This window comes from Streptomyces plumbidurans (assembly GCF_019857225.1).
GTDB classification, from domain to species: domain Bacteria; phylum Actinomycetota; class Actinomycetes; order Streptomycetales; family Streptomycetaceae; genus Streptomyces; species Streptomyces plumbidurans.
On sequence record NZ_JAFJSY010000059.1, the window covers coordinates 1 to 56231 of the forward strand.

The 56231-nt window shown below is 71.1% G+C and carries 57 protein-coding genes and 2 pseudogenes (1 of these 59 running past the window's edge); 39 read left to right on the top strand and 20 right to left on the bottom strand.

Going from position 1 to position 56231, the window contains the following annotated elements:
• Positions 1–615: 615 nt before the first annotated feature.
• Both JYK17_RS29735 and mycP read left to right on the top strand, forming a co-directional pair.
• Complete coding sequence (locus JYK17_RS29735) at positions 616–1431, top strand: hypothetical protein (protein ID WP_108011672.1); 816 nt, start codon at positions 616–618, stop codon at positions 1429–1431.
• Positions 1428–2639 (top strand): type VII secretion-associated serine protease mycosin, encoded by a 1212-nt coding sequence (mycP, locus tag JYK17_RS29740; protein WP_372465336.1) that lies wholly within the window; start codon positions 1428–1430, stop codon positions 2637–2639. The genes JYK17_RS29735 and mycP overlap by 4 nt, the downstream gene beginning before the upstream one ends.
• Before the next feature lie 14 nt (positions 2640–2653).
• Here mycP and JYK17_RS29745 read toward each other — a convergent pair whose 3' ends face one another.
• Complete coding sequence (locus tag JYK17_RS29745) at positions 2654–3634, bottom strand: serine hydrolase (RefSeq protein WP_222811569.1); 981 nt, start codon at positions 3632–3634, stop codon at positions 2654–2656.
• Positions 3635–3794: 160 nt separating this feature from the next.
• Between JYK17_RS29745 and JYK17_RS29750 the strand changes: the two genes are divergently transcribed.
• Positions 3795–4523, top strand: a complete 729-nt coding sequence (locus JYK17_RS29750; protein ID WP_222811570.1) for an SseB family protein — start codon at positions 3795–3797, stop codon at positions 4521–4523.
• Between the two features lies 1 nt (position 4524).
• Here the strand turns inward: JYK17_RS29750 and JYK17_RS29755 are convergent, their stop codons facing one another.
• Positions 4525–4887 (bottom strand): DUF1844 domain-containing protein, encoded by a 363-nt coding sequence (locus JYK17_RS29755; RefSeq protein ID WP_108011664.1) that lies wholly within the window; start codon positions 4885–4887, stop codon positions 4525–4527.
• A gap of 349 nt (positions 4888–5236) precedes the next feature.
• Between JYK17_RS29755 and infC the strand changes: the two are divergent.
• The 10 genes and pseudogenes from infC (at position 5237) to JYK17_RS29805 (ending at position 16266) form a co-directional block, all read left to right on the top strand.
• Positions 5237–5930 (top strand): annotated as a pseudogene (gene infC / locus JYK17_RS29760) (translation initiation factor IF-3).
• A gap of 110 nt (positions 5931–6040) precedes the next feature.
• Entirely contained in the window at positions 6041–6235 is a 195-nt protein-coding gene (rpmI, locus tag JYK17_RS29765; protein WP_007829094.1) for a 50S ribosomal protein L35, read from the top strand.
• 111 nt (positions 6236–6346) lie between these two features.
• Entirely contained in the window at positions 6347–6730 is a 384-nt protein-coding gene (gene rplT / locus JYK17_RS29770; protein WP_004933571.1) for a 50S ribosomal protein L20, read from the top strand.
• 93 nt (positions 6731–6823) lie between these two features.
• Positions 6824–7672 (top strand): TrmH family RNA methyltransferase, encoded by an 849-nt coding sequence (locus tag JYK17_RS29775; RefSeq protein WP_108011662.1) that lies wholly within the window; start codon positions 6824–6826, stop codon positions 7670–7672.
• A 54-nt stretch (positions 7673–7726) separates the two neighbouring features.
• A complete protein-coding gene (locus JYK17_RS29780) occupies positions 7727–8854 on the top strand; it encodes a sensor histidine kinase (RefSeq protein WP_108011660.1) in 1128 nt (375 codons plus the stop codon).
• A gap of 134 nt (positions 8855–8988) precedes the next feature.
• On the top strand, positions 8989–10110 hold the full coding sequence (pheS, locus tag JYK17_RS29785; RefSeq protein ID WP_108011658.1) for a phenylalanine--tRNA ligase subunit alpha: 1122 nt from the start codon (positions 8989–8991) through the stop codon (positions 10108–10110).
• The gene (pheT, locus tag JYK17_RS29790; RefSeq protein ID WP_128803558.1) at positions 10110–12623 is read left to right on the top strand and encodes a phenylalanine--tRNA ligase subunit beta; all 2514 of its coding nucleotides are present in this window, start codon (positions 10110–10112) and stop codon (positions 12621–12623) included. The genes pheS and pheT overlap by 1 nt, the downstream gene beginning before the upstream one ends.
• A 310-nt stretch (positions 12624–12933) precedes the next feature.
• On the top strand, positions 12934–14028 hold the full coding sequence (locus tag JYK17_RS29795; RefSeq protein WP_222811571.1) for a PP2C family protein-serine/threonine phosphatase: 1095 nt from the start codon (positions 12934–12936) through the stop codon (positions 14026–14028).
• A gap of 276 nt (positions 14029–14304) precedes the next feature.
• Positions 14305–15645, top strand: coding sequence for an NsdA family TPR-like regulatory protein (locus JYK17_RS29800; protein ID WP_108011652.1), 1341 nt, complete (start codon positions 14305–14307; stop codon positions 15643–15645).
• Between the two features lie 75 nt (positions 15646–15720).
• Complete coding sequence (locus JYK17_RS29805; protein WP_108011650.1) at positions 15721–16266, top strand: NUDIX hydrolase; 546 nt, start codon at positions 15721–15723, stop codon at positions 16264–16266.
• A gap of 39 nt (positions 16267–16305) precedes the next feature.
• On the opposite strand, the gene JYK17_RS29810 is transcribed toward JYK17_RS29805, so the two are convergent.
• Entirely contained in the window at positions 16306–16563 is a 258-nt protein-coding gene (locus JYK17_RS29810; protein ID WP_108011648.1) for a hypothetical protein, read from the bottom strand.
• 217 nt (positions 16564–16780) lie between these two features.
• Positions 16781–17656 carry a 3-hydroxybutyryl-CoA dehydrogenase gene (locus JYK17_RS29815; protein WP_108011646.1) on the bottom strand — a complete coding sequence of 292 codons (876 nt, stop codon included), beginning with the start codon at positions 17654–17656 and terminating at the stop codon, positions 16781–16783.
• 174 nt (positions 17657–17830) lie between these two features.
• On the opposite strand from JYK17_RS29815, the gene JYK17_RS29820 reads away from it, so the two are divergent.
• Complete coding sequence (locus JYK17_RS29820; protein ID WP_222811572.1) at positions 17831–19054, top strand: glycoside hydrolase family 10-like protein; 1224 nt, start codon at positions 17831–17833, stop codon at positions 19052–19054.
• Between the two features lie 18 nt (positions 19055–19072).
• Here the strand turns inward: JYK17_RS29820 and JYK17_RS29825 are convergent, their stop codons facing one another.
• Both JYK17_RS29825 and JYK17_RS29830 read right to left on the bottom strand, forming a co-directional pair.
• Positions 19073–19267, bottom strand: coding sequence for a DUF1918 domain-containing protein (locus tag JYK17_RS29825; protein WP_108011641.1), 195 nt, complete (start codon positions 19265–19267; stop codon positions 19073–19075).
• Between the two features lie 94 nt (positions 19268–19361).
• Positions 19362–20282: a DMT family transporter gene (locus tag JYK17_RS29830; RefSeq protein ID WP_108011639.1), complete on the bottom strand. Its 921-nt coding sequence runs from the start codon at positions 20280–20282 to the stop codon at positions 19362–19364.
• Here JYK17_RS29830 and JYK17_RS29835 point away from each other — a divergent pair.
• From JYK17_RS29835 to JYK17_RS29845, 3 genes and pseudogenes are all read left to right on the top strand, one after another.
• Entirely contained in the window at positions 20281–21720 is a 1440-nt protein-coding gene (locus tag JYK17_RS29835; RefSeq protein ID WP_222811573.1) for an aminotransferase-like domain-containing protein, read from the top strand. The genes JYK17_RS29830 and JYK17_RS29835 overlap by 2 nt on opposite strands.
• A gap of 116 nt (positions 21721–21836) precedes the next feature.
• Positions 21837–22055, top strand: a pseudogene (locus JYK17_RS29840) (GNAT family N-acetyltransferase); the annotation flags it as partial.
• An 84-nt stretch (positions 22056–22139) separates the two neighbouring features.
• Complete coding sequence (locus JYK17_RS29845) at positions 22140–22733, top strand: histidine phosphatase family protein (protein WP_108011631.1); 594 nt, start codon at positions 22140–22142, stop codon at positions 22731–22733.
• Positions 22734–22743: 10 nt separating this feature from the next.
• On the opposite strand, the gene JYK17_RS29850 is transcribed toward JYK17_RS29845, so the two are convergent.
• Both JYK17_RS29850 and JYK17_RS29855 read right to left on the bottom strand, forming a co-directional pair.
• A complete protein-coding gene (locus JYK17_RS29850) occupies positions 22744–23187 on the bottom strand; it encodes a DUF6314 family protein (RefSeq protein WP_128803565.1) in 444 nt (147 codons plus the stop codon).
• A gap of 2 nt (positions 23188–23189) precedes the next feature.
• Positions 23190–23441, bottom strand: coding sequence for a hypothetical protein (locus tag JYK17_RS29855; RefSeq protein ID WP_108011625.1), 252 nt, complete (start codon positions 23439–23441; stop codon positions 23190–23192).
• Between the two features lie 146 nt (positions 23442–23587).
• Between JYK17_RS29855 and JYK17_RS29860 the strand changes: the two genes are divergently transcribed.
• Entirely contained in the window at positions 23588–26113 is a 2526-nt protein-coding gene (locus JYK17_RS29860; RefSeq protein ID WP_222811574.1) for an alpha-L-arabinofuranosidase family protein, read from the top strand.
• Between the two features lie 66 nt (positions 26114–26179).
• Here JYK17_RS29860 and JYK17_RS29865 read toward each other — a convergent pair whose 3' ends face one another.
• Complete coding sequence (locus JYK17_RS29865) at positions 26180–27412, bottom strand: cysteine desulfurase (protein WP_128804569.1); 1233 nt, start codon at positions 27410–27412, stop codon at positions 26180–26182.
• Between the two features lie 90 nt (positions 27413–27502).
• Between JYK17_RS29865 and JYK17_RS29870 the strand changes: the two genes are divergently transcribed.
• From JYK17_RS29870 to JYK17_RS29895, 6 genes are read left to right on the top strand one after another with little or no spacing between them, the layout of a single operon-like run.
• On the top strand, positions 27503–28090 hold the full coding sequence (locus tag JYK17_RS29870; RefSeq protein WP_108011617.1) for an ABATE domain-containing protein: 588 nt from the start codon (positions 27503–27505) through the stop codon (positions 28088–28090).
• Between the two features lie 52 nt (positions 28091–28142).
• Positions 28143–29171, top strand: coding sequence for an N-acetyl-gamma-glutamyl-phosphate reductase (gene argC, locus JYK17_RS29875; RefSeq protein WP_108011614.1), 1029 nt, complete (start codon positions 28143–28145; stop codon positions 29169–29171).
• On the top strand, positions 29168–30319 hold the full coding sequence (argJ, locus tag JYK17_RS29880) for a bifunctional glutamate N-acetyltransferase/amino-acid acetyltransferase ArgJ (RefSeq protein ID WP_108011611.1): 1152 nt from the start codon (positions 29168–29170) through the stop codon (positions 30317–30319). Before argC ends, argJ begins: the two co-directional genes overlap by 4 nt.
• Positions 30316–31242, top strand: coding sequence for an acetylglutamate kinase (argB, locus tag JYK17_RS29885; RefSeq protein WP_108011608.1), 927 nt, complete (start codon positions 30316–30318; stop codon positions 31240–31242). The genes argJ and argB overlap by 4 nt, the downstream gene beginning before the upstream one ends.
• The gene (locus JYK17_RS29890; RefSeq protein ID WP_108011605.1) at positions 31239–32435 is read left to right on the top strand and encodes an acetylornithine transaminase; all 1197 of its coding nucleotides are present in this window, start codon (positions 31239–31241) and stop codon (positions 32433–32435) included. The genes argB and JYK17_RS29890 overlap by 4 nt, the downstream gene beginning before the upstream one ends.
• 7 nt (positions 32436–32442) lie before the next feature.
• Complete coding sequence (locus tag JYK17_RS29895) at positions 32443–32982, top strand: arginine repressor (RefSeq protein ID WP_108011603.1); 540 nt, start codon at positions 32443–32445, stop codon at positions 32980–32982.
• Between the two features lie 152 nt (positions 32983–33134).
• Here the strand turns inward: JYK17_RS29895 and JYK17_RS29900 are convergent, their stop codons facing one another.
• The 5 genes from JYK17_RS29900 to JYK17_RS29920 all read right to left on the bottom strand — a co-directional run bounded on the left by JYK17_RS29900 (position 33135) and on the right by JYK17_RS29920 (position 38064).
• Entirely contained in the window at positions 33135–33926 is a 792-nt protein-coding gene (locus tag JYK17_RS29900) for an FAD:protein FMN transferase (RefSeq protein ID WP_108012053.1), read from the bottom strand.
• Positions 33927–33930: 4 nt separating this feature from the next.
• Positions 33931–34749: an FMN-binding protein gene (locus JYK17_RS29905; RefSeq protein ID WP_181362435.1), complete on the bottom strand. Its 819-nt coding sequence runs from the start codon at positions 34747–34749 to the stop codon at positions 33931–33933.
• 29 nt (positions 34750–34778) lie between these two features.
• On the bottom strand, positions 34779–36161 hold the full coding sequence (locus JYK17_RS29910) for a ferredoxin reductase family protein (protein ID WP_164932288.1): 1383 nt from the start codon (positions 36159–36161) through the stop codon (positions 34779–34781).
• A gap of 75 nt (positions 36162–36236) precedes the next feature.
• Positions 36237–36701 (bottom strand): FMN-binding protein, encoded by a 465-nt coding sequence (locus tag JYK17_RS29915; RefSeq protein ID WP_108012051.1) that lies wholly within the window; start codon positions 36699–36701, stop codon positions 36237–36239.
• A 10-nt stretch (positions 36702–36711) separates the two neighbouring features.
• Positions 36712–38064: a ferredoxin reductase family protein gene (locus tag JYK17_RS29920; protein WP_222811575.1), complete on the bottom strand. Its 1353-nt coding sequence runs from the start codon at positions 38062–38064 to the stop codon at positions 36712–36714.
• A gap of 149 nt (positions 38065–38213) precedes the next feature.
• Between JYK17_RS29920 and JYK17_RS29925 the strand changes: the two genes are divergently transcribed.
• The gene (locus JYK17_RS29925) at positions 38214–38954 is read left to right on the top strand and encodes a response regulator transcription factor (RefSeq protein WP_108011597.1); all 741 of its coding nucleotides are present in this window, start codon (positions 38214–38216) and stop codon (positions 38952–38954) included.
• Positions 38951–40408, top strand: a complete 1458-nt coding sequence (locus tag JYK17_RS29930) for a sensor histidine kinase (RefSeq protein ID WP_222811576.1) — start codon at positions 38951–38953, stop codon at positions 40406–40408. The genes JYK17_RS29925 and JYK17_RS29930 overlap by 4 nt, the downstream gene beginning before the upstream one ends.
• Here JYK17_RS29930 and JYK17_RS29935 read toward each other — a convergent pair.
• The 3 genes from JYK17_RS29935 to JYK17_RS29945 all read right to left on the bottom strand — a co-directional run bounded on the left by JYK17_RS29935 (position 40395) and on the right by JYK17_RS29945 (position 42294).
• Positions 40395–41129: a L,D-transpeptidase family protein gene (locus JYK17_RS29935; RefSeq protein ID WP_222811577.1), complete on the bottom strand. Its 735-nt coding sequence runs from the start codon at positions 41127–41129 to the stop codon at positions 40395–40397. The two genes, JYK17_RS29930 and JYK17_RS29935, sit on opposite strands and share 14 nt — an antisense overlap.
• 3 nt (positions 41130–41132) lie before the next feature.
• Positions 41133–41720 (bottom strand): pyridoxamine 5'-phosphate oxidase family protein, encoded by a 588-nt coding sequence (locus tag JYK17_RS29940; RefSeq protein WP_108011588.1) that lies wholly within the window; start codon positions 41718–41720, stop codon positions 41133–41135.
• A gap of 121 nt (positions 41721–41841) precedes the next feature.
• The gene (locus JYK17_RS29945; RefSeq protein WP_222811578.1) at positions 41842–42294 is read right to left on the bottom strand and encodes a hypothetical protein; all 453 of its coding nucleotides are present in this window, start codon (positions 42292–42294) and stop codon (positions 41842–41844) included.
• Positions 42295–42573: 279 nt separating this feature from the next.
• Here JYK17_RS29945 and argH point away from each other — a divergent pair, with 279 nt between their 5' ends.
• The 4 genes from argH to JYK17_RS29965 all read left to right on the top strand — a co-directional run bounded on the left by argH (position 42574) and on the right by JYK17_RS29965 (position 47301).
• Positions 42574–44007, top strand: coding sequence for an argininosuccinate lyase (argH, locus tag JYK17_RS29950; protein WP_108011582.1), 1434 nt, complete (start codon positions 42574–42576; stop codon positions 44005–44007).
• Between the two features lie 166 nt (positions 44008–44173).
• Positions 44174–45145: an aldo/keto reductase gene (locus tag JYK17_RS29955; protein WP_222811580.1), complete on the top strand. Its 972-nt coding sequence runs from the start codon at positions 44174–44176 to the stop codon at positions 45143–45145.
• Between the two features lie 82 nt (positions 45146–45227).
• Positions 45228–45779 carry a TetR/AcrR family transcriptional regulator gene (locus tag JYK17_RS29960; protein WP_219917675.1) on the top strand — a complete coding sequence of 184 codons (552 nt, stop codon included), beginning with the start codon at positions 45228–45230 and terminating at the stop codon, positions 45777–45779.
• A 10-nt stretch (positions 45780–45789) separates the two neighbouring features.
• On the top strand, positions 45790–47301 hold the full coding sequence (locus tag JYK17_RS29965) for an MFS transporter (protein WP_222811581.1): 1512 nt from the start codon (positions 45790–45792) through the stop codon (positions 47299–47301).
• Between the two features lie 77 nt (positions 47302–47378).
• Here the strand turns inward: JYK17_RS29965 and JYK17_RS29970 are convergent, their stop codons facing one another.
• On the bottom strand, positions 47379–48050 hold the full coding sequence (locus JYK17_RS29970) for a lysophospholipid acyltransferase family protein (protein ID WP_108011573.1): 672 nt from the start codon (positions 48048–48050) through the stop codon (positions 47379–47381).
• Between the two features lie 349 nt (positions 48051–48399).
• Between JYK17_RS29970 and JYK17_RS29975 the strand changes: the two genes are divergently transcribed.
• From JYK17_RS29975 to JYK17_RS29985, 3 genes are all read left to right on the top strand, one after another.
• Positions 48400–49557 (top strand): glycerophosphodiester phosphodiesterase, encoded by a 1158-nt coding sequence (locus tag JYK17_RS29975; RefSeq protein ID WP_222811591.1) that lies wholly within the window; start codon positions 48400–48402, stop codon positions 49555–49557.
• 73 nt (positions 49558–49630) lie between these two features.
• Entirely contained in the window at positions 49631–50137 is a 507-nt protein-coding gene (locus tag JYK17_RS29980) for a sigma-70 family RNA polymerase sigma factor (RefSeq protein ID WP_222811583.1), read from the top strand.
• Positions 50138–50181: 44 nt separating this feature from the next.
• Positions 50182–50679, top strand: coding sequence for a GNAT family N-acetyltransferase (locus tag JYK17_RS29985; RefSeq protein WP_222811584.1), 498 nt, complete (start codon positions 50182–50184; stop codon positions 50677–50679).
• On the opposite strand, the gene JYK17_RS29990 is transcribed toward JYK17_RS29985, so the two are convergent.
• Positions 50669–51085 (bottom strand): hypothetical protein, encoded by a 417-nt coding sequence (locus tag JYK17_RS29990; protein ID WP_108011564.1) that lies wholly within the window; start codon positions 51083–51085, stop codon positions 50669–50671. The two genes, JYK17_RS29985 and JYK17_RS29990, sit on opposite strands and share 11 nt — an antisense overlap.
• A gap of 1 nt (position 51086) precedes the next feature.
• Complete coding sequence (locus tag JYK17_RS29995; protein WP_108011561.1) at positions 51087–51446, bottom strand: hypothetical protein; 360 nt, start codon at positions 51444–51446, stop codon at positions 51087–51089.
• An 84-nt stretch (positions 51447–51530) separates the two neighbouring features.
• Here JYK17_RS29995 and JYK17_RS30000 point away from each other — a divergent pair, with 84 nt between their 5' ends.
• The 6 genes from JYK17_RS30000 to cbiE form a co-directional block, all read left to right on the top strand.
• Positions 51531–52181, top strand: coding sequence for an HAD family hydrolase (locus JYK17_RS30000; RefSeq protein ID WP_222811585.1), 651 nt, complete (start codon positions 51531–51533; stop codon positions 52179–52181).
• A 315-nt stretch (positions 52182–52496) separates the two neighbouring features.
• Positions 52497–53549: a methionine ABC transporter ATP-binding protein gene (locus JYK17_RS30005; RefSeq protein ID WP_222811586.1), complete on the top strand. Its 1053-nt coding sequence runs from the start codon at positions 52497–52499 to the stop codon at positions 53547–53549.
• A complete protein-coding gene (locus JYK17_RS30010; protein ID WP_108011552.1) occupies positions 53546–54283 on the top strand; it encodes a methionine ABC transporter permease in 738 nt (245 codons plus the stop codon). The genes JYK17_RS30005 and JYK17_RS30010 overlap by 4 nt, the downstream gene beginning before the upstream one ends.
• Before the next feature lie 86 nt (positions 54284–54369).
• Positions 54370–55203 carry a MetQ/NlpA family ABC transporter substrate-binding protein gene (locus JYK17_RS30015; protein WP_108011549.1) on the top strand — a complete coding sequence of 278 codons (834 nt, stop codon included), beginning with the start codon at positions 54370–54372 and terminating at the stop codon, positions 55201–55203.
• Positions 55204–55332: 129 nt separating this feature from the next.
• Positions 55333–55971, top strand: a complete 639-nt coding sequence (locus JYK17_RS30020) for a GNAT family N-acetyltransferase (RefSeq protein ID WP_108011546.1) — start codon at positions 55333–55335, stop codon at positions 55969–55971.
• Positions 55972–56092: 121 nt separating this feature from the next.
• Positions 56093–56231: the 5' end (the start) of a precorrin-6y C5,15-methyltransferase (decarboxylating) subunit CbiE gene (gene cbiE, locus JYK17_RS30025; protein ID WP_108011543.1), read on the top strand. It continues 1073 nt past the right edge of the window; 139 of the gene's 1212 nt are visible here — the first part of the coding sequence; the start codon lies at positions 56093–56095; its stop codon lies off the right edge, out of view.

The following is a 56231-nucleotide window of genomic DNA, read 5'->3' on the forward strand; positions in this document are numbered from 1 at the left end:
CCCGGCGCGCAAGCCGACCCCGCGCAGCGCCCCGGCGCGCAAGCGAACCCCGCGCAGCGCCACGCCGCGCAAGCGAACCCCGCGCAGCGTCCCGCCGCGCCGGCCGACCCCACGCGACACCCCCATCCCCGTACGGACAACACCCCGCACCCCCGCGCCCAGGCGAACCCCCCGCAGCGTTCCGGTTCCGGTGTTGAGGGCGACGGGGGCACGGCGGCCGGTGGGGTTCAGGGCGTTCGGGCGCGGTTTCCGCGGCTGCGTGCGCCCTCCGGGGAAGGGGCGGAGCCGCCTCCTCCGCAGGCGTCGGCGCGGTTTCCCGATGCTCCTCCGGCGGCGGGGGAGGGAGCCGTCGTACCGCCGCGGCCGAGCCGCCGCCCCACGCTGCCGCCGCGACGCATGAACGCGCCTGCGGAGACGGCGGAGGAGTCCACCACACGTCTGCGCCCGGTCCCTCCGGAGCCCCCGGCCGCTCCGCCCATGCCGGCCTCTCGCCCGAACACCGCGGCCGATGCGCCCAGCCGCCCGCCGGGCCGAGGCGCGGAGCCCGACCCGGCCCTTTCCTGGAGTGCTCCGAGTGCTCCGGGTGCTGCAAGCGCTCCCAACGCCGAGCGGCCCATGGTCTCCTTCGGGGAGCCCGAGGGGTACGACGACCAGGCCAGACCGCGCCCTCTCGGGGTGCGCGTACGCCCGCGTTCCGCCGCGATCGCCGCCTGCCTGGTGCTCGGGCTCGGCCTCATCGGCGGTGCCGTGACCGGGAGTTGGCTGGTCGGGGACTCGGGCGACGGCGCCACGCAGGACTCGTTCGCCGCGGCCGGGAGCCTGTGGCACAGCGTGCCCGTGGACCGTCTGTTCCCGCCGACGGTGAAGGGCACCGGCGCGGGCCCCGGCGGCGCCGACCGCACCTGGACGCGCGTCGCCGTCGCACCGGACAGCGGCTGCAAGGGCGCCTTCGACCCGCTGCTGCAGAAGGCCCTCGCCCCGGCCGGCTGCAGCCGTCTGCTGCGCGCCACCTACACGGACGCCACCCAGAGCTTCGTCACCACGGTAGGAATGGTGTTCACCAAGGCCGACGCCGCGTCGATGGACGCCCTCGCCAAGCGCTTCCAGAACGAGAACCTCGGCACCCGCACCGACCTCATGCCCCACCCCTTCGCCGAGAAGGACACCCCCGCGGCCCGCTTCGGCGACAAGCAGCGCGCCTCATGGACGATCTCGGTCCTCACCGACGCCCCCGTCGTCGTCTACGCCGTCTCCGGCTGGAGCGACGGCCGTACCGTCGACACCCCGGTCCCCGCCGAGCAGGCCACGCAGTCCGGCACCACCGCCTCCCCGGCCCAGGCAGGGCTCGGCAACGAGGCCCAGGGACTCGCCGACCGCATCGAACGGGCCCTGCGCAAGGACGTCACCTCACCCACGGAGAAGCCCTCGTGAAGCGCCGCACCCAAGCGCACACCCGAGCGCACACCGGAGCGCGCACCAGAGCCCGCACCGGAGCGCTGGGCGTCCTCCTCGCCGCCTCCGTCGCCCTCGTCCCGCCGACCGTCGCGCACGCCGACGGCATACGCGCCCAGCAGTGGGCCCTCGACGCCATGCACACCCAGCAGGCCTGGCAGACCACCAAGGGCAAGGGCATCACCGTCGCCGTCCTGGACACCGGCGTCGAGACCGACCACCCCGACCTGACCGGCAACGTCCTGCCCGCGAAGGACATGATCGGGTTCGGGGCGAAGAAGGGAGACCGTGCCTGGGCCCGGCACGGCACCGCCATGGCCGGCATCATCGCAGGTCACGGACACGGCCCCGGCGACAGCGAGGGCGTCATGGGCATCGCGCCCCAGGCGAAGATCCTCCCCGTCCGCGTGATCCTCGAGGACGGCGACTCCGCCCGCGCCAAGGCTCGCAGCACCCGCGGCAACGCCCTCGCCGAAGGCATCCGCTGGGCCGCCGACCACGGCGCCGACGTCATCAACCTCTCCCTCGGCGACGACTCCGCCTCCGCCCACCCCGAACCCAGCGAGGACGAGGCGGTCCAGTACGCCCTGAGGAAGGGCGTGGCCGTCGTCGCCTCGGCGGGCAACGGCGGCGAGAAGGGCGACCACGTCTCCTACCCGGCCGCCTACCCGGGCGTCATCGCCGCGACCGCGGTCGACCGCTTCGGCACCCGCGCCTCCTTCTCCACCCGCCGCTGGTACGCCGCGGTCAGCGCCCCCGGCGTCGACATCGTCATCGCCGACCCCGACCACAAGTACTACGAGGGCTGGGGCACGAGCGCCGCCTCCGCCTTCGTCTCGGGCGCGGTCGCCCTCATCAAGGCCGCCCACCCCGGGCTGACGCCCGCCCAGATCAAACAGCTCCTGGAGGACACCGCCCGCAACGCCCCGGCCGGCGGGCGCGACGACTCCCGCGGCTTCGGCATGATCGACCCGGCCGCCGCCATCAAGGCCGCCGGCCACCTCAAGCCGGAGGGCCTGCAGGTGGCGTCGTACGGCGAGAAGTACTTCGGCCCGGGCCCGGACGCCGCCAAGTCGGCCGACGACACCACCGGTTGGGCCGCCCCGCTCGCGGGCAGTCTCGGCGGGGTCCTGCTGGTGATGGCCGTGGTCCTGTGGCGCGGCCGCCGCACCCGCTACGAGGACTAGGCCCCGCCGATTTTTCAGGTCTCCTCGGTCACAGCCGAGACCGCCGCCTTCGCGACCGCCTCGACCAGCGAGATCCCCTTCGCCTTCGTCGAGTTGCCGTTCGACAGCACGGCCACCAGACAGTCGCGCCCGTCCACCGTCACCCGCCCGATGCTGTTGATGTCCCACAGCCCGGTGGCGCTGCGGGCCAGCCAGCCGTTCTTCAGCGCCCACTGTGAGCCGTCGGCCGCCGCCGACACCCCCCAGTGCTGGTCGGCGGCGATCCGCCCCATCAGCCCCTGCAGATACGTCCGCGAGGCCGCGCTCAGCTGTGAGTCGTCCCCGAACACCTGCCGCAGCAGGGTGAGTTGATCGGCGGCCGTGGTCTGCGTCAACCCCCACAACATGCCCTCGCCGCCCTGGGTCCCGGTGAGCCCGAACCGCTCGTTGGCGGCGTCCAGACCGTCCGCCTCGCCGATGAAGCGCCACAGCACCGACGCGGAGTCGTTGTCGCTGTTCTCGATCATCGCGGTGGCGTACGACTTCTCGTCCGCGGTGAGCTGCCGGTCCGCGTCCTGGGCCTGCAGCAGCAGCGCCGCGAGGATGTCGACCTTGACGATGCTCGCCGTGTCGAAGGAACCCGTCCCGTACGAGGCACCCTCGCCGGAGTCCGGGTCCAGCACGGCCACCGACACGTCGGCGCCGTCCTCGATGGGCACCGCCTTCATGGCCGCGGCCAGCAGCGCGGCCCGGTTGACCGCTTGCTGCGTCACAGATTCCACGGATCCCTCCCCGTCCGCCGCGGCCGACGCCGATGCCGTCGCCGTCGCCGTCGCCGTCGCCGTCGCCGTCGCCGACGATACGGGGGCCGCACCGGAGTGCGCCTGGGCCTTCACGTACACGGTCCCGGCAGCCGTACCACCCACGACGGCCACGGCGGCGAGGGCGACGCAGAGCAGGAAGCGCGTCCGGGACGGGCGTGCGCGGCGGCGTCGGGTGGCTCCGGGGGACTCCATGCCGCGATGCTCGGGGCGGCGGCTGTGCGTGCCGTTGGACGGATGTTAAATGTGCGTCAGGGGTTGCTGAGAAAGTCGTGAAGTCCGTGAACGACGGGTTTCCGGGGCCGCACAAGCCCAGCAGCAAGCCCCCGATATCCGCCCGATAGGGTCGACGACCGTGGCGAACAAGAACATTCCCGACCCCGGCTTCTCCGACGACGACGGCTCCGCCGACCCCCGACTGAGCGCGGCGCTCACCGCCTGGGCCGAGGACCGCACCGCCGTCGGTCCGGTCCTGGAGGCGCTGAAGGGCGCCCGGCTCCTCGTCCCCGTGGTGGCCGTCCTCGGCGAGGTCGAGGAGGACGAGAACGGGCTGCGCCGCGAGAAGACCAGCGACATGGCCGTCCCCACGCTGAAGGCCGGCGGGCGCACCGCGCTGCCCGCGTTCACCTCCACCGACTCGCTGGCCCGCTGGGATGCTGCGGCCCGCCCCGTCGCCGTACCCCTGCATCAGGCCCTGCAGGCCGCGGCGCACGAGAAGGCGGACACGGTGGTGCTGGACCTTGCCGGACCGGTGCCCTTCGAGCTGACCGGCCCCGCTCTGCTCGCGCTCGCCGAGGGCCGCACCACGACCGACCCGCTCGCCGACCCCGCGGTACGTGAGGCCGTGCGCGCCGTCGTAGAGGCCGAGCCGTCCGTCCGGCGCGCCCACCTCGGGCCGGGTCGGGCCGACGGCACCCTCGCCCTCGTACTCGATGCGTCCGCCGCACCGGCCGAGGCCGCACGCGCCGTCGCCGAGCGCCTGGCCGCCGACGAGACACTGAGGGCCCGCCTGGTGCACGGCCTCGACCTGGCACTGCTGCCGGCCGGGGCGACGCCGCCGGGAGAGCCCCTGTACGTGCGGTGAGCTACTGGCCGTAGACCGGGCCGGTGTACTTCTCCCCGGGCCCCTGGCCGGGCTCGTCCGCGACGAGCGACGCCTCGCGGAAGGCCAGTTGCAGCGACTTGAGGCCGTCGCGCAGCGGCGCCGCGTGGAAGGAGCTGATCTCGGTCGCGCTGGCGTCGAGCAGACCGGCCAGCGCGTGCACCAGCTTGCGGGCCTCGTCGAGGTCCTTGTACTTGTCGCCCTCGTCGGTCAGGCCGAGCTTCACCGCGGCGGCGCTCATCAGGTTGACGGCGACCGTCACGATCACCTCGACGGCGGGGACCTCCGCGATGTCGCGGGTCATGGCGTCGAAGTCGGCGGGGGACTCAGGAGGGGTGTCACTCATGCCCCACACGATAGGGCCCGGTGCACACCGGTTCGCACCACCCCCGGGTAGCTGCTAACCTTGTGTGACGACCGGCCGGACACGCCACGCAGTGCGCGAGCCCGGCCCACAAGTGGAGGCTCCGATCTCCCACCTGACCGTCCCCCGGGACGGCGGGTCACCCCGGTCAGGCGGCCACCATCGTTCCGTACGGACGATGGAGTCGCCCGAAAGCGCGCCCCGCGACTTATCGCGGCGGTGCTCCGGTAGTGCTTCGGAGCCCCGCCTGTGATCGTCCGGGGCATTTTTTGTGCTTCGGCGCGGTTAGGTCTGTCGAAAAGAGACAAACGCGGCTGTCCGCCAGACCGCCGTGTGGTGCTAACCGAGGAGGATCCATCAGCGCCGAGCCCCGCATCAACGACCGGATTCGCGTTCCCGAGGTGCGACTTGTCGGTCCCAGTGGCGAGCAGGTGGGCATCGTCCCCCTGGCCAAGGCACTGGAGCTTGCCCAGGAGTACGACCTCGATCTCGTCGAGGTAGCGGCGAACGCCCGTCCGCCCGTGTGCAAGCTCATGGACTACGGGAAGTTCAAGTACGAGTCGGCCATGAAGGCCCGTGAGGCGCGCAAGAACCAGGCGCACACGGTCATCAAGGAGATGAAGCTCCGGCCGAAGATCGACCCGCACGACTATGACACCAAAAAGGGTCACGTCGTCCGGTTCCTCAAGCAGGGCGACAAGGTCAAGATCACGATCATGTTCCGTGGTCGCGAGCAGTCCCGGCCGGAACTCGGCTACCGACTGCTGCAGCGTCTCGCGGAGGACGTGGCCGACCTCGGGTTCGTGGAGTCGAACCCGAAGCAGGACGGCCGCAACATGATCATGGTTCTCGGTCCGCACAAGAAGAAGACCGAGGCGATGGCCGAGGCCCGCCAGGCGCAGGAAGCCCGCAAGGCCGACGCGAAGGCCAACCCCGGCAAGTCGCAGAACGCCGCGGAGACCGAGAGCGCCGAGACCGCCGAGGACGCAGTCGAGGCTCCTGCCGAGGCTTCCGCCGACGCGTGATCCCGGGGGACGCGAGTCCCCAGGACGTAACCGATACAAGAGCGACGTTCCACCGTGCCCGGTTTCACGACCGGGCACCGGAACGCCACCGACGAGGAGATAACGGCGCCATGCCGAAGAACAAGTCGCACAGCGGTGCCAGCAAGCGCTTCAAGGTCACCGGCTCCGGCAAGGTGCTCCGTGAGCGCGCCGGCAAGCGCCACCTGCTCGAGCACAAGTCGTCGCGCCTGACGCGTCGCCTCACCGGCAACGCCGAGATGGCCCCGGGCGACGCCAAGAAGATCAAGAAGCTTCTCGGCAAGTGACGTTCGCGGCGCCTGATCATTCGATCGCCGAGCGCCGTACGTCAGGACCGGGACCCAATCGTTTCCGGGCCGTGTGAGTCCAACCGCGGCCCCGCTACAAGGAGTTAACAAGTGGCACGCGTCAAGCGGGCAGTCAACGCCCACAAGAAGCGCCGGGCGATCCTCGAGCAGGCCTCCGGCTACCGCGGTCAGCGTTCGCGCCTGTACCGCAAGGCCAAGGAGCAGGTCACCCACTCGCTGGTCTACAACTACAACGACCGCAAGAAGCGCAAGGGTGACTTCCGCCAGCTCTGGATCCAGCGCATCAACGCCGCTGCCCGCGCGAACGGCATCACGTACAACCGCTTCATCCAGGGCCTGAAGGCCGCCAACGTCGAGGTCGACCGCAAGATCCTCGCCGAGCTGGCCGTCAACGACGCCACCGCGTTCGCCGCCCTGGTCGAGGTCGCGCAGAAGGCGCTGCCCGCCGACGTCAACGCGCCCAAGGCTGCCTGACGCCGACGCGGCCCAGAGCCGACGTGACATGAGGGACCCGCAGGCTGAAAAGCCTGCGGGTCCGCTGTTTCCTGAGCTGCCAAAGGTGAACCCATGCCCCCAGCGACCCCCGAGCTGATCTCCCCCCGATCCCCCCGCGTCTCGGCCGCCCGGCGGCTCGCCAAGCGGAACTTCCGGGGCAAGGAGCGGCTGTTTTTGGTGGAGGGGCCGCAGGCCGTGCGGGAGGCGGCCGATCACGGCGACACCCTCGTGGAGCTGTTCGCCACGGTCGAGGCCGCGGAGCGGTACGCCGACATCATCGGCGAGGCCCGCTCCACCGGCGCCCGTATCCATCTCGCCTCCGAGCAGGTCGTCGCCGACATCTCGACGACCGTCACCCCGCAGGGCCTCGTCGGGATCTGCCGCTTCCTGGACACGCCCTTCGCCGAGATCCTCGCCGCCCGGCCCCGGCTGGTCGCCGTGCTGGCCCATGTGCGCGACCCCGGCAACGCCGGCACCGTGCTCCGGTGCGCCGACGCCGCCGGCGCCGAGGCCGTCGTACTGACCGACGCCTCCGTCGACCTCTACAACCCCAAGGCCGTACGCGCCTCCGTGGGCTCCCTCTTTCACCTGCCGGTCGCCGTCGGAGTGCCCGTGGAGCAGGCGGTCGCGGGACTCAAGGGCGCCGGTGTGCGCATCCTCGCCGCGGACGGCGCCGGGAAGGACGACCTCGACGACGAGCTCGACCAGGGCACCATGGGCGGACCGACCGCGTGGGTGTTCGGGAACGAGGCGTGGGGGCTTCCGGAGGAGACCCGCGCGCTCGCGGACGCCGTGGTGCGCGTCCCGATCCACGGGAAGGCCGAGAGCCTGAACCTCGCCACCGCCGCCGCCGTATGTCTCTATGCGTCGGCCCGTGCACAGCGCGCCTCCGGAGGGTGCCGCACCGTCACCGAGAGCTAGTAGGGTGACCAGCCCGGGGGGCCACCTGCGCCGTCTGAGAGGTGGGGTACGGGGATGAGTGTCGACACGAGCAGGGCATGTGACGCGCATAGCGCGCCCGGGCCCCGGCACGGCGACCTCGCCGGACTCGGCATCGACCCCGACGAGCTGCCCGACGGCCTCGTCGTCGCCGACGAGCAGGGCCGGATCATCTGCTTCAACGCCGCCGCGGAGCGCATCACCGCAGTCCGCGCCGAGGACGCCCTCGGCCGGCCGCTGGACAGGGCGCTGCCCCTGGAGGACCTGGAGGGCCGCCGCTGGTGGCAGCTGACCGACCCGTACGGCGGTCTCGCCACCCGGACCCGCCAGCCCGAGCGCAACCTCCTGCTACCCGGCGGCCGCGAGGTCCTCGTGTCCGCGCGCTACGTCCGCGGTGAGCCCGCCGGCCCGGTCCGGCGCGTCGTGGTCTCCCTGCGCGACACCGAGGCCCGCCGCCGCACCGAGCGCAGCCACGCCGAGCTGATAGCGACGGTCGCCCATGAACTGCGCTCGCCCCTCACCTCCGTGAAGGGGTTCACCGCCACGCTGCTCGCCAAGTGGGAGCGCTTCACCGACGACCAGAAGCGGCTGATGCTGGAGACCGTCGACGCCGACGCCGACCGCGTCACCCGGCTCATAGCCGAACTGCTGGACATCTCCCGGATCGACAGCGGACGGCTGGAGGTCAGGCGCCAGCCCGTCGACATGGGCGCGGCCGTCGGCCGGCACATCCAGGCCTACGTCGCCGCCGGACAGCCCGCCGACCGCTTCCTGCTGCGCATCGAGCAGCCCCTGCCCGCCCTGTGGGCCGACCCCGACAAGATCGACCAGGTGCTCAGCAACCTGCTGGAAAATGCCGTGCGGCACGGCGAGGGAACCGTCACGATTGACGTCACGGCCACGGCCTCCCCGCGCGAAGGGGAGGACACCGGTACGTCGGTCACGGTGAGCGACGAGGGGCCCGGCATCCCGGAGGAGTCCATGAACCGCGTCTTCACCCGCTTCTGGCGGGGCAGCAAGCGCGGCGGCACGGGCCTCGGGCTCTATATCGTCAAGGGCATCGTCGAGGCCCACGGCGGCACCATCACGGTCGGCCGCGCCCCCGGGGGCGGAGCCGAGTTCCGATTTACCTTGCCCGTGGCGGCTCCGGCGTATCTCGCCTGACGGCCACGGGCGCATCCGCATACTCCGACCCCGTTAGACTCGGCCCTTGGCACCTTTGCGTCCGCCACCGGAGACGAGGCGTCTCCAGGTCGAGACGGGGCACGTCAGCCAGCCAATCGGAAGCACGGGAAGAGATGTCGGCACCGAATAAGTCGTACGACCCGGTCGAGGTCGAGGCACTGAAACCAGAAGCCATCGAGCGCATGCGGGACGAGGCGCTCGCCGCCTTCGCCGCCGCGGACTCCCTCGACGCCCTCCAGGAGGCCAAGGTCGCCCACACCGGGGGCACCTCCCCGCTGGCGCTCGCCAACCGCGAGATCGGCGCCCTGCCCCCGCACGCCAAGGCCGACGCCGGCAAGCGCGTCGGCCAGGCCCGCGGCGCCGTGAACAAGGCCCTCGCCGCCCGTCAGGCCGAACTGGAGGCCGAGCGCGACGCGCGCGTGCTGGTCGAGGAGGCAGTCGACGTCACGCTGCCCCACGACCGCGTGCCGGCCGGCGCCCGCCATCCGCTGACCACGCTCTCGGAGCGCATCGAGGACGTCTTCGTGGCCATGGGCTACGAGGTCGCCGAGGGCCCCGAGATCGAGGCCGAGTGGTTCAACTTCGACGCCCTGAACATCGGCCCGGACCATCCGGCCCGTGGCGAGGCCGACACGTTCTTCGTGCAGGGCCCGGACGGCGGCACCGAGTCCGGTGCCGTCCTGCGCACCCACACCTCCCCGGTCCAGATCCGCTCGCTGCTCGACCGCGAGCTGCCGGTCTACGTGATCTGCCCGGGCCGCGTGTACCGCACCGACGAGCTCGACGCCACGCACACGCCCGTCTTCCACCAGGTCGAGCTGCTCGCCGTGGACGAGGGCCTGACCATGGCCGACCTCAAGGGCACCCTCGACCACATGGTCCAGTCGCTGTTCGGCGAGGGCATGAAGACCCGGCTGCGGCCGAACTTCTTCCCGTTCACCGAGCCGTCCGCCGAGATGGACATGGTCTGCTACGTCTGCCGTGGCGAGTCCGTCGGCAACCCCGACCGGCCCTGCCGCACCTGCTCCAGCGAGGGCTGGATCGAGCTCGGCGGCTGCGGCATGGTCAACCCGCGGGTGCTCACCGCCTGCGGCGTCGACCCGGAGAAGTACAGCGGATTCGCCTTCGGGTTCGGCATCGAGCGGATGCTGATGTTCCGCCACAACGTCGAAGACATGCGAGACATGGTCGAGGGTGACGTCCGGTTCACCCGGCCGTTCGGGATGGAGATCTGATGCGGGTCCCGCTTTCTTGGCTGCGGGAGTACGTCGACCTGCCGGCGACGGAAACCGGCCGCGACGTCCAGGAGAAGCTCGTCTCGGCCGGGCTCGAGGTCGAGACCGTCGAGCACCTCGGCGCCGACCTCAAGGGCCCCCTGGTCGTCGGCCAGGTGCTGACCATCGAGGAGCTGGAGGGCTTCAAGAAGCCGATCCGCTTCTGCACGGTGAACGTGGGCCAGGCCAACGGCACCGGTGAGCCCCAGGAGATCGTCTGCGGCGCCCGCAACTTCGCCGTCGGCGACAAGGTCGTCGTCGTCCTGCCCGGCGCCACCCTGCCCGGCGGCTTCTCGATCAGCGCCCGCAAGACCTACGGCAAGGTCTCGCACGGCATGATCTGCTCCAGCGACGAGCTGGGCATGGGCGACGACGGCAGCAAGGGCATCGTCGTGCTGCCGCCGGAGACCGAGGTCGGCAAGGACGCCATCGAGCTGCTCGAACTGGTCGACGAGGTCCTGGACATCGCCGTCACCGCCAACCGCGGCGACTGCCTGTCCATCCGTGGTGTGGCCCGCGAGACCGCCATCGCCTACGGTCTGCCGCTGCGCGATCCGGCCCTGCTCGACGTCCCCGGCCCGAACGCCTTCGGCTACCCGGTCAAGGTCGCCGACCCGACCGGCTGCGACCGCTTCACCGCGCGTACGGTCACCGGCCTCAGCCCCGAGGCGCGTTCCCCGATCTGGCTGCAGCGCCGGCTGCAGAAGGTCGGCATGCGCCCGATCTCGCTCGCCGTCGACGTCACCAACTACGTGATGATGGAGCTGGGTCAGCCGCTGCACGCGTACGACCGCTCCCTGGTCCAGGGCACCATCGGCGTGCGCCGGGCGGAGGCGGGCGAGAAGCTCGTCACCCTCGACGGCGTGCAGCGCACGCTCGACACCGAGGACCTGGTGATCACCGACGAGCGCGGTCCGATCGGCCTCGCCGGTGTCATGGGCGGCGCCAACACCGAGATCGCCGACCACGAGGACGTCGACCACGCGACGAGCGACGTCGTCATCGAGGCCGCGCACTTCAACGCCGTCTCCGTCGCGCGCACCGCCCGCCGTCACAAGCTCTCCTCCGAGGCCTCCCGCCGCTTCGAGCGAGGCGTCGACCCGCAGGCCGCGGCGGCCGCCGCGCAGCGCACGGTCGACCTGCTGGTCCTGCTCGCGGGCGGCAGCGCCGAGGCCGGTGTCACCGAGGTCGTCGCACCGTCCGCGCCGCACACCATCGCCGTCCTGGCCGACCACCCGGACAAGGTGGCCGGTGTCGACTACGGCCGCGAGACCGTGGTCCGGCGACTGCAGGAGATCGGCTGCGACGTGTACGGACAGGACGAGCTGATCGTCACCGTGCCGTCCTGGCGACCCGACCTGCTGGAGATCAACGACCTCGCCGAGGAGGTCATCCGCCTCGAGGGTTACGAGAACCTGCCCTCCACGCTGCCCAAGCCCCCGTCGGGCCGCGGCCTGACGCACCGCCAGCGGCTGCACCGCCGTATCGGCCGCGCGCTGGCCGGTGCGGGCTACGTCGAGGCGCCGAACTACCCGTTCATCGGCGAGCAGGTCTTCGACCAGCTGCTGCTGGAGGCCGACGACCCGGCCCGCCGCGTGGTGAAGCTGACCAACCCGCTCAACGACGAGGAGCCCGCGCTCCGTACGTCGCTGCTGCCGGGCCTGTTCGGCGCGCTGCGGCGCAACGACGGCCGCGGAGCGCACGACCTGGCGCTCTTCGAGACCGGGCTGGTCTTCCTGCCGCGCGCGGAGCAGCGGGTGGCCGCGGCCCTTCCGGTCGACCGCCGCCCCACCGACGAGGAGATCGCCGGGCTGGACGCCGCGCTGCCCGAGCAGCCGCGCCACGCCGCCGTCGTCCTCGCGGGCGCCCGTGAGCAGGCCGGCTGGTGGGGCAAGGGCCGTCCGGCCGACTGGGCCGACGCGATCGAGGCCGCCCGGGTGGTGGCCCGCGAGGCCGGTGCCGAACTGATCGTCAGGGGCGGGCAGTACGGGCCCTGGCATCCGGGGCGCACCGCCGAACTGGTGGTCGTCGTCGACGGCGCGGAGAAGGTCGTCGGTCACGCCGGCGAGCTGCACCCGCGCGTGATCAAGGCGCTGAGCCTGCCCGAGCGCACCTGCGCGATGGAGATCGATCTGGACGTGCTGGAGGCGGTGGGGGACGACACCCCGCAGGCGCCGAGCATCTCCACGTTCCCGGTGGCGACGCAGGATGTTGCCCTGGTCGTGGACAAGTCGGTGCCGCATGCCGATGTGGAGGGTGCGTTGCGTGAGGGGGCGGGTGAACTTCTCGAGGGGATTCGGTTGTTCGACGTCTACGAGAACGACGATCAGCTCGGGGCCGGGCGGAAGTCGCTGGCGTATGCGTTGCGGTTCCGGGCCGGGGATCGGACGTTGACCGTGGAGGAGGCTTCTGCGGCTCGGGATGCTGCGGTTGCCCTCGCGGGCGAGCGGACCGGGGCTGTGCTTCGGGGGTAGCGCCCAAGAGGTAGCGCCTAAGGGGCGGGGGGCTGTGGGTTGTTGGCGGGTGCGGGAGCGTCGTGGCTTGTCGCGCAGTTCCCCGCGCCCCTGACCGCGCTGCAGTCCTCCGTGCCCTGAAAAGTTCCGCAGTTACCCCGTGAATATGCCTCTCACCTGCATAAATGCGAGGGGTCTGCGGGTGCTCACTCGTTCGGGTGACAATGCCGGGCGATCTGGGCCTTGCGGGCTATGCGGTCGACAGAATCGGACCGGTCTTTCGGGGCCGGTCCGTCTGTGCTGTCGGGGCCTGAATGGGGGGCCAATCGGCATGATCCGCTTCAAGCCCGGATTCCGCCGCAGCGCGAGGAGGCGGCCGCCGTGCCGGGTGCGCGCGCTGGGGTTGCCCGCCATGTGGGGCGCCACGGCGGTCACGTACAAGATGACCTGTCCGCTCGCGCAGCAGGACGGCCTCGGCGCACGGGCCGTGACCTGTGCTGTCTTCTTCGCCGTCGGGACGGGACTGATACTCCACGTCCGGCGTGCGCTGCTGCGTGAGCTCAGGCAGGTCCGCCGGATCGCGGGCGCCGCGCAGAGCGCTCTGCTGCGACCGCTGCCGCCGCGGGTCGGCGGCCTGAGCGTCGCGGCCGCTCAACTGTCCGCCGACCGTGAGGCGGTCATCGGCGGCGATCTGTACGAGGTCGCCGCCACCGAGCACGGCGTCCGGGCCGTGATGGGCGATGTGCGCGGGCACGGGATCGCCGCCATCGGTACGGTGGCCGCCGTACTCGGCAGCTTCCGCGAGGCCGTCCACGACGAGCCCGAACTCGGCTCGGTGGCACGGCGGTTGGAGCGCGCCCTGGCCCGGCATCTGCGCGAGCGGGCGCGCGCCGAGCACCCGTCGGCCGGAGCCGAGCCCGACAACCCGGTGGCCGAGGAGTTCGTCACCGTACTGCTCCTGGAGATCGGGCCCGAGGGAGAACTGCGCCTTCTGAGCTGCGGACACCCCTGGCCTCATCTGCTCAGCCACGGACGGGTGGAGCCCGTGGCCCGAGCGGATCCCCTCCCTCCGCTCGGGCCGTTCCCGCTCCCGCCCGAACCGGACGTACAGCATTGCGGCCGCCTGCTCCCCGGCGAGACCCTGCTCCTCCACACGGACGGCGTGGAGGACGCCCGGGACGACCATGGCCGGTTCTTCCCCCTGGACGAGGTCCTGGCCCAATGCGTACGTGATACCCAGGTACCTGTTCCTCAACAGGTCCTCGGCTCGATCTTCACGACACTACTGCGCCACACAGCAGGCGCCCCGGCGGATGACGTAGCTCTCCTCGCACTGACCAACGACCGCCAACTGCAACCAACCTCAGGGGCGCGGGGAACTGCGCGAACAACCACGACGCACCCGCAGCCGACCACGCACCTTTGACGCAACGGCGCTCACACGCTCAGCCAAGCCGCCGGCGGCCGTCCGCCAGCTACGGAGTGTCGGGCAGGCAGCTGGGCGGACGGCGCGAGAACGGGCCGCCGCACTGTACGAGGGGGAGCCGGCGGCCCGGCCGGCCTCTTGCGAGGCATTTCAGTCAACCGGTCGGAAACTCTCCGCGACAGCGCGCGTACGCTGCGGATTCGGGCACTCCGTTCACACCCCGTGTGAAGACGTTCGCACTAGTCTGACGGGCACCGAGCCACCCGGGGGGCACCCATGCAGCCCAACACTCTGCTCGACGCGATCCTGGACGAGGCCGGGATCTCGCATGCGGGGCTGGCAGCACACGTCAACCAGGCGGGGCGGGCACGCGGTCTCGCTCTGCGCTACGAACACACCGCCGTGGCACGGTGGTTGAAGGGCCAGCGCCCCCGCGGGCAGGTGCCCGACCTGATCTGCGAGGTGCTGGCGGGCCGGCTGCACCGCCCCGTCACCCTCGACGACATCGGCCTCGGGGTGCCCGGCGAGCCGTCCACGCCGCACGGCACCACCCTGTCCGGCTTCGTCGAGCGGGCGACCGCGCTGTGGCGCTCCGACGAGCAGCAGCGCCCGCACATCCTGGGTGCGCCCGCGGTGACCGGTACGCCCGCGGTCATGCCCGTGTGGGAGTGGGAGAACCCGCCCGAGGACGTCGACGTCTCGCGCGGCGGCCGGCACCGGGTCACCCCCGGCGACCTGGAGATGCTGCGCGCGGCCCGCACGCACTACGAGCAGATGTACCGCAAGGCCGGCGGCATAGCGACCCGCACCCGGATCGTCGGCTTCCTCAACGCCGAGGCCGCCCCGCTGCTGCGCGGCAGCTACACCGACGCCACCGGGCGCCAACTGCACCGGGCGACGGGCGGGTTGGTGGCGATCGCGGGCATCTGCGCCTACGACTCCGACGCGCACGGTCTCGCCCAGCGCTACTTCCACCAGGCGCTGCGCCTGGCGAAGGCCAGCGGGGACCGGGGACTGGGGGCGTATGTCATCGCCCTGCTGGTCAACCAGTCCCTGTTCATGCGGGAGTACCGGCAGTCCGTCGCCTTCGCGGAGGCCGCGCTGCGGGCCGCCGGCAAGCACATCACCCCGGCGCTCGCCTGCGACCTCTACGCGATGCAGGCCAAGGCGTACGCGCACCTGGGCGACGGCACGACCGCGCTGTCCTGCATCCGGCGGGCCGAGCAGGCCGCGGAACGCATCCGGCGCGGCTACGAACCCGACGAAACCGGCTATGTCCAGCCGGGGTTGGTCAATGTCCAGGTGGCGGAGGCGCTGCTCAGCCTCGGCGAGCTGGTGGCGGCGGGGGAGCACGCGGCGGCGGCCGTCGACAATCCGGCGCACGATCGCGGCCGGGTGCACCGGCTGGCCATGCTGAGCACGATCGAACTGCGCCGGGGCAATGCCGACAAGGCCGTGGCCACCGCGGTGCAGATGGCCGAACAGGCGCGCGGAATGGAGTCCCAGCGACTGCGCGACAGACTCCGGGCGGTGCGCGAACACCTGGTGCGCAGCGGCGGCGCGGGCACCGCGGAAGCCGCCGAACTCATCGACGGCGCACTGCGCGTACCGCTGTAGACCGCTCCCGGAGCACCGCCATACCACAGTCCCTGCTGCGATATTGCCACTTACTCGACGGAAGGTGGCAGAACCGTGCAGTGGACGAAACAGAACGAACAAACTGTGTACGCAAATCGCTGGTTCGACGTCAATCTCGCCGATGTCGAGCTGCCGGACGGCCGGCATCTCGATCACTTTCTGATACGGCTGCGTCCCGTGGCCGTGGCGACGGTGGTGAACGAGGCCAACGAGGTCCTCCTCCTGTGGCGCCACCGCTTCATCACCGACAGCTGGGGGTGGGAACTCGCGGCCGGCGTGGTCGAGGACGGGGAGGACATCGCCGTCGCGGCCGCCAGGGAACTCGAGGAGGAGACCGGCTGGCGGCCGGGACCTCTGCAGCACCTCATGAGCGTGGAGCCGTCCAACGGCCTCACCGACGCCCGGCACCACATCTACTGGACCGACGAGGGCGAATACGTCGGGCATCCCGTGGACGACTTCGAGTCGGACCGTCGGGAGTGGGTCCCCCTCAAGCTCGTCCCCGACATGGTCGCCCGCGGAGAGGTCCCGGCCGCCAACATGGCGGCCGCGTTACTGTTCCTGCACCACCTCAGGCTGGGCCAGGACACCAGGCCCTGATCGCGGGCCCCGAGCCCCCCACCGCGTCCTGGGCCGGTGTCAGCGGCCCAGGACCTGCCACACGGTCGCCACGAGCGCGCCCACCGCTGTCAGTGTCGCTATCGCGGGCAGTGGCCAACGGGCGTGCTCCAGCGCGACGATCCGCGCGCTCAGGTCGTCCATCTCCTTGTCGGTCTCCTCGGTGCGGTGGTTGAGCAGCGCCAGTCCGCCCTCGACGCGTGCGTACGCGACATCGAGCCGGCGGCGTAACTCTGCGAGTTCTCCTTGGACCGCGGGATGCTCCGGGTCGGCGGTCACGGGTCCGCTCCTTTCCGTAGTCGTCACATCCGTTGCATGCGCATGATGAGTCAACTCGCCTGGTGGACGCGTGGGGAGCGTGTGCGAGCGGCATATGCGAGCCCGGCGCGCACACGGTGTGTGAAAGACGCGGGCCCGGCACCAACAAAGGTGCCGGGCCCGCGTTCGTAGCACTGTGTAGTCAGCACCCTGGACGGGGCACTGTGGTGGACACCGGTCAGACGTAGCTGTAGAAGCCCGAGCCGGACTTGCGGCCGAGCCGGCCGGCGTCGACCATCCGCTGCAGCAGCGGGGGAGCGGCGTACAGCGGCTCCTTGTACTCCTCGTACATCGAGAACGCCACCGAGGCGACCGTGTCCAGGCCGATCAGGTCGGAGAGCTTGAGCGGGCCCATCGGGTGGGCGCAGCCGAGCTCCATGCCGTTGTCGATGTCCTCGCGGCTGGCGATGCCCGACTCGAACATCCGGATCGCGGAGAGGAGATAGGGGATCAGCAACGCGTTGACCACGAACCCGGAGCGGTCCTGCGCGCGGATCGCGTGCTTGCCGAGCACCTTCTCGGCGAACAGCTGGGCGCGGCCCAGGGTGCCCTCGGAGGTGGTGAGCGCGGGGATCAGCTCCACCAGCTTCTGCACGGGCGCCGGGTTGAAGAAGTGGATGCCGACGACCTGGTCGGGGCGCGAGGTGGCGACCGCGAGCTTCACCAGCGGGATCGAGGAGGTGTTGGAGGCCAGGATCGCGTCGGGCCGGGTCACGACCTGATCGAGCACCTGGAAGATCTCCGTCTTGACCTGCTCGTTCTCGACGACGGCCTCGATCACCAGGTCACGGTCGGCGAACTCGCCGAGGTCGGTGGTGAAGCTGAGCCGCGCCTGCGTCGCGTCGAGCTCCTCGGCGCTGATCTTGCCGCGCTCGGCCGCCTTCGACAGGGAGTTGAACAGCCGGGTGCGGCCGATCTCCAGGGCCTCGCCGGTGGTCTCGGCGACCATGACGTCCAGCCCGGACCGGGCGCACACCTCGGCGATGCCGGCCCCCATCTGGCCACAGCCCACGACTCCGACGCGCGCAATGTCTCCCGACGGGATGTCTGTCACATCGTCCCCTTCGCTGGTCTACGGGTTGCCGCAGGACCCCTGTGGTTCGGCGCCTGCTCCGATCGTGCACGTTACTCCCAAGTATCGATGATCGATCGCGCGGGTACGGGCATCCTGGACGGCGGAAACGATCCGTGACCGCATGGATTCGTACTGTATGGGGGTGTTGTGACCATGGGGCGACTGTCACGCAGGACGTTCGCACTGGCCGCGCTCGCGACGCTGGCGGCGGCGCCGGACGCGAGCGCCGTACCGCGCGGCCGGCACGCGAGCGGCGAGATGCGCGGCATGTGGGTGGCCACCGTCGGGAACCGGGACTGGCCCTCCCGTCCGGGTCTCTCGGCGGCCCAGCAGCACGCGGAGCTGGTCGGACACCTCGACCTTGCGGTCCGCGACCGCCTCAACGCCGTGATGTTCCAGGTGCGTCCGACGGCCGACGCGCTGTGGCCCTCGCCGTACGAGCCGTGGTCGGAGTACCTCACCGGGACCCAGGGCCGGGACCCGGGCTGGAACCCGCTGCGGACGGCGGTCGCGGAGGCGCACGCCCGGGGACTCGAACTGCACGCCTGGTTCAACCCGTACCGCGTCGCGCTCCACACCGACCTGACGCGGCTCGCCGCCTCGCACCCCGCGCGCAGACACCCCGACTGGGTGGTGCCGTACGGCGGGAAGCTCTACTACAACCCGGGACTGCCCGAGGTCCGCGCCTTCGTGCAGGAGGCGATGCTCGACGCGGTGCGCAAGTACCCCGTGGACGCCGTGCACTTCGACGACTACTTCTACCCGTATCCCGTGGCCGGCCAGACCTTCGACGACGACGAGGCGTACGACCGATACGGCTCCGGCTTTGCGGACCGGGCCGCCTGGCGCCGCGACAACATCGACCGGTTGGTGCGGGAGATGGCCGTGCGCATCAAACTGACCCGCCCCGGCACGCGCTTCGGCATCAGCCCCTTCGGGGTGTGGCGCAACGCCGCGACGGACCCGCTCGGCTCGGACACGACGGCGGGTGTGCAGACGTACGACGACCTGCACGCGGACACCCGGAAATGGGTGCGGGAGAACTGGATCGACTACATCGCGCCGCAGATCTACTGGAACATCGGCTTCGCCGCCGCCGACTACGCCAAGCTGCTGCCCTGGTGGGCACAGGTCGCGCGGGGCAGTGGCACCCGGCTGTACGTGGGGGAGGCGCTGTACAAGGCGGGCGACCCGGCACAGCCCGCCGCCTGGCAGGACCCCGCCGAACTCTCCCGGCACCTCACCCTGGCGAAGAAGTACCCGCAGGCGCGCGGGCACATCTTCTTCGCCGCCACGGACGTGGCGACGGACCGGATCGGGGCGATGGCACGGGTCGTCGCCGACCACTACCGGCAGCCGGCGAGGCCCCCACGCTGACGGATCGACCGCGCGATGCTAGTGCTGCGTCTCCTTGTGGCGGATCTCGGTGTCGGGGCCCGGGGAGCACACGCCCACATGCCCGTCCTCGAAGCGGACGCGGAACGGAGGGTTGCCCTTGGTGCCCAGGACTTCGACGATCTCGCCGACCTTGTCTTGCTGTCCGACCACCCTGCCGTGCTGGACAAGCTGGTCGCCCACGGTTGCCTGCATGTGTGGCGCCTCCTCACCGATGTGCGGGAGCAGCGGTCCGTGGCCCTGAGTCTACGGCGCAGGGCCGGGGTTGGGACCGGCGCGTGCACGCCGCTCAGCCCCGCGCCCGCTGGGTGACGGCGATGCACACGAGGACCGCCGCGGCCGTCAGCGGTGCGGCGGCCGTCAGGTGCTCACCCAGCAGCAGCACCGACCACACCAGTGTGAGCAGCGGCTGCGCCAACTGCAACTGGCTGGCCTTGGGCACGCCGATGGCCGCCATACCCCGGTACCAGACGACCAGGCCGAGGAACTGCGAGCCCGCCGCGACCCACAGCAGTCCGGCCACACTGTGCGCGGTCAGCCGCACGGGCTCGTACGACAGGGCCAGCGCCGCGGCCGGCACGCTCAGCGGCAGACACAGCACCAGCGCCCAGCCGACGACCTGCCAGCCCGGCATGACCCGGGCCAGCCGGCCGCCCTCGGTGTAGCCGGCCGCGCACACCAGCAGCGCCGCGAAGAGGTACATGTCGGCGGTCGTCAGCGCGCCGCCGCTCTGCTGCACCGTGAAGGCGACGACGGCGGCCGCGCCCGCGAGGGCCGCCGTCCAGAAGGTGCGGGAGGGGCGGTTGCCCATGCGCAGGGCGGAGAGCAGGGCGGTCGTGAGCGGGAGCAGTCCGACCACGACGGCCGCGTGCGCGGTGGTGGACGTCTGGAGCGCGAGGGTGGTCAGCATCGGGAAGCCGACCACGACACCGGCGGCGACGACCGCGAGCCCCGGCCAGTAGCGGCGCTCGGGCACCCGGGCTCTGGTGGCCAGCAGACAGACGCCCGCGATGAGCGCGGCCAGGACACTGCGCACGGCGACGAGCGCCCAGGGCCCGAAGCCCTCAAGGCCCCAGGCGGTGGCCGGGAAGGTGAGGGAGAAGGCGACGACGCCGAGGACGGCCTGGAGCGTGCCGGAGGCGGCGGGTCTCGCGGGCCGGGCGGTGACCGCTATCCGCTCCGTGGCAGTAGCGCTATTCTGTCCTGTCATGCAACAGCGTAGCAGCGTCGGTGAACTGGCGACACAGCTGCGACGAGAGCTGGACCGCTACTCTCCCGGTGGAAAGCTCCCGTCCAGTCGCTCCCTCGTCGAACGGTTCCGCGTCAGCCCGGTGACCGTCTCGCGGGCCCTGGCCCAGCTCTCCGCCGAGGGCCTGGTGGTGACCCGGCCGGGAGCCGGAGCCTTCCGTGCCGAACCCCGCGCCACGACCTCCGCGGTCGGTGACACCTCCTGGCAGGAGGTGGCGCTCAGCGCGGACGGCGCCGCCGACCTCGTACCGCGCACGGTGGACGCGTCGGGGGTGGTCGTCTCACTGACCGCGCCGCCGCCCGGGGTCGTCGAGTTCAACGGCGGCTATCTGCACCCGTCCCTGCAGCCCGAGCGGGCGATGGCGGCGGCGCTCGCCCGCGCCGGGCGGCGTCCCGGTGCCTGGGGCCGGCCGCCGCTGGAGGGGCTGCCGGAGCTGCGGGAGTGGTTCGCGCGGGGCATCGGCGGCGGGGTAACCGCGGCCGAGGTGCTGATCACCGCGGGCGGCCAGTCCGCGCTGACCACGGCCCTGCGCGCCGTGGCGGCGCCCGGCGCGCCCGTACTCGTCGAATCCCCCACCTACCCCGGCATGCTGGCGATCGCGCGCTCGGCCGGTCTGCGCCCCGTCCCCGTGCCGGTGGACCCGGACGGCGTCCGGCCGTCCCTGCTCGCCGACGCGTTCCGCGCGACCGGGGCCCGGGTCTTCGTCTGCCAGCCCCTGTTCCAGAACCCGACGGGCGCGGTCCTTGCCGCGGACCGCCGCGCCGAGGTGCTGCGGATCGCCCGCGAGGCCGGTGCGTTCGTCGTCGAGGACGACTTCGTACGACGGCTGGTGCACGAGGACGCGGGTCCGCTGCCGAGCCCGCTCATGACCGACGACCCCGACGGCGTCGTGGTCCACGTCTGCTCCCTGACCAAGGCGACCTCGCCCAGCTTCCGGATCAGCGCGCTGGCCGCCCGCGGGCCGGTCCTGGAACGGCTGCGCGCCATCCAGGTCGTCGACACCTTCTTCGTCCCCCGGCCGCTGCAGGAGGCAGCCGTCGAACTCGTCGGATCCCCGGCCTGGCCCCGCCATCTCCGCACGATCTCGGCCGAGTTGAAGGCCCGCCGCGACACGATGACGGCAGCCCTGCGGCTGAGCCTGCCCGAACTGACCCTGCCGCACGTCCCGTCGGGCGGCTACCACCTCTGGCTCCGCCTCCCCGACGGCACCGACGACCTCACCTTCACCTCCGCCTCCCTGCGCGCGGGCGTCGCCATCACCCCGGGCCGCCCCTACTTCAGCGCCGAACCCCCGGCCGCCCACATCCGCCTCAGCTTCGCGGCGGTCGCGGGGACGGGTGAGATCACGGAGGGGGTAAGGCGGTTGCGGGCGGCCTGCGACGAGGTGCTCGGGCGATGAGCCACCGCGAAAACCGCTCGACGTTCCCTCCCCGGGCCTGCGAATCTCCGGTCATGACCGACACGGTGAACCTTCCCTAGGGCTACGAGATCTCGACCGACCCCGAGCGCCTCGACGTCGACCGCTCCGTGCGCGGCAAGAAGATCGGGACCGCCCTGGTGGGCGCCGTACGCGATCACCTGGAGCCGTTCGGGCTGCGGCGCATCCTGCTGGCCACGCACGACGCCCACGGTGTGTACGAGAAGCTCGGGTTCCGGGAGCCGGCGAGGCCCGACCAGTGGATGGCGCTGGTGTTCCGAGCCGGCGGTTTGGGTGACATGTCCGCCAGGTCCTGACCGTGAAGTAAAGTCCTGGCCACCGTCGGTGACTCCGAGGCAATGCCCCTTGACCTGCGCACTTCTTCGTCACACCATCGCCGCATGCAACTTAGGGTCACTTTCGTCGCGGCCGCACGCAGTTCCCCGCTGCTAGCCGAACGCTTCGAGGATCCCCGGCCGCTCGACCAGGCCGGATGGGACGAGGTGCAGCGCGTCGCGCATGACCTGATCCCGCTGGCCGCGGCCGAACTGCGCTACTGCTCGCCCACGCTGCGCAGCCGCGCCACCGGAGACGCCCTCGGCTACGCCCCGCTCGTCCAACTCGCCCTGCGTGACTGCGACATGGGCCGCTGGCGCGGGCTGACCCTGGGCGAGGCGATGGCCCGTGAGCCGGAGGCCGTCGACGCCTGGCTCGCCGATCCGCGGGGCACTCCGCACGGCGGGGAGTCGTTGATCAGCTTCATCACCAGGGTCGGCAACTGGCTCGACACCCGGCCCTTCGAGGACGGCGGCCGCATCGTCGCCGTGGCGGAGCCGTCCGTCGTCCGCGCGGCCCTCGTCTACGTCCTGAAGGCACCGCCGTCCACCTACTGGAACATCGACGTCCGCCCCCTGTCGACCATCACCGTCACGGGTCACGAAGGCCGCTGGAACCTCCGCTTCGACGCGATACGGGCGCAGACGTCGAGCGCGTAGGCGCTCGGGCTCAGCGCTCCCGTTCGTACTCGGTGCTGAGCACCAAATCCTTCGCCGGTCCGCCCACCCGCCACACGGTCCGCCAGTGGTCCGCGTCGCGGACGGTGAACTCGCCGCGGTAGAGGTCCGCCGCGCAGGGGTGGTCGGCGATGTGGTGGCCGGAGGCCAGGTCCAGGTCGTGGAAGGGGCGGCCGTCGGCGAAGCGGACGTCCGCGGTGCCGGGTGACGCCCCCGGCAGGAAGCGCAGGGTGCGCTCGGCGGGGCGGGAGACGCCCTGCCAGGTGAAGGTGCCGGACTCCTCGTGCAGCAGACCGCCCCCGTCGAGCGGACTGAAGGCGGTCGTCCCCTCGAACCGCCCCTCGCCCCCGCCCGCCAGATCCCGCACCCTCCGCTCGACGCGCCAACGCCCGGCCAGATGAGCCAGCACGTCCGGAACGGGCCAGAACTCACCCATACTCAGAGCCTCCTGCGGCGACGGCGCAATGGGTCGGGGGAGCCGGTGGGGGTCCTGCGGTCGGCCTGGGCCCGGATCTCGTAGTGCGCCGCATGACTTGTCGTGCGGAATGCCTCCTCGTACGCCGCCAGTGCCCCGCTCAGTCCACCGCCGGCCGTGCCGCGCCGGCGGATCCGGCGGGCCAGCAGGGCGAAGGACAGCATGACGGCGGCCAGGAACCCGGACAGGGCGAGGTAGGGCAGCAGCGCACGCATGCCCCGACTTTAGCCCGGCGTTGCCGGTCCCATTGACGTGCTCACACCCCCTTCCCTATCTTGCCGTTCGAAGTGTTGACCGCCGTCCGGTATATCGAACGACTGTCGTGAGCTGTGATCCCTTCCCCTCTGAGCCGCGGAGTGCCATGTCACATTCCACTCGCCGCACGCCCCGCACCCGGTTGAGACTCGGCCTCGGAGCCGGCGCCTTCCTCCTCGCCGCCGCCCTCGTCCCCGCTCCCGCCCACGCCGTCGACAGGGCAGACGGCACCGATGCCGCAGACGTCACCGACTACGCGATCACCGTCGACCCCGCCGCCAAGGGCGCGAAGATCGACGACACGATGTACGGCGTCTTCTTCGAGGACATCAACCGCGCAGCCGACGGCGGTCTGTACGCCGAGCTCGTACAGAACAGGTCCTTCGAGTACTCCACCGACGACAACACGTCGTACACGCCCCTGACCGCGTGGACCGTCGACGGCACCGCGCGGGTCGTCGACGACGACGGCCGGCTGAACGCCCGCAACCGCAACTACCTCTCCCTGAGCGCCGGTTCGGCCGTCACCAACGCGGGCTACAACACCGGCATCCGGGTCGAGAAGGGCAAGGCCTACGACTTCTCGGTCTGGGCCCGCGCCGAGAGCGGCACCTCGCTCACGGTCTCGCTGCAGGACGCCGACGGCACACTGGCCACCGCCCGCCGGGTGGCCGTACGCAAGGGCGGCTGGGCGAAGTACAAGGCAGCCTTCACCGCCACCCGCACCAGCTCGAACGGCCGCCTCACCGTGGCCACTTCGGCCGCGACCGCGCTCGACATGGCCTCCCTCTTCCCGCGCGACACCTACCGGCACGAGCCGAACGGCCTGCGCAAGGACCTCGCGGAGAAGATCGCCGCCCTGCATCCGGGCTTCGTCCGCTTCCCCGGCGGCTGTCTGGTCAACACCGGCTCCATGGAGGACTACAGCGCGGCCTCCGGCTACCAGCGCAAGCGCTCGTACCAGTGGAAGGACACCGTCGGCCCGGTCGAGACCCGCGCCACGAACGCCAACTTCTGGGGCTACAACCAGAGTTACGGCCTCGGCTACTACGAGTACTTCCGCTTCGCCGAGGACGTCGGCGCCATGCCGCTGCCCGTCGTCCCGGCCCTGGTCACCGGCTGCGGCCAGAACCAGGCCGTCGACGACGACGCGCTGCTCAAGCGGCACATCCAGGACACGCTCGACCTCATCGAGTTCGCCAACGGGCCGGTGACGTCGAAGTGGGGCAGGCTGCGCGCCCGGATGGGCCACGCCAAGCCCTTCCACCTCACCCACATCGAGGTCGGCAACGAGGAGAACCTGCCCGAGGAGTTCTTCGCCCGCTTCCAGCAGTTCCGCACCGCCATCGACGCCAAGTACCCCTACATGACGGTGATCTCCAACGCGGGCCCGGACGACTCCGGTTCGACCTTCGACACGGCCTGGCAGCTCAACAAGGGCGCCAAGGTCGACATGGTCGACGAGCACTACTACAACAGCCCGCAGTGGTTCCTGCAGAACAACGACCGCTACGACTCCTACGACCGCGGCGGGCCCAAGGTCTTCCTCGGCGAGTACGCCTCCGGCGGCAACGCCTTCAAGAACGGCCTCGCAGAGGCGGCGTACATGACCGGCCTGGAACGCAACGCGGACGTCGTGAAACTCGCCTCGTACGCACCACTGTTCGCCAACGAGGACTACGTCCAGTGGCGCCCGGACATGGTGTGGTTCAACAACCACGCCTCCTGGGAGTCGGCCGACTACGAGGTCCAGAAGCTGTTCATGACCAACGTCGGCGACCGGGTCGTGCCCTCGACCGCCACCGGCACCCCGTCACTGCTCGCCCCCATCAGCGGCGCCGTCGGCCTGTCCACCTGGGCCACCAGCGCCGCCTACGACGACGTGAAGGTGACGGACGCCGACGGGAACACGCTGCTCAGCGACGACTTCTCGGGTGGCGCCGCCCAGTGGACGCACACCGGCGGCGGCAGCTGGAGCATCCAGGACGGGCAGTACGTCCAGACGGACACTGCCGCCGAGAACACCATGGTCTCGGCCGGTGACCCGTCCTGGCACGACTACGACCTGCACGTGAAGGCCACCAAGCAGTCCGGCAAGGAGGGCTTCCTCGTCGCCTTCGGCGTCAAGGACACCGGGAACTACTACTGGTGGAACATCGGCGGCTGGAACAACACCCAGACCGCCGTCGAACAGGCCGTGGACGGCGGCAAGTCGACGCTGATCGCCAAGGCGGGCTCGGTCGAGACCGGGCGGGCCTACGACATCGACGTCAAGGTGCGCGGCCGGCAGGTCACCCTGTATCTCGACGGCCAGCAATGGGGCAGCTTCACCGACGACAAGCCGGCCGAGCCGTTCCGCCAGGTCGTCACCAGGGACGCACGGACCGGCGACCTGATCGTCAAGGTGGTCAACGCCCAGTCCTCGGGGGCCCGTACGGCGATCGACCTCGGCGGCGCGAAGGTCGCGCCGAAAGCCCGGGTGACGACGCTCGCCGCCGCTCCGGACGCGGTGAACACCGAGACGAGCACGCCCGTCGCCCCGGTGACGTCCACCTTCTCGGGGGTCGCGGACAGGTTCACGTACACCTTCCCGGCGAACTCGGTCACGTTCCTGCGGATCAAGGAGAAGTAGCACCCGGCGTGGGCCGCCGTCCGGAAGACAGCAACAGCGGCGGCGGCCCACACCCGCGGGACACCCTCACCCCCCGAAGTACTCCTGGGCCGCGCACACCCCCTCCACCAGTGCGTCCACCTCGGCCTCGGTGTTGTAGACGTAGAAGCTCGCCCGGGTCGTGGCCGGGATGCCGTAGCGCCGCACGATCGGGCGGGCGCAGTGGTGGCCGACGCGGACGGCGACGCCCCTCTCGTCCAGGACCTGGCCGACGTCGTGCGGGTGGATGCCGTCGACCGTGAAGGAGACGGCCGAGCCGCGGTCGGTGAGGTCGTGGGGGCCGACGATCCGCACCCCGGGGACCTCGCCGAGCAGCGCCAGCGCGCGGGCCGTCAGGCGGTCCTCGTGCGCCGCGACCTCCGCCATGCCGAGGGCCTGGAGGTAGTCCACGGCCGTCGCGAGCCCCACCGCCTGCGAGGTCATCGGCACGCCCGCCTCGAAGCGCTGCGGCGGCGGCAGGAAGGTCGTGCGGTCCATCTCGACGATCTCGATCATCGAGCCGCCGGTCAGGAACGGTGGGAGCCCGGCGAGGAGTTCGCGGCGGCCCCACAGCACGCCGATGCCGTTCGGGCCGAGCATCTTGTGCCCCGAGAAGGCGAGGAAGTCAGCGCCCAGCTCGGTCACGTCGACCGGGCGGTGCGGGACCGACTGCGCGCCGTCGACCACGACCAGGGTGCCGAACGCGTGGGCGCGGTCGGCCAGTCGGCGCACCGGGTTGATCGTCCCGAGCACGTTGGACTGGTGGGCGACGGCGAGCACCTTGGTGCGCTCGTCCAGCAGTTCGTCGATCCGGGTCAGGTCCAGGCGCCCTTCGTCCGTCAGACCGAACCAGTCCAGCGTCGCTCCCGTCCGCTCGGCGAGCTGCTGCCAGGGCACCAGGTTGGCGTGGTGCTCCATCTCCGTCACCACGATCCGGTCGCCGGGCCCGAGCCGGCGGTCGTTGCCGAGGGCGTAGGCGACGAGGTTGACGGACTCGGTGGTGTTCTTGGTGAAGACGATCTCGTCGTCCTCGGCCCCGACGAAGCGGGCGACCGTGTGCCGCGCACTCTCGTACGCCTCCGTCGCCTCCCCGGCCAGCTGGTGCGCGCCTCGGTGCACGGCCGCGTTGTGCGTGAGGTAGAAGTCCCGCTCCGCGTCCAGCACCTTCAGCGGTTTCTGGGTCGTGGCTCCGGAGTCCAGGTAGACGAGACGGGCGCCGCTGTCCACCGTCCGCCCAAGGACGGGGAAGTCCTCGCGCAGTACGTCCACGTCGAAGCCCACGGCGTCATCACCTCTCACGGTTTCTTCGATACTTTGCCGTGAGGAACGCTAAGCCTCCTCACGGCGAATCGCAAGGATTACCATGAGGTCGTGGATTCCGAGGCCCCTGTCTACCTGCACCAGCTCCCGGTCCCCGGCGAGGAGCGTTACCTCTCGCTGGCCCTGGTCAACACGCGTTTCGCGCTCAGCCACGGCACGGTCGACCTGCTCGACGACACCGAGGCCGCCCATCTGTGGCTGGTGCGGCACGATCTGCTGCCCGACCGGGTGGCCCTGAACGGTCGGCAGCACGGCCGCCTGCTCGGGCTGCGCGAGGCGCTGCGTGCGCTGTTCGAGGCCTACGGCGCCCAGGGCCGGCCCGCCGCGGAGGATCTCGCCACCCTCAACACCGCGCTCGCCGCCGCCCCCTCGACCCCGCGGCTCGCCTGGAGCGCGGACGGCCCGCACCGCGCCGACGCACCCGACACCGGTAACCCCGCCGCCGCCGCGCTCTCCCTGCTGGCCGAGGACGCCACCGACCTGCTCACCGGTGGCGAGGCGGAGCAGCTGACCGAATGCGCCGCCAGCGGCTGCGCCCGCTGGTTCCTGCGCTCCCACGCGGCCCGGCGCTGGTGCACGACCAAGTGCGGGAACCGGGTGCGGGCGGCGCGGGCGTACGCGGCCCGCAAAGCGCGCTGATTGCATAAACGTGCAGCGAAACGTATAGTCATGCCATCCAAAGGAGGGTGACATGGCGGTACGTGCGGCAGTGGCCGGAGCGAGCGGGTACGCGGGCGGGGAGCTCCTGCGGCTGCTCCTGGCGCACCCGGAGACCGAGATCGGGGCCCTGACCGGCAATTCCAACGCCGGACAGCGACTCGGCGCGCTGCAGCCGCATCTGCTGCCGCTGGCGGACCGGGTGCTCGAGGAGACCACGCCCGGGGCCCTCGCCGGACATGACGTCGTCTTCCTCGCCCTGCCCCACGGCCAGTCCGCCGCGGTCGCCGAGCAGCTCGGCCCGGACGTCCTGGTCGTCGACATGGGCGCCGACTTCCGGCTGAAGGACGCGGCCGACTGGGAGAGGTTCTACGGCTCCCCGCACGCCGGGACCTGGCCCTACGGCCTCCCCGAACTGCCGGGCGCCCGCACCGCGCTCACCGGGTCCAGGCGCATCGCGGTGCCCGGCTGCTACCCGACCGCCGTCTCCCTCGCGCTCTTCCCGGCCTACGCCGCCGGGCTCGCGCGGAACGAGGCCGTGATCGTCGCCGCCTCCGGCACCTCCGGCGCGGGCAAGGCGCCCAAGCCGCATCTGCTGGGCAGCGAGGTCATGGGCTCCATGTCTCCGTACGGCGTGGGCGGCGGCCACCGGCACACCCCCGAGATCATCCAGAACCTCAGCGCGGCGGCGGGGGAGCGGGTCACCGTCTCCTTCACGCCGACCCTCGCGCCGATGCCCCGCGGCATCCTCGCCACCTGCAGCGCGTCCGCCGTCGAGGGGGTGACGGCCGAGTCCGTGCGCGCCGCCTACGAGAAGGCCTTCGCCGACGAGCCCTTCGTCCATCTGCTGCCCGAAGGCCAGTGGCCCGCCACGGCGTCCGTTTACGGTTCCAACGCCGTTCAGGTGCAGGTCGCGTACGACGAGGCGGCGGGCCGCATCATCGCGATCAGCGCCATCGACAACCTCACCAAGGGCACCGCCGGCGGTGCCGTCCAGAGCATGAACCTCGCCCTCGGTCTCGACGAGACCACCGGGCTGACGACGATCGGAGTTGCGCCGTGAGCGTGACGGCAGCAAAGGGATTCACGGCGGCGGGTATCGCCGCCGGGATCAAGGAGAACGGCAACCCGGACCTGGCCCTCGTGGTCAACACCGGGCCCCGCCGCGCCGCCGCCGGCGTCTTCACCTCCAACCGTGTGAAGGCCGCGCCGGTGCTGTGGTCCGAGCAGGTGCTCAAGGGCGGTCAGGTCTCGGCCGTCGTCCTCAACTCCGGTGGGGCCAACGCCTGTACGGGACCCAAGGGCTTCCAGGACACGCACGCCACCGCCGAGAAGGCCGCCGAGGTGCTCGGCCGGGGCGCCATCGAGGTCGCGGTCTGCTCGACCGGCCTCATCGGCGTGCTGCTCCCGATGGACAAGCTGCTGGCGGGAGTCGAGACGGCCGCGGCCCAACTCTCCGAGCACGGCGGCGAGAAGGCCGCCATCGCCATCAAGACCACCGACACCGTCCACAAGACGTCCGTCGTGACGAAGGACGGCTGGACGGTCGGCGGCATGGCGAAGGGCGCGGGCATGCTCGCCCCCGGCCTCGCCACCATGCTGGTCGTCCTCACCACGGACGCGGCCGTCGACAGCGACGTACTGGACAAGGCGCTGCGGGCCGCGACGCGTACGACCTTCGACCGCGTGGACTCCGACGGCTGCATGTCCACCAACGACACCGTGCTGCTGCTCAGCTCCGGAAGCGCCGAAGTCACCCCGGAATACGCGGAGTTCGCCGAGGCCGTACGGCAGGTCTGCGACGACCTCGGGCAGCAGCTGATCCGGGACGCCGAGGGCGCCAGCAAGGACATCAAGGTAGAAGTGGTGGGCGCAGCCAGCGAGGACGACGCCGTCGAGGTGGGCCGCTCCATCGCCCGCAACAACCTCCTCAAGTGCGCCATCCACGGCGAGGACCCCAACTGGGGCCGGGTGCTCTCCGCAATCGGCACCACCAAGGCCGCCTTCGAGCCCGACCGGTTGAACGTCGCGATCAACGGAGTGTGGGTCTGCAAGAACGGCGGCGTCGGCGAGGACCGCGACAAGGTCGACATGCGCTACCGCGAGGTGCACATCGTCGCCGACCTGGCGGCCGGGTCCGAGACCGCCACGATCTGGACCAACGACCTCACCGCCGACTACGTCCACGAGAACAGCGCCTACTCCTCATGAGCATCACGCGTAAGCACACCGCCCTGCCCAAGGCCCGCATCCTCATCGAGGCGCTGCCCTGGCTGGTCAGGCACAACGGCAGGACGGTCGTCATCAAGTTCGGCGGCAACGCCATGGTCGACGAGGACCTCAAGGCCGCGTTCGCGCAGGACGTCGTGTTCCTGCACCACGCCGGCCTCAAGCCGGTCGTCGTGCACGGCGGCGGCCCCCAGATCAGCCGGGCGCTCGACAAGCACGGCATCGTCAGCGAGTTCAAGGCCGGCCTCCGGGTCACCACCGAGGACGCCATGGACGTCGTACGGATGGTGCTGGCCGGGCAGGTGCAGCGCGAGCTGGTCAACCTGCTCAACGAGCACGGCCCGCTGGCCGTGGGACTGACCGGCGAGGACGCGCACACCATCACCGCCACCAAGCATCTGCCCGAGATCGACGGCGAGTTGGTCGACATCGGGCGGGTGGGCGAGATCACCGAGATCGACACGGGCGCGATCGAGGCACTGCTCGCCGACGGCCGGATCCCGGTCGTCTCGTCGATCGCCCGCAGCCAGGACGACGGACATGTCTACAACGTCAATGCTGATACGGCGGCTGCGGCACTCGCTGCTGCTCTTGGCGCCGAGACGCTCATGGTCCTCACGGACGTCGAGGGCCTTTACGAGGACTGGCCGAACAGCGACGAGGTGATCAGCCGCCTCACCGCCGCCCAGCTGGAGAAGCTGCTGCCGGACCTGGGCTCCGGCATGGTGCCGAAGATGGAGGGCTGCCTGTACGCGGTGCGCCACGGCGTCAACACCGCCCGCGTCATCGACGGCCGGGTCCCGCACTCGATCCTGCTGGAGATCTTCACCGACGAGGGCATCGGCACGATGGTCGTGCCCGACGAACACGTTGTGCCCGACGAAAAAGAGGGGGATGCCGTATGACCGCCCATCAGGAGTACGCCCAGCGGTGGCAGGGCTCGCTCATGAACAACTACGGCACCCCGCTGCTGCCCCTCGTGCGCGGCGCGGGCACCAAGGTGTGGGACGCCGACGGCAAGGAGTACCTCGACTTCGTCGGCGGCATCGCCGTCAACGCGCTCGGCCACGCCCACCCGGCGATCGTCGAGGCCGTCAGCACGCAGATCGCCTCCCTCGGCCACATCTCCAACTTCTTCATGGCCGACCCCACGGTCACGCTCGCGGAACGGCTGCTGAGCCTGTTCGGTCGCGAGGGCCGGGTCTTCTTCTGCAACTCCGGCGCCGAGGCCAACGAGGCCGCCTTCAAGATCGGCCGGCTGACCGGGCGTACGCATGTCGTCGCCACCCAGGACGCCTTCCACGGCCGCACCATGGGCGCCCTCGCCATGACCGGCCAGCAGGGCAAGCGTGAACCCTTCCTGCCCCTGCCCGGCGAGGTCACACATGTGCCGTTCGGCGACGCGCAGGCCCTCGCGGCCGCCGTCACCGACGAGACCGCGCTGGTGATCCTGGAGCCGATCCAGGGCGAGATCGGCGTCGTCACCCCGCCGCCCGGCTATCTCAAGGCCGCCCGCGCGATCACCGCCGCGAACGGCGCGCTGCTCGTCCTCGACGAGGTGCAGACCGGCATCGGGCGCACCGGGCACTGGTTCGAGTACCAGGCCCACGAGGGCGTCCTGCCGGACGTCGTCACCCTCGCCAAGGGCCTCGGCGGCGGGCTGCCGCTCGGCGCGACCGTCGCCTTCGGCCGGGCCGCCGAACTGCTGCAGCCCGGCCACCACGGCACGACCTTCGGCGGCAACCCGGTCGCCTGCGCCGCCGGACTCGCCGTGCTCGACACCATCGAGAACGAGGGACTGCTTCAGAACGTCAAGCGGCAGAGCGAGAAGTTGCGCAGCGGGATCGAGTCTTTGGGCAACCCGTCGATCGCCCATGTCCGGGGTGCGGGCCTCCTCCTGGGTATCGTGCTCACCGAGCCGCTCGCGCCCCAGGTGCGACAGGCGGCTCAGGAGGCCGGATTCCTGGTGAACGTGCCCGCGCCCGACGTCGTACGGCTGATGCCGCCGCTGAATCTCCGCGACGACGAGGTGGACGCGTTCCTCGGGGCGCTCCCCGGCGTCCTGGACCGAGCACACGGGGACGGATCCGGAGAATGAGACGACGATGAGCCAGGCCGAGGACGACGCACAGCACGCCGGGCCTGCCGTACCGCAGACCCGCACCGCACGCCACCGCCGGATCGTGGACATCCTCAACCGGCAACCGGTGCGCTCCCAGAGCCAGTTGGCGAAGCTGCTCGCCGACGACGGGCTGACCGTCACTCAGGCGACGCTCTCCCGGGACCTGGACGAGCTGAACGCGGTGAAGATCCGCAACAACGAAGGCGACCTCATCTACGCGGTCCCCAGCGAGGGCGGCTTCCGCACCCCGCGGGCCCCGCTCGGCGAGTCGGCGAAGGAGGAGCGGATGCGGCGGCTCTCCCAGGAGCTGCTGATCTCCGCGGAGGCCTCGGCGAACCTGGTGGTGCTGCGGACGCCCCCGGGCGCCGCCCAGTTTTTGGCCTCGGCCATCGACCAGGCCGAACTGCACGACATCCTCGGCACCATCGCGGGCGACGACACCCTGCTGCTGATCAGCCGGGAACCCACCGGCGGCCAGGCACTCGCGGAGCATCTGCTGCGACTGGCACAGAACGGGCACTGAGCGGTACAACGACCGAGCGGTACAACGACCGAGCAGCACAGCGGCCGAGCAGCACGGCCACCGGCGCGAACGGGTCCGGGGCGCACGGGTGTTCCCGTGGCGCCCCGGACCCGCATGGGGGTTTCCTCCCGCCCGGCCGCTCCCGGCAGGGCTCAGCCCAGGCGGGCCGCCAGCCCTCCGGTGCAGCGCACCTCGTCGCCCGCCGTGATCAGCAGCCCCTCCACGTCCGGCAGCGACTCCAGCCAGCGCAGCCCCGCCCTCGATCCCATCGCGAAGGCGGCCGTGGCCCAGCAGTCCGCCCAGGTCAGCCTGGGCGCCACCACCGTCACCGCGACCAGGTCGGTCACCGCCGACCGGCCCGTGCGCGGGTCGACGATATGGGCGCCGCGCTCGTAGCTGCCGGACGTCGCCACCGCCAGCTCGTCCGCGCCCGCGGCGGAGACGACCGCCGCGAGACCGCCCGGACGCAGCGGGTCGGCCACCCCGACCCGCCAGGCCCGGTGCGGCTCGGGCGCGCCGAGCAACTGGACGTCGCCGCCGCCGTTCATGCTCACCCCGCACACCCCGGGGACGGCCGCGAGGAGCCGTGCCGCGCGTTCGGCGGCCCAGCCCTTGACGATGCCGGTCGGATCCAGCCGCCCCTCGTAGCGCATGCTGAACCAGCCGTCGCTCAACCGCTCGGCCTCGGCGCCCAGTTCGAGCACCTCCGCGACCTCGGGCGCGCAGTCGGCGACGGTCAGCTCACCGCGCGAGAGCCGGGCGAGCTGGCTGTCGTCGCGGTACATGCTGAACACCTCGTTGACCCGGTGCAGCCCGGCGACCGCCTTCTCCAGCGCCGCCTGCACCACACCGGGCTCCCCGCCGCGGACGTCGAAGGAGAAGACGGTCCCCATGACCTCCTCCGCATGACGCACCGCGGCGGGAGCTTCCGCGGGTTCGGCCACCGACTCAGCCACCGGCCTGGTCCAGTGCCGACTGCAGCGACTGCTTGTACCCGGTGCTGGTGTACGAGGCGCCCGACACCGAGTCGATGTTCGCGCTGCCGGCCGCCACCGCTTCCTGGTTGAGCTTCGGCACGGCCAGCGCGGTCTTCTGGTCGCTGGTGCCGCCCTTGGGCGCCTGCACCGCGTCGGCCTTGGTGATCTTTCCGTTGCTGACGGTGATACGGACCTGCACGGGTCCGTACTGGGTCTGGACGAGCTTGCCGGTGACGGTCTTCGCCTGGGAGGCGCCGCCCGAACCCTGGGACGAGCCGCTGCCCTGCGCGGTACCGCTGCCCTGCGACGATCCGCTGCCCTGCGAAGACCCGGCGCTCGCCTTCATCTTGTCGATCGCCGACTGCAGCGACTTCTTGTAGCCGGTGCTGGTGTACGTCGCGCCCGAGACCGTGTCGATCTGCGCGCTCTGCTGGGCGACCGCCTCCTGGTTGAGCTTGGGCACGGCCAGCGCGGTCTTCTGGTCGCTGGTGCCGCCCTTGGGCGCCTGCACCGCGTCGGACTTGGTGATCTTGCCGTTGCTGACGGTCAGCCGTACCTGGACCTTGCCGTACTGCGTCTGGACCACGTCCCCGTCGACGGTGCCCGACGCGGCTCCGGCGGCGCCGCCCTGCGGCGACTCCTGTGCCGCCGCGCTCTGCTGCGGGGCCGTGCCGCCCGCCGCCTCGGCGTTCGGGTCGGACGCCGGTTTCAGCGACAGCATCAGTACGACGCCCGACACGGTGGCGGCGGTGGCCAGCACGACACGCCGGATGGGGTGACTCTTCCTCATCGGTTCCCAGACTCCTGAAGTCCCGTCGCTCACATCTCGAACGACTCGTGATGGATGCGGCGGGCGGGCACTCCCGCTCCGCGCAGTGCTTCGTACACGGTCTGCGCGAAGCCGGCCGGCCCGCACATGAACACGTCGTGCTTGTCGATGTCGGGCAGCTTCTGCTTCAGCCGCTCCGCCGAGATGTCGGGGCGCTCCCCGTCGGGGCTGTTGACCGCGTACATCAGCCGCGCCCCCCGGTCGTCCGCGATCGCGGCCAGCTCGTCCCAAAGAGCCAGGTCCTGCGTGGTGTTGGCCCGGTAGAGCAGCGTGATGTCGCCGGACGCGCCGGGCAGCGTCTCGAACAGCGCCCGCATCGGCGTGATGCCGACGCCGCCCGCGACCAGCAGCACCTTGCCGCGGCTGCGCCGCTGCGCGGTCATCGCGCCGTAGGGTCCCTCGGCCCACACCCTGGTGCCGGGTGTCAACTCGCGCAGCCGGGCGCTGTGGTCGCCGATCGCCTTCACGGTGATCCGCAGCACGTCGGGGCGGGGCGCCGCCGACAGCGAGTACGGGTGGGAGCTGAACCGCATGCCCGGGGCGAGGAACCGCCAGCGGAAGAACTGCCCCGCCTCGGCGCCCATCCGGTGCAGCTTGCGCCCGCCGATCAGCACCGACACGATGCCCGGCGTCTCCTCGATGACCGCCTCGACCCGCATGCGGTGACGCAGGTTGAGCCGGATCGGCGTGAGGATGCGGTACCAGACCACCAGCGCGGTGACGATGCCGTAGAGGGCGTACCAGAAGGTCTTCGCCATCGGCTCGACCGCGAAGTCGTTGCCGGTGGTGATCTGGTGCCAGAACGTCAGGAACACGGCCGCGTACGTCAGCAGATGGACGTGGTACCAGGTGTCGTACGGCAGCCGGCGGCGGACCGGGGCGATCGACGTCAGCCCGATGAGCACGAACAGGCCCGCGCCGATGGCCGCCTTGCCCATGTCCGGCAGCTGGTTGATGGAGTCGATCGTCTGCTGGACGATGTCGCCGAGCGACTTGCCGGCCTGCAGCGCGTAGCCCCACATGGTGAGGAAGACGTGCGCGACGATCAGGCTGAGCGTGTAGCGGCCGCTCATCGCGTGCCAGCGGGCCACCCGGTCGGAGCCGACGCGCCGTTCCAGCGCGGGCACGCGCGCCATCTGCAGTACCACGAGCGCCATCAGATAGCCGGCCAACAGGCCGGTGATCCGGCCCGCGTTGAGGATCTTGCCGTTGTTGTCGGCGATGGACGGCGTGTTGTGCCACCACAGCCACAGCACACCGACCGCGCCGGCTCCCACGGCCAGCAACAGAGCGGTCGCCGGGGAGCGGCGCGGACGGATGCGGCGCATCGTCTGGCGGCGGGCGGCGCGGCCGCCTGCGAGCGTGGTGGTCACTGTTCCTCCGGGGCGGGCACAAGGGGGTTGGCGTGGTCCCTTGGCCCTGGAATACGTGCCGGGGCGCAGGAGTGTTCAGCCGCGTGCCGAGTCGAGTGCGGACTGGAGTGACTGGCGGTAACCGTCACTCGTGTACGTGGCGCCCGAGACCGTGTCGATGTCCGCGCTCTGCGCCTGCAGCGCCTCGCTGCGCAGCCGTGGCAGGGCGAAGCTGTTGATCTCCTGGTCGCGTGGGTTCTCCGTCGGGTAGGTGACGGCGGTGACCTCGGTGAGCCTTCCGTTCTTGACCGTGATGCGCACCTGGACGGGACCCCACCGGGTCTGGACCGTGTCGCCGGTGGTGGTCTTCGTGCCGGTGACCGCGCCGCCGGAGGCCCCCGCGCCGGAGCTGCCGGAGCTGCCGGAGGGCGCGGGCACCGCCAGGCCCACATTCGGTGTGGAGTGCGGCTTCAGCGACAGCAGCAGCACCGCCCCGCAGACGGTGGCGGCACTCGCCAGCACGATGCGGCGCAGCGGACGGTTCTTCTTCAACGCGTGCACGGGCACCGCCTCACAGCTCGAACGACTCGTGGTGGATACGACGGTCGGGGACGCCGGCGGCGCGCAGCGCCTCGTACAGATCACGGGCGAAACCGTGCGGGCCGCAGAGGTAGACGTCGTGCCCTGCCAGGTCCGGGAAGTTCGCGCGCAGCGATTCCGCCGTCAGGCTCGGGCGGCTGCCGTCCGGCCCGTTGAGCGCGTAGCGCACCTGCGCCCCGCGCCAGCGCGCGATCGCCTCCAACTCCCCGCCCAGGGCGAGGTCTTCGGCCGTGCGCGCCCGGTAGAGCAGCGTGACCTCGCCGGGCAGCGTCTCGAACAGGGCCCGCAGCGGGGTGATGCCGACACCGCCCGCGATCAGCAGCGACTTCGGCGCGGTCCGCCGGTCCGCGGTCAGCGAGCCGTACGGGCCCTCCGCCCACACGCGGGTGCCCGGCCGCAGCATGGAGACGGCCGCGCTGTGGTCGCCGAGCGCCTTGACCGTGATCCGCATCAGGTCGCGGCGCGGCGGCGCCGACAGCGAGTACGGCGTCGACGTCCAGCCCAGGCCCTCGCCGAGGAACCGCCAGCGGAAGAACTGCCCGGCCCGCACGTCGAGTTGGTCCAGCCCGCGACCCCGCACGACGACCGAGAACACGCCCGGTGCCTCCTTGTGCACCGACTCGACCCGCAGCCGGTGCCGCAGGTTCAGCCGCACCGGCTCCAGCACCCGGAACCACAGCACCAGGGCCGCGACACCGAGGTAGAGCGCGTACCAGGCGGCCGTGGCGCCGGCGTGACCGTTGAACTCGTTGCCGAGCGTCAGCTGGTGGAAGAAGGCCAGGAAGACGGCGACGTAGGTGAGCAGATGGACGTAGTACCAGAACTCGTGGCTGATGCGGCGGCGCGCGGCCCGGGCCGAGGTGATGCCGACCGCGAACAGGATCAGCGTGCCGAAGGTCGCCTTCAGCATGTCCGGGTAGTCCAGGACCACGGTGGTCGTCTCGTGCCAGATCGAGACGCTGTCCTGGGCGGCGTACCCGAGCAGGATCAGCACGATGTGCGCGACCAGCAGGCAGACCGTGTAGCGGCCGGCCATCGCGTGCCAGCGGGCCACCCGGTCGGAGCCGATACGCCGTTCCAGCACGGGCACCCGCGCCATCAGGCCGACCAGCACCGCGCAGGCGTACCCGCACAGCAGCCCGGCGAGCCGCCCGGCCCCGGTCAGCCAGCCGGCCGCGCCGACCACCGACGTGGTGTCCGTCCACCACAGGGCGAGCACGGCGGCCGCCCCAACCCACAGCAGCGTCAGCACACCGCCCGCGGGGGAGCGCCGAGGAGCCGGCACCACCGCAGGTGCCGCCCGTCGCTCGTACACGGTGGTCATATGTACGTCCTTTCGCATGTTCCGGACGCAACTGTGCAGGGCGAACCTCTCAGCAAGCTCTGAAACCGACCCCCCTGAGCGCACTCAGAGAAAACTCAGAGCATCACCGGGCCCGCACCGCGCCCGCGAGGGGTGATCCTGGAAGGGCGATGAACACCACCCGCTCCGGCCGCCCCGCTCTGACCCGCCCCGACGGCACCCCGCTGCGCGTCCTCGTCGTCGACGACGACCCGGACCTCGCCGAGGTGCTGTGCGGCGCCCTGCGCTACGAGGGCTGGCGGGTCCACTCGGCGGGCGACGGCGCCGCCGCCCTGGCCGAGGCGCGGGAGCTGATGCCCGACGCCGTCGTCCTGGACGTGATGCTCCCGGACACCGACGGCTTCACCGTGCTGCGCTCTCTTCACACCGTGAAACCGGATGTCTGCGTGCTGTTCCTGACCGCGCGGGACGCGGTGGAGGACCGGATCGCGGGCATCACCGCGGGCGGCGACGACTACGTCACCAAGCCCTTCAGCCTGGAGGAGGTCGTCGCCCGGCTCCGCGGCCTGCTGCGCCGCGCCGGCATGGCCCGCCAGCAGGAGGAGGGACCGCGGCTGATCGTGGGCGACCTCGTCATGGACGAGGATGCGCGCGAGGTGGCCCGCGCGGGAGAGTTGATCGAGCTGTCCCCGACCGAGTTCGAACTGCTCCGCTTCCTGATGCGCAACCCCCGGCGCGTCCTGAGCAAGACGCAGATCCTCGACCGGGTGTGGTCCTACGACTTCGGCGGCCGGGCCCACGTCGTCGAGCTGTACATCTCGTATCTGCGCAAGAAGGTGGACGCGGGCCGGGAGCCGATGATCCACACGGTGCGGGGATCCGGATACGTGCTCAAGCCGGTGTCCCCGTGAGGCTCCGCCCGCGCCGTCTGCCGCGGCCGCGCACGCTCCGGGCCCGCCTCACCGTCGGTCTGGTGGTGCTCCTCGCGATCAGCTGTGCCGCGGTCGGCCTGGCCGCCGTGTTCGAGCTGAACGGCTTCTTGACCAGCCGCCTCGACGAGCAGCTGGCCGAGACGGGCAACCGGTTCGCCGTGAGCCTCGAACACGGCGGCAGCCTGCCGGACGATCACGACGGCGACGAGCACGGGGACGACCGCAGACAGGCCACCAGCACCTTCGGCGCCCGCCTGGTCGGCTCCACGGTCACCTCGGCGGCGGTCGTCCGCCCCACCGGCATCGTCCACATCACCCCCACACCGCACGACAGCAAGGAACTCGCGGGCGTTCCGGTCGACGGCAGGGGTCACACCGTCGAGCTCTCCGCCCTGGACCACTACCGCGTGACGGCCACCCGGGGTCACGACGGCGACGTCCTGCTCACCGGGCTGCCCCTGGAGCCGGTGGAGGCCACCGTCCACCGCCTCGAACTGGTCGCCGCGATCGTGTTCGGCGCCGCCCTCACCCTCACCGGTGTCGCGGGCGCCCTGTGGGTGCGCTGGTCGCTCAGGCCGCTGAGCCGGGTCGCCGCGACCGCCGCCCGGGTCAGCGAACTCCCGCTGGCCAGCGGCGAGGTGGCCCTGCCGCCGCGCGCCCCCGAGTCCGACCCGCGCAGCGAGGTGGGCCGGGTCGCCGGTGCCTTCAACCGGATGCTGGGCCATGTCGAGGACGCGCTGACCAAGCGGCACGCCAGCGAGGAGCGGCTGCGCAGCTTCGCCGCCGACGCCAGCCACGAACTGCGTACGCCGGTCGCCTCGGTGCGCGGACACGCTGAGCTGGCCCTGCTGCACCCGGGCCCCGTGCCGCCGGAGATCACCCGCGCCCTCGAACGCATCGCCGCCGAGTCCGGCCGTATGGGGGCGATGGTCGACGACCTGCTGCTCCTGGCCCGGCTGGACGCGGGGCGACCCCTGGAACGCCGCCCGGTCGACCTGACGCGGTTGGTCCTCGACGCCGTCACCGACGCCCGGGCGACCGGCCCCGGTCACCGCTGGACCCTGGAGCTGCCGAACGAGCCGGTCACGGTCACCGGTGACGAGCACCGGCTGCATCAGGTGCTGGCCAATCTGCTCGCCAACGCGCGCGTGCACACCCCGGCCGGCACCAAGGTCACGGTGTCCCTGGAGACGCACGGCACCTCGGCCGTGCTCACCGTGCACGACGACGGCCCGGGCGTCCCCGACGACATCCGGCCCGGCGTCTTCGAACGCTTCACCCGGGCCGACCGCCGCCGCACCGACGCCCCCGGCGCGGGCGCGGGACTCGGGCTGTCGATCGTGGCGGCGGTGACGGAGGCGCACGGGGGCAGCGTCGGACTGGAGAGCCGCCCGGGTTCGACCACCTTCACCGTGCGGCTCAGTACCGCGTGATCGCGGTGCTCCCGCCCGCCGTACCGATCGCCATGTGCGGTGCCCGGCCGGGGCGGGCCCAGGTGAGGATTTTGCGCATCGGGTCGGCCGGTACGGACACACAACCGGCCGTCGCCCCGCGGCCGTTGACGTGGAGGAAGATCCCGGCCCCGCGGCCGTGCACTCTGCGGTGGTAGTTGAAGCCGATGACGAGCGCGTACGCGTACTGCGTCGGATACGCGACCAGATGCTCCGACTCCGAGGCGCGGCAGTCGGCCGGGCGCGGCTCGGTCCAGCGGTTGTAGGAGCGGGAGGCGTTGTCCTCGCACCACCATGAACTCTGGTGCACACGGCGGTACTTGTAGGACGTCCCGGAGGGTGCGGCCTTGATGCCGAAGGCGAAGGGAAGGTCGTACAGGCCGGTGGGGGTCGTGTCGGTGCTCTGCTTGCGGGAGGCGCCCTCCACCAGCCCCTTCGCCCCGAACCGGGCGGACGCCGAGCCCGTCTTCACCCAGTGCCCGCCCTGCCGGTCCCACCAGGTGACCGTGCCGGTCGTCGAGCCCCGGCCCGGCGCCACGGCGGTGATCAGCTGCGTACCGCCACCGGTGTCGGCCATACGGGCGGGCAGCGGGGCGCTCGCGGCCGAGGGCGCCGCGGGGGAGGAGGCCGACGCGGACGGTACGGCGCCGAGCACCAGGGCGGAGGCGGACGCCAGGGCGCCCGCGGCGACAGCGGTTCGCATGGCTCAGACCGTAGACGGCGGCAGCGGCAACGGCAGCCCGGGTAGGCCGTCCAGGCTCGTCGCGACATGCTCCTTCTTGGTGAAGTACGCGCTGAGCGAGGCGTCGTCCTCCCGCGCGAAGCGCTTGGCGTGCAGGTCACGGTCCTCGTCGTACGTCATGAAGGGGACCGCGTAGCCGCAGGTGTCGCGGATGAGCTCGGCGGTCACGACGATGATCGCGCGCAGGCCGTGCCCGTAGGCGTCGATGTCCGGGAAACGGGCGAGCAGTTCGCCGAAGCGGGGGTCGTCGCGGAAGACCGGCTCGCCGCGGCCGTGGACGCGCACGATGTTCGGCGGGCCCTGGAAGGCGCACCACATCAGGGTGATCCGGCCGTTCTCCCGCAGATGTGCGATCGTCTCGGCGTTGGATCCGGCGAAGTCCAGATAGGCCACGGTGCGTTCGTCGAGCACCGCGAAGGAGCCCTTGAGGCCCTTGGGGGAGAGGTTGACCGTGCCGTCGTCGGACAGGGGCGCGGTCGCCGTGAAGAAAAGGGGCTGCTCCTCGATGAAGGTCCGCAGCCTGCCGTCGATGCCCTCGTAAGTTTTTCCCACGCTCGGCGATTATCCGCGCAAGTCTTTCGTCTGTCTAATGAATTACGGGACCCACAGCCCGGACCCCGGCCGTGGCCACCCCGGCCGGCGTTTCATCGGGGCGGCCACAGCGCCTGTCACCTCACTTGGTGAGCGTGCAGGCGGCCAGGGAGTCCAGGCCGGTCGGCTTCTCTGCGGTGCGGCCGATGGCGGTGGCGATGCGGTTGACGGTGGAGATCCGTTTGTCCTTGAGGGGGCCGAGGATGGCGTTCTGGACGAAGTTGGGTCCGCCCTGGCCGACGGTGGATTGCAGCCGTTTGTCGGCCTCGTCGATCTGGGTCTGCAGGAGGGCGAGGTTGCGGTCGACCTCGGCCTTGGCGGAGGCGGGGATCTCCGGGAGCTGGGAGGCGACGTCCGGGCAGGTGATGGTGCCGGGGGACGCGGCCAGGGTGCGGGCGCCGTCGTCCCCGTTGTTCTTGGACGGCGTTCCGGCGAGGGCGGTACCGGCGATCACCGCACCGGACAGCGCCACCGCGGCGGCGCCGCCGATGAGCGCGACACGACGCTTGTTGTACTTCGGAAGAGCCCTGGACATGCGGATGCCTCACTCGGGTCTGGAGTGACGGGTGCGTCACTGCTGTGTGGCCGGTGTGCACAACGCGGCGCCTGCGTTCACGGCAGAAGTACGAGAAAGCGGTTGCTGGCGTTCAAGCGCCTCCCCGATTGACGATTCATGCAGAGCACTGCATACTCATGCATGTCAGGGTGACGTGCACGGGCATAGCCTGACGGCGACCCGGCCCGACCGAACCCGCCGGGCCCGGCCCGGTCCCTCTGGTCCGACACCGGCCAACTCTCCTGAGGAGCAGCGCAAGTGAGCAGCAACAGCGGTGACGTTCGGCTCTGGGGCGGCCGTTTCGCCGACGGTCCCGCCGAGGCCCTGGCGAAGCTGTCCGCGTCCGTCCACTTCGACTGGCGGCTCGCGCCGTACGACATCGCCGGCTCCCGAGCGCACGCGCGCGTGCTGCACACGGCGGGACTGCTCACCGAGGACGAGCTGACCCGGATGCTCGCCGGGCTCGACCGGCTCGAGGCGGACGTGGCCTCCGGTGCGTTCGTCGGTACGGTCGCCGACGAGGACGTCCACACCGCCCTGGAGCGTGGTCTGCTCGAACGCCTGGGCCCCGAACTCGGCGGCAAGCTGCGCGCGGGCCGCTCCCGCAACGACCAGGTGGCCACCCTCTTCCGGATGTACCTCCGCGACCACGCCCGCATCATCGGCGGACTGATCGCCGACCTCCAGGACGCCCTGGTCGGCCTCGCCGAGGCCCACCCCGACACGGCGATGCCCGGCCGCACCCACCTCCAGCACGCCCAGCCGGTGCTGTTCGCCCATCACGTCCTCGCGCACGTCCAGTCCCTGTCCCGGGACGCCGAACGCCTGCGCCAGTGGGACGAGCGCACGGCCGTGTCGCCGTACGGCTCGGGCGCGCTCGCGGGCTCCTCCCTCGGCCTGGACCCGGAGGCGGTCGCGCGGGATCTCGGCTTCGAGCACGGCAGCGCCGCCAACTCCATCGACGGCACCGCCTCCCGCGACTTCGTCGCCGAGTTCGCCTTCATCACGGCGATGATCGGGGTGAACCTCTCCCGGATCGCGGAGGAGGTCATCATCTGGAACACGAAGGAGTTCTCCTTCGTGACCCTGCACGACGCCTTCTCCACGGGCTCGTCGATCATGCCGCAGAAGAAGAACCCGGACATCGCCGAGCTGGCGCGGGGCAAGTCGGGCCGTCTCATCGGTAACCTGACCGGCCTGCTGGCCACGCTCAAGGCCCTCCCGCTCGCATACAACCGCGACCTGCAGGAGGACAAGGAGCCGGTCTTCGACTCCTGCGACCAACTGGAGGTCCTGCTCCCGGCCTTCACCGGGATGATGGCCACCCTCACGGTCAACCGCGAGCGCATGGAGGAACTGGCCCCGGCCGGCTTCTCGCTCGCCACCGACATCGCCGAGTGGCTGGTCAAGCAGGGCGTGCCCTTCCGTGTCGCCCACGAGGTGGCCGGCGAGTGCGTCAAGGCCGCCGAGGCCGAGGGCAAGGAACTGGCGGACCTGACGGACGAGCAGTTCGCCAAGATCTCCGCCCACCTCACCCCCGAGGTCCGCAGCGTCCTCAACGTCCCCGGCGCCCTCGCCTCCCGCGACGGCCGCGGCGGAACGGCACCCAGCGCCGTAGCGATCCAACTGGCAGAGGTGAAGGCAAACGTGGCGGCGCAGCACGCCTGGGCGGCGGCGAAGAAGAAGGGCTGAGCGGCAAGGCGGCTTCTTATCGGGGGCGCGGGGAACTGTGCGAGCACCCACAAGGCACCCGCCACCGCCGACGCTCCGCAACCCCCGCCCTCTTCCGCGATGGTCGAAGGTCATCGCGGGTACGTTGGATCGGAAGCCGTACAGGAGCCGACCCACGGAGCCCGCGATGCCCTTCGCCCGACTGGCAACAGCGACCACCCCCACCTGCCACATCGGCCTCGGTCTCGCCGCGATCGGCCGTCCCGGCTACATCAACCTCGGGCGCGAGGAGGACCTCGGCGAGGACCGCAGCGTCGAGACGCTGCGCGCCCGCACCCAAGAACTCCTCGACGCCGCCTACGCCCAGGGCGTGCGCTACTTCGACGTGGCGCGCTCCTACGGCCGCTCGGAGGAGTTCCTCGCCGACTGGCTGACGGCCCGCCCCGGCTTCGACGACATCGTCGTCGGCAGCAAGTGGGGCTACACCTACACCGCGGACTGGACGACGGACGCGCAGCAGCACGAGGTCAAGGACCACACCCTCGCGACATACGAGCGCCAGCGCGCCGAAAGTGCCCAACTGCTCGGCGACCGCCTGGACCTGTACCAGATCCACTCGGTGACCCCCGACAGCCCGGCCCTCACCGACAAGGAACTCCATGCCAGGCTCGCGGAGGCGGCCGCGCAGGGCACGACCATCGGCTTCTCCACCAGCGGCCCGGCCCAGGCGGACGCCGTCCGTGCCGCCCTCGCCGTGACGGTCGACGGCGAGCCCCTCTTCCGTACCGTCCAGTCGACGTACAACATCCTGGAGACCTCGGCCGCCCCCGCCCTCGCCGAGGCGCACGACGCCGGACTCACGGTGATCGTCAAGGAGGGCATGGCCAACGGCCGCCTCGCGGCACCGCACGCCCCCGACGCCCTGAAGTCCGTGGCCGAGGAAACGTCCCTGGGCTGCGACGCGGTGGCCCTCGCCGTGATCCTGCGCGAACCCTGGGCCGGGGTCGTGCTCTCCGGCGCGGCGACGGTCAACCAGCTCACCTCCAATCTGCACGCGGCGGTCGTGGACCTGGAGGAGGACCAGCTCGCCCGGCTCGCGGCTCTGGCCGAGGAGCCCCACGCGTACTGGGCCAAGCGCAGCAGCCTTCCCTGGCACTGACGGCAGCGTCCTGACCCGCAACCCGTGAGTCACGTATGCCGCCGGTGAGACAAAGATGTCTCATCTGGGTTATCCTTGTGTCATGCCTGTCGACCGTGACCACGTCCTGCGCTCCGCCGCCGCCCTGCTGACCCGCAAGTCCACCGCGACGATGGACGAGGTCGCCAGGGCGGCCGGGATCAGCCGCGCCACCCTGCACCGGCACTTCGCCGGCCGCGACGCGCTCGTACGGGCGCTGGAGTCGCTCGGCATCGCCGAGTGCGAGGCGGCGCTGGACGCGGCCCGCCCGGACGAGGGCCCGGCGGCCGACGCCGTACGGCGGCTCATCCTGGCGGTGGAGCCCTCGGCCGCCCTGCTCGCCTTCCTCTACACCGAGAACCAGCTGTTCGAGGGCGAGCAGCAGCACGCGGGCTGGACCCGCATCGACGACCGCATCGCGACCCTGTTCCGGCGCGGCCAGGCCTCCGGCGAGTTCCGGATCGACCTCACGCCGGCCTGGCTGACCGAGGCGCTGTACGGGCTGCTCGCCTCCGGCGCCTGGGCCGTGCTGGAGGGCCGCGTGGCACCCAAGGACTTCACCTTCATGATCACCGAGCTGCTGCTCGGTGGCGCACTACGTCGAACGAACCAGTGAGAGAGGAATCATGACCAGCACCCTGCAGCCGGCGACCACGACCGAGGCGGTGAAGCGCCCGGGCCGCTGGCTCGCGCTGTCCGTCCTCGTGCTCGCCGTGCTGCTGGTGGCCGTCGACGCGACCGTCCTCGGTCTCGCGACCCCCTTCATCAGCGAGGACCTGAAGCCGTCCGGCACGCAGTTGCTCTGGATCGGCGACGTCTACTCCTTCGTCATCGCCGGACTGCTCGTCTCCATGGGCAGCCTCGGCGACCGCATCGGCCGCAAGCGGATCCTGCTCGGCGGCGCCACGGCCTTCGGCGCGATATCCGTCCTCAACGCCTATGCGACGACACCCGAGTTGCTGATCCTGGCCCGCGCCCTGCTCGGCGTCGCGGGCGCGACCCTCATGCCCGCCACCCTCGCCCTGATCCGCAACCTCTTCCACGACGCGCGCGAGCGCAGCCTCGCGGTGGGCATCTGGGGCGCAACCGCCTCCGCGGGCACGGCCGTCGGGCCGATCGCCGGCGGCTTCCTGCTGGAGCACTTCTGGTGGGGCTCGGTCTTCCTGATCAACCTGCCGGTGATGGCCGTCCTGGTCCTGGTCGGCATCAAGCTGCTGCCGGAGTCGAAGAACCCGGACCCCGGCCCCTGGGACCTGATCAGCGTCATGCTGTCACTGGTCGGCCTGATCGCCGTCGTCTACGCGGTCAAGGAGGCGGCGACGCACGGCTTCTCGTGGGCGGCACTGGGCGCGGGCCTGCTGGGCGCGGCGGCCCTGTACTGGTTCGTCCGCCGCCAATTGACGCTCCCGGCACCGCTGCTGGACATGCGGCTGTTCCGCAACCGCGGTTTCAGCGCCGCCGTCCTGGCCGACCTGCTGACCATCCTCGGCCTGTCGGGCCTGGTCTTCTTCCTGTCGCAGTATCTGCAACTCGTCCAGGGCAGGCCCCCGTTCGAGGCGGGACTGGCCGAACTGCCCGCCGCGGTGGGCGCGGTGGCGGCGGGTCTGGTCGCGGGCCGGACGGCCCGGCGCTTCTCGGTACGCGCGGTGGTGTCGGGCGGCCTGGCCGCGGTGGGTCTGGCACTGGCCGCCCTCACCCTGATCGACGCGTCGACGGGCTACCCCCTGCTGGGTGCCGCCCTGCTGGTCGTGGGAGTGGGCGCCGGCTTCTCCTTCACGGTGACGTCCGACGTCATCCTCTCCTCCGTACCGAAGGAACAGGCGGGCGCGGCCTCCGCCGTCTCGGAGACGGCGTACGAACTCGGCGCGGCCCTCGGCATCGCGCTCCTCGGCACGATCGTGACGGGCGTCTACCGCGGCTTCACGGCCCCGGCAGGCACCCCAGCGGGAGCACACGAGTCCCTGGGCGCCGCGACCGAGGCATCGACCGCGATGCCGGCCGAAACCGCCCACACCATGCTGACTTCAGCCCGAGACGCGTTCGTCGACGGCCTGTGCCTGGCATCAGGCGTAGGCGCGGCGGTCCTGCTCGCGACAGCGACGGCAGCGTGGTACCTGCTCCGCGGACAACGCCTCTAGGCTTTTGGTCTTTTGCTTTTAGGGGCGCGGGGAACTGCGCGAGCAACCCCAACGAACCCGCACCCGACAACGACCCGCTAAGCAGCTTTCGCCTTGGTCGCATACATGTCCACATACTCCTGCCCCGACAACCGCATGACCTCCGCCATCACGGAGTCGGTGACGGCCCGCAGCACATACCGGTCGCGATCCATCCCCTCGTAACGAGAGAACTCCATCGCCTCGCCGAACCGGACCGTGACCCGCCCGGGACGGGGGAGCCCCGACCCACCCGGCTGCAGCTTGTCCGTCCCGATCATCGCGAAGGGCACGACCGGCGCCCCCGTCATCAGCGTCAGCCGGGCGATGCCGGTGCGGCCCCGGTACAGACGGCCGTCGGGCGACCGGGTGCCCTCGGGGTAGATCCCGAAGACCTTGTTCTCCTCCAGCACACGGCGCCCGGTCATCAGCGCGGCGACGCCGCCCCGGCCGCCGTCGCGGTCGACCGGGATCATGCCGACGCCGGTGAAGAACCAGGCCATGAGGCGGCCCTTGAAGCCCTTGCCGGTGACGTACTCGTCCTTGCCGATGAAGAAGACCTGACGGTCGCAGACCAGGGGCAGGATCATCGAGTCGATGAAGGTCACGTGGTTGCCGGCCAGGATGACCGGACCGTCGCCCGGGATGTGCTCCGCACCCTCCACCCTTGGGCGGAACATCAGGCGCATGATCGGTCCGAGCACTGCCTTGATGAGCACGAAGCGGGACAACGGGCCCTCCGGTGTCAAGGGATTCGATATGAGTATGTGCAGGTGAGGACGATACTCGCGGAGCCGGGGGCTTTGCACATCGGGTTCACCCAAGTCCTGCGGGCCGTGCAGGTGCTGTTGACGCGTGTTTACCTGCGGTGACGTCCTGGTGCCTGCCGGTAACCACGCCGTCACGGTGTGACAGACATCGCGCACGTGAAAAAGGCGAGCCCTCCTCCGGGTCCTCTTCCTCCGGGTTCCCGAGCGACATGCCCCGTCACCCGCGTGTTCCGGCCAGGGTCTCCCTCGCGCCATGTCCACGCCCCTACGATCGGCGCGCATCGACCAGGCCGACGCGGAGGAGGCGCTCATGGGAACGCAGGACGAGCAGAGGGACGGCACCGGACGGCGCGCGCTCCTCGGTGCGGCCGTGCTGGGCGCGGGCGGAGCCGTACTGGGCCTGTCCGGGACCGCGAGAGCCGCCGAGGCGCACCACGGCGGCGGGCTGCGGAGCCTGCCCAAACCGACGATCATCGGCCACCGCGGAACCGCCGGCTACCGGCCCGAGCACACCTTCGGCTCCTACGAACTGGCCCTGGACCTCGGCGCCGACGTCGTCGAGGCCGGCGACCTGTGCCCCACCAAGGACGGCCATCTGGTCTGCCGTCACGAACCGGAGATCGGCGGCACCACGGACGTCGCCGACCACCCGGAGTTCGCCGGCCGCAAGACCACCAAGGTGCTGGACGGCGTCCCCACCACCGGCTGGTTCACCGAGGACTTCACGCTCGCCGAGCTGAAGACGCTGCGCGCGGTCGAGCGCATCCCGGCCAACCGTCCGCACAACACGCTCTACAACGGCCGCTGGGAGATCCCCACCTTCGAGGAAGTCCTGAAGTGGCAGGACGAGCAGACCCGCACGCGCGGCAAGCAGGTCTGGATCTACCCCGAGACCAAGCACCCCACCTACTTCCGCAAGCTCGGCCTGGGCGTCGAGGAGCGGGTCGCCAAGCTGCTGCGCAAGCACGGCAAGGACCGGCGGAACTCGCCGGTCATCGTGCAGTCCTTCGAGCCGACCAGCATCCAGAAACTGAACACCCTGATCGACAACCCGCTCGTCGTCCTGCTCTCCACGGCGGACAGCAGGCCGTACGACTTCGTCGACACCGGCGACCCGCGCACCGTCGCGGACCTGATCACCCCGAAGGGGCTCCGGGAGATCGCCGGCTACGCGCAGGGCATCGGCCCCACCCTCGACCTGGTCATCACCAAGAAAGCCGACGGCAGCCTCGGCGAGCGGACCACGCTCGTCGCCGACGCGCACAAGGTCGGCCTGGTCCTGCACCCGTACACCATGCGCAACGAGAACCCCTTCCTGCCGCTGCGGTTCCGCAAGGGCAGCGACGCCGACGGGTACGGCGACGCCTTCGGCGCCTTCGCGACGTACTTCGCGACCGGCATCGACGGAGTCTTCACCGACAACGCCGACACCGCCCTGCTGGCCCGCGCGGACTTCGTCAACGGCTGAGCGCCGAGCCCCGGTCGGGGTGATTCGCGGCCGCCCGGGCAACCCTGTGCCGGGCGGCCGCGTCGTGCTGCGTATGACGCACAACCTGGTTGCCGCCCTGCATCCGCTGCTCACGGCCGAGGCCTCCGCGGAGGCACACGCCTCCGGCACCGAGGCGGGCGACCTGGAACAGGCGGTCTGGCTGCGGCTCCTGGAGCATCTGGAGGAGGACGGCCCGCCCAGCGACCCGCACGACTGGCTGCGCAGCGCCGTCCGCTCCGAGGCGCGCCGCAGCCGCCGTACGAGCAGTGTCGAGCGTCCGTACGCCGGGGAGCCCGTGGACGACCTCGACCGCGACCCCGAGCAGCTGGCCCTCGCCGCCGCGAGGCGCCGGGCCCTGCGCGATGCGGTCCGCCGGCTGCCCGGCCGCTGCCCCCGTCTGTTGGAGGCTCTGCTGTCGCCGAAGGACCTGACATACCGGGAAATCGCGGGGGAGTTGGGTATCTCACAGGGAAGTCTCGGCCCGGAACGCTCCAGATGTCTGGGATGTCTGCGTCGATTGCTCGCACCGGAGGTTGCGACCCGCGAACCGCGGGGATAGGAGTGTTTACGACCGGCGATCAGGTGAGCGGGAGGCGTGCGCACATGGGCATGAGCGTGACCATCTCGGTGGCGACCGAGCAGGATGCAGAGCAGATCTTCAGGCTCCAGTACCTGTGCTTCCAGAGCGAGGCGGCGCTGTACGGCAACTACCGCATCGACCCGCTCGTCCAGAGCCTCGACTCGGTCCGCCAGGAGGTGGCCGCGGACTGCGTCTACGTCGCGCGGCTCGGCGAGGAGGTCGTCGGCTCCGTGCGCGGCAGCGTCACCGAGGACGGCTCCGCCTCCATCGGCAAGCTCTGCGTGCACCCCCGCCTCCAGGGCCACGGCATCGGCGCCCGGCTGCTGCGCGCGGCCGAGTCGGCACTGGCCGAGGAGCGCGGCGCCAAGCGCTTCCGCCTGCACACCGGCCACCGCAGCGAGAACAACCTGCGGCTGTACCGCCGCGTCGGCTACGAGACGGTCGGCACGTCCCAGGGCAGCGACGGCGTCCCGATGATCGTTTTGGAGAAGGCGGCCGAGGCATACGTGGCTACTGCGTGACCTCGCGGTTCCTGCGCAGCCAGTAGAGCGCGGACAGCGGCAGCAGGACGGGGATGAAGACGTACCCCATGCCGTAGTCCGACCAGACCGTGGCGTCCGGGAAGGCCGAGGGGTCGGCCAGGGTCCAGGTGCCGACGATCAGCACGCCCGCGAGTTCGGCGGCGCAGCACACCTGCGCCGCCCTGCGGGCCCGCTCGCCGCCGCGGATCAGGGTGTACGTGATGAACCCGTACACCACTCCCGCCAGCGCGGACAGGGAGTAGGCCAGTGGCGCCCGGTCGAAGTCGGTGGCGATCTGGTAGACGGAGCGCGACACCGCGCCGACGACCATCACGCCGTAGAACCAGACGAGCAACATGCCGGGCCCGCTGATGAGGCGCTTCGGCTTCTGTTCCACGGTGGTCAACTCACGCTCCCCAGATGTCAAAGAGCCGCACCTCGAGCACGGCCAGCACCACACCGCCGGCGGCGACCGTCACCGAGCCCCACCGGGTGCGCTCCGCCAGCGACATGAACCCCGCCGCCGGGACGCACGCGACGGCGCCGATCAGATACGCCACGAAGATCGTCGTGCCCTGATCCGGCTTCTCGCCCCGCGCCAGCAGCACGATCCCGACCACCAGCTGCACCAGGGCCAGCAGCGACACCACACCCATGCCGATGAAGTGCCAGTCCTTCGTCGGCTGATCGCGGTAGGCCGCCCAGCCGCACCAGACGGCGAGCAGCAGTGCGGCGACGCCGGTCACCAGCGTCAGGACATCAAGCATGCCGTGACCTTATTACGGGCCAAAGGCCCTGATGCCGCCGCCCCCGGCCATGGCGGCCGCGAGCGCCGCCGTAGGGTCGAAGGCATGAAGATCCACGCCCGCGCCCTGCTGTTCGACAACGACGGCACCCTGGTCTCCTCCCTCGACTCCGTGCGCCGCTGCTGGACCCGCTGGGCCGCGGAGTACGGCCTGACCGCCGAGGAGTTCGGCCGTGTCGAGCTGCACGGGCGCCCGGCCGTGGAGATAGCCGCCGATCTGCTGCCCGCGGACGTCGTGCCCGAGGCGGTGGCGCGGATCGAGCTGCTGGAGGTGGAGGACGTCCCCAACGGCGGCGTCCGTCTGCTGCCCGGCACCAAGGACTTCCTGGACGCGCTGCCCGCCGAGCGCTGGGCCGTCGTCACCTCCGCCACCCGCCGGCTCGCCGAGGCCCGGCTCGACGCCGTCGGCATCCTGCCCAAGACGCTGATCGCCGCCGACGACATCACCCGCGGCAAGCCGGACCCCGAGCCCTACCTGCTCGCCGCCCGGCAGTTGGGCGTCGACCCGGCCCACTGCGTCGTCTTCGAGGACGCCCCCGCGGGGCTGGAGGCCGGCCGCGCCGCGGGCATGACCACCGTGGCCTTGGCCACAACCCACCAGGCCCACGAACTGCGGGCGGACCTCGTGGTCGAAGACCTCTCGGCCTTGTCCGCACTGGTCAGCGATGCGGGCGTGGAGATCTCCGTACGCGGCTGACGCCTGTCCACCGCTGTCCGCGATGTGGACAGCGGTTCTTGGTCACTCCGATACGTCTGTTTTACTGATCGCATGACCACGACGAGCTGCCGCAGCACTGCGACCGAGGCGACCATGACGCCCGGTGCTCGTTGTATGTGTCGAATGCGCGCCTGCTAGAGGGCCCCCGCACCATCCCGCCTCGCGCCCCGAAGCGAGCCGCCGTGGCACGTCCGTACGCCCCGAGCCGTACGTGACCGAGATGCCCGCGCATGACTTCCCCCTTCGTACCAGGGCACACCCACGCCCGCGTACTCGACAGTGACGGAAACCCCAGTGATCACGACAACAGGCCTGACGAAAATCTACGGGGCCGACGGCTCCCGCGGCCGTCAGATCACCGCGCTCGACGGCGTCGATCTGCATGTCCGCGAGGGCGAGGTGTACGGCGTCATCGGCCAGTCCGGCGCCGGCAAGTCCTCGCTCATCCGCTGCATCAACCTGCTGGAGCGGCCCACCGCCGGCACGGTGAGCGTCGCCGGGCAGGACCTCACCGCCCTCGCCGGGCGCGGCCCCCGGGCCGGCAAGGAGCTGCGGCAGGCCCGCAGCCGGATCGGCATGGTCTTCCAGCACTTCAACCTGCTGTCCTCGCGCACCGTGCAGGACAACGTCGAGCTGCCGCTGGAGATCCTCGGCACCTCCGGCAAGGAGCGCTCCCGCAAGGCCCTCGAGCTGCTGGACCTGGTCGGCCTCGCCGACCGGGCGGGCGCCTACCCGGCCCAGCTCTCCGGCGGCCAGAAGCAGCGCGTCGGCATCGCCCGCGCCCTGGCCGCGGACCCCAAGGTGCTGCTCTCCGACGAGGCCACCAGCGCCCTCGACCCGGAGACCACCCGCTCCATCCTGCAGTTGCTGCGCGACCTGAACCGGCAGCTCGGTCTCACCGTCCTGCTCATCACGCACGAGATGGACGTCGTGAAGTCGATCTGCGACTCGGCCGCCCTGATGGAGAAGGGCCGCATCGTCGAGTCCGGGACGGTGAGCGAGCTGCTCGCGACACCGGGCTCCGAACTGGCCGCCGCGCTCTTCCCGGTGGGCGGCGAGGCCGCCGGTCCGGACCGCACCGTCATCGACGTCACATTCCAGGGCGAGGCCGCCACCCAGCCCGTCATCTCCCAGCTCTCGCGCACCTACAACATCGACATATCGATCCTCGGTGCCGCCATCGACACCGTCGGCGGCCTCCAGGTCGGCCGGATGCGCATCGAACTGCCCGGCCGCTACGAGGACAACGTCGTACCGATCGGCTTCCTGCGCGAACAGGGACTGCAGATCGACGTGGTGGACGCCTCGGACGCCAAGCCCGAGCTTGCCAAGGAGGCCGTCAAGTGACCTGGTCCGAGATGCAGCCCCTGCTGTCCCAGGCCTGTTGGGACACCCTCTACATGGTCGGCTGGTCCACGCTGATCGCCGTCGTGGGCGGACTCCCGCTCGGCATCCTGCTCGTCCTCACCGACCGCGGCGGACTGCTGCAGAACGTCGTCGCCAACAAGGTCATCGGGCAGGTCGTGAACATCGCCCGCTCGATGCCGTTCATCATCCTGATGGTCGCGCTGATGACCTTCACGCGCTGGGTCACCGGGACGACGATCGGCCGCGAGGCCGCCATCGTGCCGCTCGCCATCGGCGCCATCCCCTTCTTCGCGCGGCTGGTCGAGACGGCAGTCCGCGAAGTGGACGGCGGTCTGGTCGAGGCCGTGCAGGCGATGGGCGGCAACACCTGGACGATCGTGCGCAAGGTGCTCGTCCCCGAGTCACTGCCCTCGCTGATCGCCAGCACCACCACCACGATCGTCGCCCTGATCGGCTACTCCGCCATGGCGGGCACGGTCGGCGCCGGCGGCCTCGGCGACATCGCCATCCGCTACGGCTACCAGCGCTTCGAGACCGAGCTGATGTGGATCACCGTGGCGATCCTCGCCGTGGTCATCTCGCTCATCCAGTTCGCCGGCGACTTCGCGGCCCGCTCGCTGTACAACCGCGGCGGCCGCTCCGGCCGGGCACCGAAGCTGCGCCTGCTGAAGGCCAAGGAGCCCGCGGCGGCCGACATCGGCAAGGTCGCGTAGCCGCCTCACGGCACCACCGGCGCTCCCTCAGACTCCCCGCACCACCAACCGCGGGGTCGCTGCACCCATAAGGAAAGGCACTTTTCGTGCGTAACACCGCAAAGCTCTCCACCGCCGTCCTCGCCGCCGGAGCCCTCACCTTCGGGCTCACCGCCTGCGGGGGCTCCGAGTCCACTTCGAGCTCCGCCGACTACAGCGGCCCGCTGGTCGTCGCCGCGAGCCCCACCCCGCACGCCGAGATCCTGAACTTCGTCAAGAAGAACCTGGCGAAGAACGCCGGTCTCGACCTGGAGGTCAAGGAGTTCCAGGACTACATCGTCCCGAACACCGCGACCGAGGACGGCTCGGTGGACGCCAACTACTTCCAGAACAAGCCGTACCTGGACGACTTCAACAAGAAGCGCGGCACCCACATCGTGCCCGTCGTCACGGTGCACCTGGAGCCGCTCGGCCTCTACTCCCACAAGGTCAAGAAGGCCGACGCGCTGAAGAGCGGTGCGACCATCGCCGTCCCCAACGACGCCGTCAACGAGGCGCGCGCCCTGAAGCTGCTCGCCACCAACGGCCTCATCACGCTCAAGGCCGGCGCCGGCAACGAAGCGACCCCGCAGGACATCGCCAAGAACCCCAGGAACCTCAAGTTCAAGGAGGTCGAGGCGGCCCAGACCGCGCGCTCCCTGGACGACGTGGACGCGGCCGTCGTCAACGGCAACTACGCCATCTCCGCCGGGATCAAGCCCGCCAAGGACGCGCTCGTCCTGGAGTCCGCGAAGAACAGCCCGTACGGCAACTTCCTCGCGGTGAAGAAGGGCAACGAGAAGGACCCGCGGGTCAAGAAGCTCGCGAAGCTCCTCACCTCGCCCGAGGTCAAGAAGTTCATCGAGGACAAGTACCAGGGATCGGTCATCCCGTCCTTCTGAGGCGTATCGCCACGCACGGGGTCCACTCGCTCACGAGGGGTGGACCCCGTCGTGCGCTTCGGTGGGTTCATGCTGCATGCTGGGCAGTTCAGCAGCCCCTGAAGGTTTCCGAAGGTTACGGAGCGGCGCATGACTAGCACCTTCCCCAACATCTCCATCAGCACGGAGCGGTTGGTGCTGCGTCCCCTCGACGAGGACGACGTGCCCGCACTGGCCGAGATGATGAACGACGAGCAGGTCGGCGCCTGGACGAGCGTCCCCCAGCCCTACACCGAGGAGCGGGCCCGCACCTGGATCACCAAGGACGCGCCCGACGAGCGGGTGGCCGGCCGCGGCCTCGACTTCGCCGTCACCGAGTTCCTCACCCAGCGCCTGGTCGGCATCGTGCAGCTCGCGAAGACCAACTGGCATGTGCGCTCCACCGAGATGTCGTACATCATCGCCCCGTGGGCGCGTGGCGAGGGCTACGCCTCGGAGGCGGCGCTCGCCACCGCCCAATGGCTGCTCGGCGACCAGAAGTTCGAGCGCATCGAACTGCGCACGGCCGCCGACAACACCGCCTCCCAGCAGGTCGCGCAGAAGATCGGCTGTATCAGCGAGGGCGTCCTGCGAGGCGCCTGCATAGCGCGGGTCCGCGGCGACGACGGCACCTGGAGCGACGTACGCACCGACTACATCGTGTGGAGCCTGCTGCCCGAGGATCTCGACGGCGCCGGCGAACAACTGGCCGACACCGGTGGTTTCACGTCCTTCCCCGACTGGAACTGAACCCGGGTGCGGAGCGGACGGCACACCGCCCGGCGCTCGCGCCGGCCCCAACGGGTACCCTCACGGAGCCCGACCGGGCTGCCTTCGACGACCTGCGCAAAACCCCTGGAGACTGACGAACATGGCCGACCGCGTCACGGTGATCGGCTGGGACGGCTCGCCGCTGACCGCTGCCGCCCGCTCGGCCCTGGGAGCCGCCACGCTCGTGGCCGGCGCCGCCCACCATCTGGCGCTGCCCGAAGTGCCGAAGACCGCCGAGC

Bases quoted from the DNA above. Each gene is read 5' to 3' on its own strand.
- argC (WP_108011614.1), top strand. From the start codon at position 28,143: ATGGCGGTACGTGCGGCAGTGGCCGGAGCGAGCGGGTACGCGGGCGGG.
- JYK17_RS29855 (WP_108011625.1), bottom strand. From the start codon at position 23,441: ATGCGTGCGCTGCTGCCCTACCTCGCCCTGTCCGGGTTCCTGGCCGCC.
- JYK17_RS29965 (WP_222811581.1), top strand. From the start codon at position 45,790: ATGACCAGCACCCTGCAGCCGGCGACCACGACCGAGGCGGTGAAGCGC.
- JYK17_RS29975 (WP_222811591.1), top strand. From the start codon at position 48,400: ATGGGAACGCAGGACGAGCAGAGGGACGGCACCGGACGGCGCGCGCTC.
- JYK17_RS29745 (WP_222811569.1), bottom strand. From the start codon at position 3,634: ATGGAGTCCCCCGGAGCCACCCGACGCCGCCGCGCACGCCCGTCCCGG.
- JYK17_RS29780 (WP_108011660.1), top strand. From the start codon at position 7,727: ATGAGTGTCGACACGAGCAGGGCATGTGACGCGCATAGCGCGCCCGGG.
- JYK17_RS29755 (WP_108011664.1), bottom strand. From the start codon at position 4,887: ATGAGTGACACCCCTCCTGAGTCCCCCGCCGACTTCGACGCCATGACC.
- JYK17_RS29955 (WP_222811580.1), top strand. From the start codon at position 44,174: ATGCCCTTCGCCCGACTGGCAACAGCGACCACCCCCACCTGCCACATC.
- JYK17_RS29735 (WP_108011672.1), top strand. From the start codon at position 616: ATGGTCTCCTTCGGGGAGCCCGAGGGGTACGACGACCAGGCCAGACCG.
- JYK17_RS29825 (WP_108011641.1), bottom strand. From the start codon at position 19,267: ATGCAGGCAACCGTGGGCGACCAGCTTGTCCAGCACGGCAGGGTGGTC.
- JYK17_RS29895 (WP_108011603.1), top strand. From the start codon at position 32,443: ATGAGCCAGGCCGAGGACGACGCACAGCACGCCGGGCCTGCCGTACCG.
- JYK17_RS29905 (WP_181362435.1), bottom strand. From the start codon at position 34,749: ATGAGGAAGAGTCACCCCATCCGGCGTGTCGTGCTGGCCACCGCCGCC.
- pheT (WP_128803558.1), top strand. From the start codon at position 10,110: ATGCGGGTCCCGCTTTCTTGGCTGCGGGAGTACGTCGACCTGCCGGCG.
- argB (WP_108011608.1), top strand. From the start codon at position 30,316: ATGAGCATCACGCGTAAGCACACCGCCCTGCCCAAGGCCCGCATCCTC.
- JYK17_RS29925 (WP_108011597.1), top strand. From the start codon at position 38,214: ATGAACACCACCCGCTCCGGCCGCCCCGCTCTGACCCGCCCCGACGGC.
- JYK17_RS29945 (WP_222811578.1), bottom strand. From the start codon at position 42,294: ATGTCCAGGGCTCTTCCGAAGTACAACAAGCGTCGTGTCGCGCTCATC.
- rpmI (WP_007829094.1), top strand. From the start codon at position 6,041: ATGCCGAAGAACAAGTCGCACAGCGGTGCCAGCAAGCGCTTCAAGGTC.
- JYK17_RS29890 (WP_108011605.1), top strand. From the start codon at position 31,239: ATGACCGCCCATCAGGAGTACGCCCAGCGGTGGCAGGGCTCGCTCATG.
- JYK17_RS29845 (WP_108011631.1), top strand. From the start codon at position 22,140: ATGCAACTTAGGGTCACTTTCGTCGCGGCCGCACGCAGTTCCCCGCTG.
- JYK17_RS29830 (WP_108011639.1), bottom strand. From the start codon at position 20,282: ATGACAGGACAGAATAGCGCTACTGCCACGGAGCGGATAGCGGTCACC.
- JYK17_RS29860 (WP_222811574.1), top strand. From the start codon at position 23,588: ATGTCACATTCCACTCGCCGCACGCCCCGCACCCGGTTGAGACTCGGC.
- pheS (WP_108011658.1), top strand. From the start codon at position 8,989: ATGTCGGCACCGAATAAGTCGTACGACCCGGTCGAGGTCGAGGCACTG.
- JYK17_RS29995 (WP_108011561.1), bottom strand. From the start codon at position 51,446: ATGCTTGATGTCCTGACGCTGGTGACCGGCGTCGCCGCACTGCTGCTC.
- JYK17_RS29920 (WP_222811575.1), bottom strand. From the start codon at position 38,064: ATGACCACCGTGTACGAGCGACGGGCGGCACCTGCGGTGGTGCCGGCT.
- JYK17_RS29850 (WP_128803565.1), bottom strand. From the start codon at position 23,187: ATGGGTGAGTTCTGGCCCGTTCCGGACGTGCTGGCTCATCTGGCCGGG.
- JYK17_RS29935 (WP_222811577.1), bottom strand. From the start codon at position 41,129: ATGCGAACCGCTGTCGCCGCGGGCGCCCTGGCGTCCGCCTCCGCCCTG.
- JYK17_RS29800 (WP_108011652.1), top strand. From the start codon at position 14,305: ATGCAGCCCAACACTCTGCTCGACGCGATCCTGGACGAGGCCGGGATC.
- JYK17_RS29775 (WP_108011662.1), top strand. From the start codon at position 6,824: ATGCCCCCAGCGACCCCCGAGCTGATCTCCCCCCGATCCCCCCGCGTC.
- JYK17_RS29985 (WP_222811584.1), top strand. From the start codon at position 50,182: ATGGGCATGAGCGTGACCATCTCGGTGGCGACCGAGCAGGATGCAGAG.
- JYK17_RS29980 (WP_222811583.1), top strand. From the start codon at position 49,631: ATGACGCACAACCTGGTTGCCGCCCTGCATCCGCTGCTCACGGCCGAG.
- JYK17_RS30020 (WP_108011546.1), top strand. From the start codon at position 55,333: ATGACTAGCACCTTCCCCAACATCTCCATCAGCACGGAGCGGTTGGTG.
- JYK17_RS29835 (WP_222811573.1), top strand. From the start codon at position 20,281: ATGCAACAGCGTAGCAGCGTCGGTGAACTGGCGACACAGCTGCGACGA.
- JYK17_RS29960 (WP_219917675.1), top strand. From the start codon at position 45,228: ATGCCTGTCGACCGTGACCACGTCCTGCGCTCCGCCGCCGCCCTGCTG.
- JYK17_RS30000 (WP_222811585.1), top strand. From the start codon at position 51,531: ATGAAGATCCACGCCCGCGCCCTGCTGTTCGACAACGACGGCACCCTG.
- JYK17_RS29820 (WP_222811572.1), top strand. From the start codon at position 17,831: ATGGGGCGACTGTCACGCAGGACGTTCGCACTGGCCGCGCTCGCGACG.
- JYK17_RS29795 (WP_222811571.1), top strand. From the start codon at position 12,934: ATGATCCGCTTCAAGCCCGGATTCCGCCGCAGCGCGAGGAGGCGGCCG.